Annotated in this window: 36 protein-coding genes (2 of these 36 only partly in view); 21 read left to right on the top strand and 15 right to left on the bottom strand. The window is 40.1% G+C overall.

The annotated features are described in order from the left end of the window. The 8 genes from dctA to QNI22_RS00925 form a co-directional block, all read left to right on the top strand. Window positions 1-816 carry the 3' portion of a C4-dicarboxylate transporter DctA gene (gene dctA, locus QNI22_RS00890; RefSeq protein ID WP_314508714.1) on the top strand. The gene continues 471 nt to the left of window position 1, outside the view, so 816 of the gene's 1,287 nt are visible here — the last part of the coding sequence; the start codon falls outside the window, past its left edge; it ends in the stop codon at window positions 814-816. A 2-nt stretch (window positions 817-818) separates the two neighbouring features. Beyond that, entirely contained in the window at window positions 819-1,517 is a 699-nt protein-coding gene (locus QNI22_RS00895) for a hypothetical protein (RefSeq protein WP_314508716.1), read from the top strand. A gap of 42 nt (window positions 1,518-1,559) precedes the next feature. Continuing rightward, window positions 1,560-2,444 (top strand): SMP-30/gluconolactonase/LRE family protein, encoded by an 885-nt coding sequence (locus QNI22_RS00900; RefSeq protein ID WP_314508717.1) that lies wholly within the window; start codon window positions 1,560-1,562, stop codon window positions 2,442-2,444. A 375-nt stretch (window positions 2,445-2,819) separates the two neighbouring features. After that, window positions 2,820-3,878 carry a protein-glutamate methylesterase/protein-glutamine glutaminase gene (locus tag QNI22_RS00905; protein ID WP_314508718.1) on the top strand — a complete coding sequence of 353 codons (1,059 nt, stop codon included), beginning with the start codon at window positions 2,820-2,822 and terminating at the stop codon, window positions 3,876-3,878. 430 nt (window positions 3,879-4,308) lie between these two features. Then, entirely contained in the window at window positions 4,309-5,514 is a 1,206-nt protein-coding gene (locus tag QNI22_RS00910; protein WP_314508719.1) for a vWA domain-containing protein, read from the top strand. Window positions 5,515-5,585: 71 nt separating this feature from the next. Beyond that, window positions 5,586-6,695, top strand: a complete 1,110-nt coding sequence (locus tag QNI22_RS00915; RefSeq protein ID WP_314508720.1) for an AAA family ATPase — start codon at window positions 5,586-5,588, stop codon at window positions 6,693-6,695. A gap of 3 nt (window positions 6,696-6,698) precedes the next feature. After that, the gene (locus QNI22_RS00920) at window positions 6,699-9,599 is read left to right on the top strand and encodes a leucine-rich repeat domain-containing protein (RefSeq protein ID WP_314508721.1); all 2,901 of its coding nucleotides are present in this window, start codon (window positions 6,699-6,701) and stop codon (window positions 9,597-9,599) included. Window positions 9,600-9,920: 321 nt separating this feature from the next. Further along, entirely contained in the window at window positions 9,921-12,434 is a 2,514-nt protein-coding gene (locus QNI22_RS00925) for a mechanosensitive ion channel family protein (RefSeq protein ID WP_314508722.1), read from the top strand. Window positions 12,435-13,141: 707 nt separating this feature from the next. Here the strand turns inward: QNI22_RS00925 and QNI22_RS00930 are convergent. Next, complete coding sequence (locus tag QNI22_RS00930) at window positions 13,142-13,807, bottom strand: hypothetical protein (protein WP_314508723.1); 666 nt, start codon at window positions 13,805-13,807, stop codon at window positions 13,142-13,144. Window positions 13,808-14,073: 266 nt separating this feature from the next. Here QNI22_RS00930 and QNI22_RS00935 point away from each other — a divergent pair, with 266 nt between their 5' ends. From QNI22_RS00935 to QNI22_RS00945, 3 genes are all read left to right on the top strand, one after another. Then, entirely contained in the window at window positions 14,074-14,856 is a 783-nt protein-coding gene (locus QNI22_RS00935; protein ID WP_314508724.1) for a fatty acid desaturase family protein, read from the top strand. 252 nt (window positions 14,857-15,108) lie between these two features. Further along, window positions 15,109-15,528, top strand: coding sequence for a response regulator (locus tag QNI22_RS00940; RefSeq protein WP_314508725.1), 420 nt, complete (start codon window positions 15,109-15,111; stop codon window positions 15,526-15,528). A 349-nt stretch (window positions 15,529-15,877) separates the two neighbouring features. After that, window positions 15,878-19,708 carry an ATP-binding protein gene (locus QNI22_RS00945; RefSeq protein WP_314508726.1) on the top strand — a complete coding sequence of 1,277 codons (3,831 nt, stop codon included), beginning with the start codon at window positions 15,878-15,880 and terminating at the stop codon, window positions 19,706-19,708. Between the two features lie 444 nt (window positions 19,709-20,152). Here the strand turns inward: QNI22_RS00945 and QNI22_RS00950 are convergent, their stop codons facing one another. Beyond that, window positions 20,153-20,284: a hypothetical protein gene (locus QNI22_RS00950; protein ID WP_313986174.1), complete on the bottom strand. Its 132-nt coding sequence runs from the start codon at window positions 20,282-20,284 to the stop codon at window positions 20,153-20,155. 237 nt (window positions 20,285-20,521) lie between these two features. Here QNI22_RS00950 and QNI22_RS00955 point away from each other — a divergent pair, with 237 nt between their 5' ends. Continuing rightward, a complete protein-coding gene (locus tag QNI22_RS00955; RefSeq protein WP_314508727.1) occupies window positions 20,522-23,038 on the top strand; it encodes a leucine-rich repeat domain-containing protein in 2,517 nt (838 codons plus the stop codon). Window positions 23,039-23,504: 466 nt separating this feature from the next. Here the strand turns inward: QNI22_RS00955 and QNI22_RS00960 are convergent, their stop codons facing one another. The 10 genes from QNI22_RS00960 to QNI22_RS01005 form a co-directional block, all read right to left on the bottom strand. Then, window positions 23,505-25,091 carry a sensor histidine kinase gene (locus QNI22_RS00960; protein WP_314508728.1) on the bottom strand — a complete coding sequence of 529 codons (1,587 nt, stop codon included), beginning with the start codon at window positions 25,089-25,091 and terminating at the stop codon, window positions 23,505-23,507. A gap of 415 nt (window positions 25,092-25,506) precedes the next feature. Continuing rightward, window positions 25,507-26,952, bottom strand: a complete 1,446-nt coding sequence (locus tag QNI22_RS00965) for a glycoside hydrolase family 30 protein (RefSeq protein WP_314508729.1) — start codon at window positions 26,950-26,952, stop codon at window positions 25,507-25,509. Between the two features lie 215 nt (window positions 26,953-27,167). Next, a complete protein-coding gene (locus QNI22_RS00970; protein WP_314508730.1) occupies window positions 27,168-28,628 on the bottom strand; it encodes a RagB/SusD family nutrient uptake outer membrane protein in 1,461 nt (486 codons plus the stop codon). A gap of 32 nt (window positions 28,629-28,660) precedes the next feature. Beyond that, a complete protein-coding gene (locus QNI22_RS00975; RefSeq protein WP_314508731.1) occupies window positions 28,661-32,125 on the bottom strand; it encodes a SusC/RagA family TonB-linked outer membrane protein in 3,465 nt (1,154 codons plus the stop codon). 157 nt (window positions 32,126-32,282) lie between these two features. Then, the gene (locus QNI22_RS00980) at window positions 32,283-33,284 is read right to left on the bottom strand and encodes a FecR family protein (protein ID WP_314508732.1); all 1,002 of its coding nucleotides are present in this window, start codon (window positions 33,282-33,284) and stop codon (window positions 32,283-32,285) included. A 66-nt stretch (window positions 33,285-33,350) separates the two neighbouring features. After that, window positions 33,351-34,004 (bottom strand): RNA polymerase sigma-70 factor, encoded by a 654-nt coding sequence (locus tag QNI22_RS00985; protein ID WP_314508733.1) that lies wholly within the window; start codon window positions 34,002-34,004, stop codon window positions 33,351-33,353. A gap of 900 nt (window positions 34,005-34,904) precedes the next feature. Further along, on the bottom strand, window positions 34,905-39,566 hold the full coding sequence (locus QNI22_RS00990) for an MG2 domain-containing protein (RefSeq protein WP_314508734.1): 4,662 nt from the start codon (window positions 39,564-39,566) through the stop codon (window positions 34,905-34,907). Between the two features lie 42 nt (window positions 39,567-39,608). Beyond that, complete coding sequence (locus tag QNI22_RS00995) at window positions 39,609-42,569, bottom strand: carboxypeptidase-like regulatory domain-containing protein (protein ID WP_314508735.1); 2,961 nt, start codon at window positions 42,567-42,569, stop codon at window positions 39,609-39,611. A 198-nt stretch (window positions 42,570-42,767) separates the two neighbouring features. After that, complete coding sequence (locus QNI22_RS01000; RefSeq protein ID WP_314508736.1) at window positions 42,768-43,157, bottom strand: alpha/beta hydrolase; 390 nt, start codon at window positions 43,155-43,157, stop codon at window positions 42,768-42,770. Between the two features lie 155 nt (window positions 43,158-43,312). Further along, a complete protein-coding gene (locus tag QNI22_RS01005; RefSeq protein ID WP_314508737.1) occupies window positions 43,313-45,733 on the bottom strand; it encodes an ABC transporter permease in 2,421 nt (806 codons plus the stop codon). A 330-nt stretch (window positions 45,734-46,063) separates the two neighbouring features. On the opposite strand from QNI22_RS01005, the gene QNI22_RS01010 reads away from it, so the two are divergent. From QNI22_RS01010 to QNI22_RS01025, 4 genes are all read left to right on the top strand, one after another. After that, entirely contained in the window at window positions 46,064-46,450 is a 387-nt protein-coding gene (locus QNI22_RS01010; protein WP_314508738.1) for a hypothetical protein, read from the top strand. A 148-nt stretch (window positions 46,451-46,598) separates the two neighbouring features. Then, window positions 46,599-47,621 carry a hypothetical protein gene (locus QNI22_RS01015; protein ID WP_314508739.1) on the top strand — a complete coding sequence of 341 codons (1,023 nt, stop codon included), beginning with the start codon at window positions 46,599-46,601 and terminating at the stop codon, window positions 47,619-47,621. A gap of 392 nt (window positions 47,622-48,013) precedes the next feature. Continuing rightward, window positions 48,014-48,574, top strand: a complete 561-nt coding sequence (locus QNI22_RS01020; protein WP_314508740.1) for a hypothetical protein — start codon at window positions 48,014-48,016, stop codon at window positions 48,572-48,574. A 467-nt stretch (window positions 48,575-49,041) separates the two neighbouring features. Continuing rightward, window positions 49,042-50,295, top strand: a complete 1,254-nt coding sequence (locus tag QNI22_RS01025) for an MFS transporter (RefSeq protein WP_314508741.1) — start codon at window positions 49,042-49,044, stop codon at window positions 50,293-50,295. Between the two features lie 52 nt (window positions 50,296-50,347). Here the strand turns inward: QNI22_RS01025 and QNI22_RS01030 are convergent, their stop codons facing one another. Continuing rightward, entirely contained in the window at window positions 50,348-50,929 is a 582-nt protein-coding gene (locus QNI22_RS01030) for a DUF4136 domain-containing protein (RefSeq protein ID WP_314508742.1), read from the bottom strand. 192 nt (window positions 50,930-51,121) lie between these two features. After that, entirely contained in the window at window positions 51,122-51,787 is a 666-nt protein-coding gene (gene hxpB / locus QNI22_RS01035) for a hexitol phosphatase HxpB (protein ID WP_314508743.1), read from the bottom strand. A 284-nt stretch (window positions 51,788-52,071) separates the two neighbouring features. Between hxpB and QNI22_RS01040 the strand changes: the two genes are divergently transcribed. Together QNI22_RS01040 and QNI22_RS01045 are read left to right on the top strand one after the other, a co-directional pair. Beyond that, window positions 52,072-53,883, top strand: coding sequence for a beta-galactosidase domain 4-containing protein (locus QNI22_RS01040; protein ID WP_314508744.1), 1,812 nt, complete (start codon window positions 52,072-52,074; stop codon window positions 53,881-53,883). 140 nt (window positions 53,884-54,023) lie between these two features. Next, complete coding sequence (locus QNI22_RS01045; protein ID WP_313984254.1) at window positions 54,024-54,410, top strand: acyl-CoA thioesterase; 387 nt, start codon at window positions 54,024-54,026, stop codon at window positions 54,408-54,410. Between the two features lie 82 nt (window positions 54,411-54,492). Here QNI22_RS01045 and QNI22_RS01050 read toward each other — a convergent pair whose 3' ends face one another. Next, window positions 54,493-54,939, bottom strand: a complete 447-nt coding sequence (locus QNI22_RS01050) for a hypothetical protein (RefSeq protein ID WP_314508745.1) — start codon at window positions 54,937-54,939, stop codon at window positions 54,493-54,495. A gap of 456 nt (window positions 54,940-55,395) precedes the next feature. On the opposite strand from QNI22_RS01050, the gene QNI22_RS01055 reads away from it, so the two are divergent. The 3 genes in view from QNI22_RS01055 to QNI22_RS01065 are tightly spaced (at most 58 nt apart) and all read left to right on the top strand, a layout consistent with a single transcriptional unit that may run on beyond the window. Further along, window positions 55,396-56,007, top strand: a complete 612-nt coding sequence (locus QNI22_RS01055; RefSeq protein WP_314508746.1) for a TetR/AcrR family transcriptional regulator — start codon at window positions 55,396-55,398, stop codon at window positions 56,005-56,007. A 58-nt stretch (window positions 56,008-56,065) separates the two neighbouring features. Further along, window positions 56,066-57,325: a TolC family protein gene (locus QNI22_RS01060; RefSeq protein WP_314508747.1), complete on the top strand. Its 1,260-nt coding sequence runs from the start codon at window positions 56,066-56,068 to the stop codon at window positions 57,323-57,325. Window positions 57,326-57,361: 36 nt separating this feature from the next. Continuing rightward, window positions 57,362-57,671 carry the beginning of an HlyD family secretion protein gene (locus tag QNI22_RS01065; RefSeq protein WP_314508748.1) on the top strand. It continues 629 nt past the right edge of the window, so 310 of the gene's 939 nt are visible here — the first part of the coding sequence; it begins with the start codon at window positions 57,362-57,364; its stop codon lies beyond the right edge, outside the window.

Genomic DNA, 57,671 nt, shown 5'->3' on the forward strand with positions numbered 1-57,671 from the left:
GCTGAAGGCAATCTTTTGCAGGTATTGTTTTTCTCTATCTTGTTTGGTGTGGCTGTTTCAAAAATGGGCGAAGCAGGACAGTCGCTGGTGCATACCTTCGAGAAGATTCTACATGCGTTGTTTAAAGTACTGGGGATGATTATGGTTTTAGCACCTATCGGAGCTTTTGGGGGGATGGCCTATACAATTGGCAAATATGGATTAGAGACACTGATCCCATTAGGAAAGCTGATGTTATCCGTTTATCTGACAATGATCGTGTTTATTTTTGTTGTGCTCAATCTGATATGTCGGAGCGTAGGCATTAGCCTCTGGCATCTGTTAGGCTATATCAAAGAAGAAATTCTGATTGTATTGGGTACATCCTCTTCTGAGTCTGTCTTGCCCCGAATGATTGAAAAGATGGAACGCTATGGCTGCTCTGCTCAGGCTGCCGGATTGGTGATCCCAACCGGATATTCTTTTAATCTGGATGGGACAAGTATCTATCTGTCTATGTCGGTGCTGTTTCTGGCTCAGGTCTTTCATGTAAACTTAAGCCTTGGGGAACAACTTGGAATTATAGGAGTGTTGATTTTAACCTCCAAAGGGGCTGCGGGTGTAACAGGGAGTGGATTTATTGTACTGGCCTCTACACTTGCTTCTTTTCCGCAAATTCCTATTGAAGGTTTAGGTTTGTTACTAGGGGTAGACCGGTTTATGTCCGAAGCCCGCTCCATTACAAACCTGATTGGCAATGCGGTAGCTACTGTGGTGATTGCCAAAAGTGAACATGAGTTTAATCCGGTACTTTTAGAAAAGAAGATAATAGAATAACTATGGTTTTTATAGGAGTTGGAATAGGAATTTTGTTTTTGGCTATTATTTGGGTTTGTGTAATGGGTGATGATATCAGATATCCCCGAAGTGTGTATCCAAAAGTAAAAGAAAAGAAAATTGAACCAGCCTTTATTCCGGATGAAAACGAAAGAAGAAAAGAGGCAAAACAGTTTGTGAAAAGATTAGACGAACTGGGATATTTTAAATGGACAGCTCCGGAAGACCTTAGAAAAGTAAAGGCTCATATTGCTAAGTATTACGCCGAAGAGCAAACTTTTTATACACTTAGTGATGAAAATAACGCTTCTCTGGATTATCGGGTCTATTATTTAGATCCTGAGACTATATATCATGGTGGGGCAAAATCAGAGTTTTTGAGACTAGGTCGGACACTGGAGAAGCTAGGATTTGTTGTAGACCGGATTGAGCAAACTCTGACAGAGCAGAATACCTATACTTTGTATATGAATGATCTTGAATTTGATCTTATCCCTTCTCCATATAATTCTCCTGATGTCGATTTCGTTGATTTTATCAATGTGATTTTACAGAAAGAATTAAAAGTAGAAGAACGGTTATATGCTATAGAAGGAGACTATAGCTATGAAGTTATCTTTCTGGATCAAAAATTGTATCAGTTTCTTCGACAATCCAATCTGGATGAAAAAAGTAAACCTTTCCTGCTGAAAGGGTATTGACAGAATAGTAGTTTAATTTAATTTTCAATTTCCACTTATCGTATGAAATCTCTTTTAGGCACATTTGCTACCTTACTTTTGATTAATTCTGCTTTTGCACAAGATCTATTTGTTGCAAAAGATCTTACTGCTGAGAAACAATTTACTGTGAATATTGAAGGACCTATGGTCGATAAAAAAGGGAACTTATATGTCGTAAATTACCAAAAAGATGGTACCATCGGATTGGTAAAGCCCAATGGAGAAACTTCTCTTTTTGTAGAACTGCCTGCAGGAAGCACAGCCAATGCCATACAGTTTGATAGCAAAGGAGCTATGTTCCTGGCTGACTTTTCAGGACACAATGTACTTAAGGTTGACCCTAAAACAAAAAAAGTAACGGTCCATTGCCATAATGATAGCTTTAACCAGCCTAATGATATTGCTATCAACCGTAAAAACCAGTTGTTTGCCTCAGATCCGAACTGGAAAGAAAGCAAAGGCCAGATCTGGCGTATTGATACTGATGGCAAAGCAACATTGCTGGAAAAAGACATGGGCACTACCAACGGGATTGAGTTAAGTCCGGATGATAGAACATTGTATGTCAACGAAAGTGTGCAACGTAAGGTATGGAAGTATAATGTGGATTCTGTAGGAAATATTTACAACAAACAACTCTTCACCCAATTTGTCGATGGGGGTATGGATGGAATGAAGTGTGATGCTGAAGGAAACCTGTATATTTCCCGGTGGGGTACTGGTAAGGTCGTAGTTTTTTCACCAGAAGGCAAACAATTGCGCGAAATTCCATTAAAAGGTAAAAATGTAAGTAATATCATATTTGGTGGCAAATCCGGAAAAACAGCTTTTGTAACTTTACAGGATAGAGGCTGTCTGGAAACATTTCAGGTAGACGTACCCGGTAAACGATTTATGAAAAAGTAATAAGAGTATACCTGGGTCATCTTAAATTTGAAGACAGGAAAAAAGGTCTGTAAATAAGGAAAAACTATCCTTCTGAAAAGGAATACACTCTCTGTCCTCCTGAAAGGAACTCGTGACAAGACCGGCGGCCTTTGGATTCTGAATGCATTTTTTTCTCTCAGAACCTAGGCATGGCTCTATTTGTCATAAGATTCTTTCAGAAGGACAAAAGGGGGATTCTTTACAGAATGGCAGATAGCGGATGAACCTTTCAGGCGGACGAAAGGGGAAAGGATAATAGTAGGGATGATATAAATTGGAGAGGAAAGAGAAGAATGACTCAAGTATGAATAAGATAAAATACTAGTTATAGTATTTACTCATTGTAAGATGCGTATGCGGAAAAAAATTAGAGTACTGATTATAGATGATTCGGCTGTTGTAAGGCAATTGTTAAGTCGTACGCTGGCTAGTGATTCGGATATAGAAATAATGGGAACAGCTGCCGATCCCTATATCGCCGCAAGCAAAATCAGCAATGAAATACCTGATGTCATTACACTCGACATTGAAATGCCCCGTATGGATGGGATCACCTTTCTGCGAAAGATTATGTCCCAACATCCAATTCCGGTGGTCATTATCTCCAGTCTTACCACAAAAGGTACAGAAACAGCTCTGAAGGCACTGGAGTATGGGGCAGTAGAAATTATTTCCAAGTCTCAGCTTGAAGTGAATGCAGACGGAGAGGAACAAATCCGCATCTGTGATATTATCAAAACAGCAGCTAAAGTACAGCCTAAGCGCCGTAGCTTGTCAGAAATCGCTATCACACCCAAGCTAACTGCTGATGCCATGATAAAGCCTGTCGCGAATCGAAGTATGATTCAGACAACAGAAAAAGTTATTGCTGTAGGTGCTTCCACAGGTGGTACAGAGGCATTAATGGTTTTCCTGAAAGCACTTCCTCTGGATGCTCCTCCCATCATTATTGTACAACATATGCCCGAATTATTTACCAAGTCGTTTGCTAACCGCCTTAACACACTCTGTAAAATCTCAGTGAAGGAAGCGGAAAATGGAGATAGTGTAATTCGGGGTAGAGCATTGATTGCGCCAGGCAATAAGCATCTGATGCTAAACCGAAGTGGAGCCCGATATTATGTAGAGGTAAAAGATGGACCACTGGTAAACCGCCATCGTCCTTCAGTGGATGTATTGTTTCGATCTGTGGCTCAGTATGCAGGCAAAAACAGTGTAGGTATCATCATGACAGGGATGGGAGCTGATGGGGCACAGGGATTACTGGAAATGAAAACAGCAGGCGCGTTGACCATTGCACAGGATGAAAAAACCTCTGTAGTATTTGGTATGCCTAAAGAGGCTATTAAATTAAACGCGGTTGACAAAGTTCTTCCTCTGGAACATATAAGCAACCATATTGTAATACTTTGAGGAAAACTGTTTTCACTTACAGTAGAAAGGATTGGCATTTCTTGTACTCAGTCTTCTGGCATAATAGGCATTTTTTCAACGATATTTTCTTTTCCCTTTATCTAAATTCCTTTTTTACCACTATTTAGGTTCATTTCTATTTTCCTGTTTACCAGAGCCAATGTAGATATGAGTACAATTATATAAGGACTGATCTTATCTGATTACACTAGACAGGATGCTTTTTAAGGTAGATGATGCCATTTTTTTTGACTATCAAGACCTCAATCGATAAAGTAACAGTAATAAGGCAGCCGGTATGAGAATTTCCTGAATGAAAGGATCTTACCATACAACCTATGTAATATATACTCGGTTTTATTACCTGTTTATCTACAAGACTTTTGTAGATTGCCCGACATTATTGGATTATTTTGTTTTTTAGTAGGCTATGGCACAAAGCCCTTCAGTAGGGGATATATCCCGAATCTGCATACAACTTTTATTGAAAGAGCCCTTTTATGGACACTTTCTTATGGGGATTCCCAAAGAATTCTCTGATAAGATAAAGACTGCGGCGGTTGCGCTCTATAAAAAACAGATGATCAAATTAATGGTCAATGCTGAATTCTGGAATTCCCTCTCAGAGATTCACCAGTACGGATTGATCAAACATGAAGTTCTGCATATTGTGTTGCGGCACTTGATTCTGCAAAAAAGCTTTCCTCAGAAGAGATTATTTAACATCGCTGCTGATCTGGTTATCAACCAATATATTCAGTCTGAACAATTACCAGAAGGGGGACTAACCCTGGAGATGTTTCAACCCCTGTTGTCTAAATACGGTATTACACTGGAAAAGAAACAGGGGGTAGATTACTACTATCAGCAGTTAGCCAAAGTAATGCACTCTGTTAATTCCTCTGGTGAAGGTTGTTCAGATCCTATCTTCACTATTTTTAATGAAGACAATGATGAACTGGACAAACACTCTTACTGGGATGAGTTTCGGGAACTGGAAAGTGGTGAACTGAAAGTAATGGAGCATCAACTAAAGCGATTAACCAAGACGACTCTGGACAGGGTTAAACCCAAAAACTGGGGTGGACTGCCTTTGGATCTGGTTGAGGCATTGCAACAGATTGTATTGGAAGAACCCAAAATAAACTGGAAAAGGGCTCTACGACTTTTCGCTGCCTCCAGCAATAGCACCTATGTGAAAAATACCATTCGTCGGGCATCCAAACGGTATGGAACGGTACCCGGAATTAAACTGAAACGCCGACAGGAACTACTAATAGCCATTGATACATCCGGCAGTATAAACCTGGAAGAGGTACAAAGTTTCTTTCAGGAGATCTATCATATCTGGAGGCAGGGCTGTATTATCACCATAGTAGAATGTGATGCCAAAATTCATAGAGAGTATGAATTTAAAGGAAAGTTTCCTGCCGATTTTCAGGGAGGAGGAGGAAACGACTATACAGAGGCTGTGGAGTTAGCAAATAAAACTATGCCAGATGGATTGATCTATTTTACGGATGGACACGTGTCTACACCCGATATAAAACCTCGTATGCCTGCCCTTTGGGTTATTTCAGTAGATGGCTCAACCCAATACAGAGCGAAAGATGAGCGGGTAATTCAAATGAATTAGATAAATACCTACTTTCAAGTAACAAAGTAACCATACATACTATTTTTTACTATTAAATTGATTGATCCTACATGGCAGCTTCTAATGGGTATGTTTTCTATGGAGTAGAATCTACTTCGCAGGAAGTACGCAAATTTACCGAACATATATTAAGGGCCAATCTGGCAGCAGAAGAGAAAGGACACAAGAAAACGCCTGTTTGTATCTGGGGGACACATGGGATTGGAAAAACAGAAGTGGTTCAGCAGATTGCCAGAGATAATAACTACCAGTTTGTCTATATTGCTCCAGCCCAGTTTGAGGAAATGGGCGACCTGATTGGAATGCCCGCCATTGAAAATGGGAAAACCGTATTCCGTGCTCCGGAATGGGTGCCTACACAACCAGGACCGGGAGTCTTATTGATTGATGACGTGAATAGGGCTGATGACCGGATTCTACGAGGGATTATGCAATTGTTGCAGAATTACGAACTGGTAAGCTGGAAGTTACCGTATCAGTGGCAGATTGTGTTGACTGCCAATCCCGATGGAGGCAATTATTCTGTAACACCTATGGATGATGCCATGCTGACTCGTATGATGCACATTACCATGAAGTTTGACAGCAAAGTATGGGCATTCTGGGCCGAGAAAGCAGGCGTAGACCCGAGAGGGATCAACTTTGTACTTACCTATCCGGAAGTGGCACACGGCAGTCGAACTACACCTCGATCCCTTGTGCAGTTTTTTGATAGTATCAGCAGCATCAAAAGCTTGTCTGACGAATTGCCTCTGATTCAAATGCTGGCATCTTCCTGTCTGGACGAAGAAACTGTTACCTCGTTTATTTCCTATGTGCAGCAGAATCTGAGTGAGCTGATTTCGCCGGAAGAAATTTATGAAGCCAAGGATTTTTCCCGGCAGGTATACCATCCGGTTAAAAAGTGTGTAGACCAGGATGTGTTTCGGGTCGATATTATGGCTACCATCTGCACTCGTTTGATCAACCATCTGACTATTCAGAATATAAAGTTAAAACCTGAGCAGGTTAAGAATATACAGGAATTTATTAAGATAGATTTTCTGCCCAATGACTTGCGTCTTTCTTTGTTACAGGATCTGGTGCAATCTCCCAATGCAACACTAAAAATGGTGATGGCAGATCCGGAAGTAAGTCGGTTATTACTAAAGAAAATGTAAACTATGTCACTGGAACTGGAATATCAACATTATTATTATCTGTGGGGAAGTGGGCACGAGGTGAAAGCTATTTACCTGTCGAAGCCTGTCCCTGTTTCTGAATTAAAAACACGAGTGCCTAATATAAAAGGAATTCATCTGGAATTTGATAAGACAGAGTTCAAACCTGCCCGAATCAATCACGATGAATATTTGCTGGAACTGTTACAGGCATTTCCGTTAAAAGAATTAAAGATTGACCGGAGCCGTATTACAACGATTCCGGAAGTTCTCTGGACGCACCCATTGGAATTGCTGCAAATAGAATATGCTTCAGAACTAAAATCTATTTATGTTCCGGATGATGCTACATTAGTGCTGGAAAAACTCGTGATTAATGGAGAAGATACTGCGGTTAGCCCCAATCTATTTTCATCACCTGTTTTACATGAAGTCAACGTAACAGGGGTTCAGAGAGGACTAGAAGGTATAGATAAAGCTGTTACTCTTAAAAGACTTCAAATTGGTAACTATAAACATCAATCCCTGCCAATTGACTTTACGGCTTTACATCAGTTAGAGTATTTATCTATTGGTAATTCTGATAGTCTGGAGGTACTTCCGGATCTGACTGGACTAACAGGTCTGAACGAATGTTATTTTTATAAATTGCCTGTACTGGCTCAGATGCCTGCTGGCTGGGATAAGTTGCAACAGCTGACAAACCTGAAGCTATCGAAGATTGCCAGTGAAAAGACTCCTGTAACATTTAATTTCACACAACTTGATTCTCTAATACATCTGGAGGTCTTTTCCAGTCATTTCGCGGAAAATCCATTTGGGAAAATGCCTGCATTGACAGGAGTAGCTGTAACATACATGCCTGTTTCTGAGCTGCCTGCCTATCTTTTTCAAAGTCGACAACTTAAATGGCTGAAATTGGAAGGGTTACCACAATTAACAAAATGGCCGGAAGAAATGAAACAGTTTGACCAGTTGACTGTTTTGAATATACGAAGAACTGGTATTGAAACATTACCAGATTCGTTAGACCATCCTTTGCTGGAAAGGATATATCTGGAAGAACTGTCCCTGAAATCATTACCTGAGTGCTGGGCTCAACTAAAAAAGCTTACCTTGCTTTCCATAACGAATTGTCCGGATCTGGAAATACTTTCCAGTCTGGGAAAAGAGAACACTTCGCTGAGCCAGATAGAACTTACTAATTTACCAAAGTTAAGTGCGTTACCTGAGTCCTGGTGTCAACTGACAAAACTTGTTTTTTTAAGTATCAAAGATTGTCTCAACCTGGAGAAACTTTCTGATCTGGGAAAAGAAAATTTTTCACTGGATGAGATAAGAATTTCAAACCTGCCAAAACTAACTGCATTGCCAGATTCCTGGGATGAATGTCCTGTCTTGGCAAAGCTGGAGATTCGCCAGACCGGACTTCGCCAGTTTCCTGATAGCTGGCAACATATGAGTCAGTTAGCAGAAATTCGAACTTCTGAAAATAACAATCTTCAGTATATACCTGGGGTAGTGGCCGTCTGGCCTTCCTTACAACAAAACTGGATTGCGGAAAAGTGTATTCCTGCACACTATAGGTCATATGTCCGTGATTTACCTCATTTGTTACAGGAAACAGGCTGTACAGCTGAACAGCGAAAGCTGATAGGAACTATCATCTTTGCAGGAAAACAGGCATTGGCATCTTTTCCCAATGTAAAAGATCTGTTGGTGAGTCTGGTTAACAGGAAAAATTCACAGATCCGGCAATTGGTTTGGGATAATCTGTCAGTTTTAAATGATAATGTACCTGTATCTGACAAACAAACTACATTCTCTGTCTCTATTTCTGGCAGTACAAAGCGGGCTAAAACCTATTACAAAGAAAAACTGAAAGCCAGTGGGTTTGCCTATCAACAAAAAATAAGTGCAGATACCCAATGGATCGTAGTAGGTGATGAGCTAACACTACCATCTGATTTTTGGAAATACCCCCACCGTTTTCTGTCAGAAACAGAGCTGGATACCTTTCTGGATCAGGAGCAGCCTGGTTTTATGACTGCTCTGGAACAACCGGAACTGGAAAATTTGCGAAAATTGGTTTGGTCTAATGATCCTGTGAATGAAGAATTAGTATTGGAGATGATCAAAGGAGGAGGAATTCCGGATGAATTTGTCCCGGATCTGCTGATCGTGGCAAAAACAACGAGAGAAAAAAAGATAAAGGATAATTTGCGAAAGTTGCTGGCTCCGAAGCTATCTAAAGGCGCATCGCAGATTTTATCAAACCCGGTAAACCTGGGGCTAGGACGTTGCCCTTATTTACAGTATGAAAGAGTAGCTCCCGATTTTGATGTAGCTCAGATGGCTGTCTGTCATTATAAACGTACAGGCAAATTTTTGCAAAATTTTTTCTACCTGAAAAGTAGCCTGACCAATAGGTATCGAGCAGAGTTATTCAATCTCACTATTCCAGCTTTTACTGTAAAGCCACGCTATGTTACTTTGGGTGGCTGGAATTTTACAGATGCAGAGATTAACCAGATCCTGCAAATGGAAATATTTCAGGGACGATTAGAACGCCTGATATTGCCTAAATGCAATATAGCATCTATCATGGATTCATTGCTGCTTCACTCGGCAACATTACAGGATATTCAGGCATTTACGGATGAAAAGGTTGTACCTGCAGAACTGGAGAAGCTCTCCCGGCTGCAAAAGATTAACATTCATGGAGATAAACTAAAGGAGATTCCCGACTTTTTACCACGATTAAAGTATCTGAAAGAGATATTTCTGTATAGCAAAGAAGCTCTTGTCGTGCCTGAGAACTTTAAAGAACTGAAAAAAATGAAGAGGCTTTTGATACAGCCAATGCCTATCAATGCAGCTGATTTTAGCAATAAATTTATATAATCCACTATTCTGAAATTTACTTGTTAACAGCCCTGCCAGTTATTGTATGTATGATAATACAATAACTGGCAGGGCTTCTGTTTTTTAGCAAAACGGAAGAGATGAAAATCTGTTGAAATATGAGTTTTTATAGATAAGGTAAGTAATCGGATGGATATGTTATTTGCCCTGATTAGTATAACGCTGAATTTTAGGTTAAAGTCCATTCGTAACCAGTTCTCAGCAAACATACGTCTATGGATAAATTGAATATATGTACTTGTTTATTCAACTTATTGACAATCAATGCGTCGTTTACACTCTAAATCTCCATACTGGAGTATGACAAAAATCCTGATTCAGCAGTTTATCTGTATAGCACTGGATTTTGTTTATCAATTTGTGAAAAGAAAGGATAGAAGTGATTCTTTAGTTATTGTAACATTTCGATCAAAACAGATGGGTGTTATCCCAGACTATACAATCTCTGCCAATACCTTTCAGCAGGTAAGACACAGGAAGAGATATCCCTATTTTCTCTTGATTTTGGTTTGTCTGACTTTGCAGGTATTTCCGAAAAGAGCGGAGGCAGTCGTTGCCAAACCGAAGGAAAATACAAAAGGTCCTTCTATAACCGTAGATAGTCTGGTCAGTCAGATTGAGTCTATGTATACTACACTAAACCGTATCAATTTTCGTAATCGGCGTGGTTTTGCAACCAGAGAGATCGATCAGTATCTGCCTGAGGTTAAGTCTAACATTCAGATTATACGCGAGAATCTGGCACTTTACAAACAGGTAATAAATATCAAGAACCTGGAAACCATGTCTGTATTGCTGAAAGACATGAAGAGTGATCTGGAAGAGTGGCGTAAAACGCTGATTCAGCATAGTAAAGATCTGAAAGAAATGAATCAACAACTAGTTGAGCTTTCTCGTGACTTTAACCTGCGAATCCAGCAAACTTCTGATACCAGTGTGAGTCATCTATATACAACAGAATTAAAAGAATTAAAAGAAAAATGGGTAAAGTCCCGCAAAGCCACCAGTGAGAATATAGCTAAAATCAATCACCTGCAGGCTGTAGTTTCGGACAACTACTTTGAAAGTATAGAACTTCAGAACGAAGTACGGGATATGTTGCGACAGTCTGCCACAAAGACTGCCGGGAAAGAATATGATTTCTTATGGGAAACACCAGGTTCTGTAAAACAGGACGATGCCATTCCACAGATGGCCCGCAAATCATATGAAGGACAACGAAAAATCTTAAAATACTATATCGATAAAAACGGGAGTAGCCGTTTGGGTATACTGGCTCTGGGAGGATTATTCTTCTGGTGGGTGTTTTCTAACTTCCGGAAGATTGACAAACTACAGGCAACTGAAGCACTTTCGGATATAAAAATTCAATACCTGAAACGTATCCCTGTCATTTCCACACTGGTAGTCATTCTGATTCTGGCACCATTTATTGATCTGCATCCACCTTCTGCCTATGTGGATATGATGCAGTTCTTTTTGCTCATTACGCTTACAGTATTTATCTGGCGTAACTGGCCAACGAATCTGTTTTATTACTGGCTGGCAATCATTGTATTCTATGTTCTATTCCTGATTACCAACAACTTCCTTGCTCCAACACTAGGGCCAAGACTTTTGTTACTGGCATTGAATGTGGCTTCTGTGGTGTTTGGATTGTTGTTCTTCTCCCGTATACGCAAGGCATTATCCATTGTACGGTTTGTTCGTGTCGTATCTATTATCTACATTGTATTTAACGTTCTCTCCATTCTGCTTAACTTGTTTGGACGACTGAGTCTGGCCAAGACCTATAGCATGACTGCTATTTTTGGTATTACTCAAATCATAGGGTTGGCTGTGTTTATCCAATTGTTAACAGAAGCGATTCAATTGCATTTAAAGAAAAGCCAGCTTTCCAAAGGCATCGCTTCCCGATTTGATCAGGAAAAGATACAGAAGGTGCTTAACAAAGGGCTTTTGATCATAGCTATTGTGTTCTGGGTGGTCATCTTTACTATCAATCTAAATATGTATAGTATGGTGTTTGGCTCACTGGAACGCCTGCTTACTCGTCCACGATCATTAGGGAACACTTCCTTTACCTTAGGGAATGTTCTGTTGTTCTTTGCCATTATCTATATTTCCAACTTATTGCAAAAGAACATTGGACTTTTCTTTGGTGAGACTGATGATGAAACTATTCCAGACAAAAAAGGTTCTCGTCTGGTAGTGATGCGCCTGATTCTGTTGTTACTAGGATTCTTACTGGCCATTGCCGCATCTGGGTTGCCTATTGATAAAATCACCATTATTCTGGGAGCTTTGGGTGTCGGTATTGGTTTGGGTTTACAGAATATCGTTAACAACCTGGTGTCTGGTGTGATCCTTATTTTCGAACGTCCGTTCGAAATTGGCGATTCTATTGAAGTTGCCAGCAAAAAAGGGCGGGTAAAAGACATTGGTATCCGTTCCAGCCGACTTATTACTGCAGAAGGCTCTGAGATTATTGTGCCCAATGGAGACTTGTTATCAGGTCATGTGGTGAACTGGACATTGAACAACAACCATGTGCGTATAGAAATGATATTTAAGGTAGGCACAGGGGTAGATCTGGAAACAGTGAAATCGTATTTGCAGGAAGAGATTATGAAAAACCCGAATATCCTGTCCACAACGCCGCCGGACATACTACTTAGCGGAATTTCCGAGAAAAGCTTTGAGATTAAAGTCTTGTTCTGGATTAGCAATATCCGAAAAGAGCAAGTTATAAAAAGCGAAATACTAACCAGTGTCTATAAGCGATTTGTAGAACAATCCGTGCCGATTATCTGAGGTGAGAGAATTATAGAGAAAGCTAAAAAAGGTACAAAGAGAGTCGTGATGACCTCAATCGCGGAAGGTCGTTTAGGTGCGTGGGAATAAAAATTCTACGGACCTAGCGTTAACCCTTATTGTGTCCCATAACTTTTCTGGAAAAGAGATTTGTAAATAAAGAAAAAACACTCTCCCTATCCTTTTGAAAGGAACATCCACTCTCTGTCCTTCTGAAAGAATCTTGTGACAAATAGAGTAGCGTTTGGATTTGGAGAGAAAAAATACTCTCCACTCGGAAAAGCCGCCGGTCTTGCCACGAGGTCCTTTCAGGAGGACAGGAAGGAGATAGATCCTTTCAGAAGGACAAAAAAGGTAAGAAGGCAGGGAAAAGTGAGAGGCACAAAAAAAAGATTGTCCCCTAAAACCTGCAAAATTGAAAAAGTTATGTGACAAGATTAGGTGTTAGCCCTATGGGGCGAAGCTTTGGAATTTTTTGTCCTTTTTGGGTTATTTTTTTGGACAAGCAAAAAAGTAACAGGCCGCAAGTAGAACAAAGCTAGGGAATATGGAATAACGATTGGAAGAAGGCAAAAAAAGAAATAAACCTTTAAAAGTAATGGAATATAAAACAACAAGGTTGAAAAACAACTCAAAATAAAAGGAGTGTCAGGGGATTTGTAGATCCATCCCCTGAACAACTCTTATATACACCTGTTTGAAATATCTTACTTAGCTGGTTCTGTTTTGGTGAGTTGCAACTTAAACACACCATTCGTCAGTACCAGTTCATCTTTCTGATCTGTTCTTTTATAGCCATTTCCTTCCGGATCAATGTCTGAATCATACCCGGTTGCACTGGTTACAGCTTTGTCCTCCATTTTATTGATGATACGACCTACTCCGCCAAATGCGGTTGCGGTTGCTTTTTCTTTGAAATGAGTGCCATCCAGATTGGCTGTGAATTTTCCTTCAATCACGTTTGCATTAGAGGTTGTGACTTCGATAATTCCTCCATTTATATGGCGTGACTTGCCGACATGGTATTCCATTCGCGGAGTTTTTGTTTCTTCCACGTATTTGACAAACGCAATTCCTTTGTATTTACCTTCTTCTGCCAGTTGTTTGATCTCTTTATTGCTGTAGTTTTCTTCTACAATCAGGTATTGACCTACTTCGGGAAGTTCGGTTTTGTTAAAGTTAGCAAACCAGAAACGTAAGGATTTATCGGGTTTTACCGCATTGGCAGTAATATACCATACAGAGCCCATCCGAATACGACGGGGAGCTGTTTTAAATTCCTTGCCATCGATCTGCACACTGAGTGTATTTTCGTTTTGTGCAAAAACATAGCTGCTTGTTAGCAGAAGTAAACAAATAAAGACTGATTTCATAGGTGAGTGTACGTTTAGGTAGTAATGGATAACTAAAATTCAACCAGATGGGAAAGGATGTGTGATCTGCCTGATAATTTATTGACTGTCATATTGTTAGTCGGTAGTATGGATAATAGGTAAACAGGGGATATTTCCCACAGTGAATGTATTGGCAGAATTGTATTCTGAAGTGTGAATAAAAGCTGTTCAATTGTAAGTTACCTTGCTTGAAAACAAGGGTATAAATACTACATTGTAGCACAGAAAAACTAACCTGTATACCTATGACTCACACAGAAATACTTCGTACCGTAAAATGGAAAGACCTGCAGCAGCTATCTATTCGGGAGATGCTGATCGAGAATAACCTGACTATTCCCTGGGCATTGATTTCATGGTTATTTGCCTTTTATGGTTATTATATGCTGGCTTTGCCCTTCTCGGCTTTTTTCTTTTTAACAGCTCTGCGACAGGTACACAATGGATTTCACAATTCTTTGGGAACCAACAAAACACTCACCTGGCTGTCATTGTATATCAATAGCATACTGATGATGGTTTCTATTCATGCGGTAAAGTATAACCATATCAGGCATCATAAATATTGTTTGTCAGAAGAGGATTATGAAGGGAAATCGGCAGGTATGACCTGGTATGGTGCTATTCTGTATGGTCCTGTACATATGTTTCTGATACATAAAGTGACTTTGCAACTGGCAAATAAAAAGTATGTACGCAATGTATTACTTGAGCTTTTCTCTGTGGCAGTTTTTGTGGGTGTTATCTTCTATTTTAATATTGCGTTTTTGATCTATCATTGCATTGTTATGTTGATTGGCGAATTTCTGATGGCGTTTTTTGCCGTATGGACTGTACACCATGATACACATGAAGCACCAGAAATTGCCAGAACCCAAAGAGGAACATGGAAAAATAAACTAACATTCAGTATGTTTTATCATCTGGAACACCATCTGTTTCCTGCTGTACCTACAATAAAGTTACCAGAACTAGCCAAACGGATTGATGATGCCTTGCCTGAACTGAACAAGAAGCAAACTTTTTGAAAGCAAATAGTATATAGTCTTTCTGGGTAGAATATAAACAGGTTATTTATGGATGATATTCATAGGTAACCTGGTTTTTGCTTGTATAGGTATAAATAATTCACACCTGTAAGTGCCTTCAGTAACTAATTTGCAGTGTATTTTGAAAATACCTCTCAGGAATAGGTATGACTATTAGATATACTCTTCTTTTCTATGTATTTTTGGCCTTAGCAAACCGTTTACTTTACAATGGCCATACGCCATACCCACATGAAGCAAAATACTTTCTTTCTTTTAATTGCTGAGGATGATCCAGATGATAGAGACATGTTGCGTATGGTACTCAAAGAAAATTTCCCCCACTGGCAATATTATGTTGCTAACAATGGACAACTATTACTGGATTATCTGACAAATCGGCCTCTGGATTTACCTCCTGTTTCACTGATCATGCTTGATATCAATATGCCCATTAAAGATGGTGTAGAGACATTGATCGCCTTAAGAAGGTGTCACAATTATACTCAGTTGCCTATCGTTGCTTATTCTACATCAAAAACTATACAGGGTGTACATACCTTTATGCAGGCAGGTGGAACAGCTTATTTTCAGAAACCTTGTGATCTGGAAGAAATGATAGACATATTTTCCGGTTTATCTGAATTGGTGCCTGTTTCCCAGGGTCGGTAGGATGTATTCTGAAGATTAAAGTAGTTAGCTACTTTTGTTTGTCTATTGGTTGCTGGAAATGGATAGCCCGTCTGAAAATATAAAATAATAGCCATATCCTTTTTTCTGTTATTTTTACAAAAAATAAGTATATCAATCCTTATTTTTGCTTTGTCCTTCTTATTCAGCCTTTTAGCTGCTTCATAAAAAAGCAGAGCAATATTTTTTTCTCCTGTCGTTACTTTAGATAGTAGCAATGGAGTTTGAACAGATCTTCTACACTGTTTTGGAAAATAAAACAGTTAAGGTGATTTTAGGGAAGGGCCGGAAGATAAATAGCTTACAATCAAACTAAATTTCAGGAAATAGCATGCGGGACTTAGCATCTAGCCATTCTTTTATATCAGGAGGCGGAGAGATGGGGGCGTTGATACGTTCAATGGATTGGTCAAAGACACCACTTGGTCCGGTTGAGGACTGGCCTCAGAGTTTAAAGACCACTGTAAGTCTTTGTCTTTCGTCAACCTTTCCCATACTGATTGCTTGGGGGCCAGAACTGATTCAGATTTATAATGACAGTTATCGGCCTATCTGCGGCGCTAAGCATCCGGAGTCGATGGGGCAAAACTTTAAAATATGCTGGGAAACGGCATTGCCAGTAGTGGGAGGTGCTTTTGATCGCGGGCTGGCTGGAGAGGGGACATATATTAAGGATCAGCAGATGCTTTTGGATCGGTATGGCTACCTGGAAGAGGCATTCATGACATTCTCTTTTGCGCCTATCCGGGATGAATCCGGAAATGTGGGAGGTATTTTTCACCCCATCACAGAGACAACAGAACAGATTCTGAGTGCCAGACGGACACAGGTTTTACGTGATGTAGCTGTCCATATCGGTAAAGCCCGGACTAACAGTGAGGTGGTAAGAGAACTAACAACTATTCATCCTTCATTAACCTATGATTTACCCTTTATCCAGCTTTATGAACTGGATTCCAAAACAGGTTTGGCAACTCTTCAGATGTCTTCAGGAACCAGTCAGGGAGCACTTGAATTTCCGCAGATAGACACTCAGACGTCTGATGAAACGCATTGGCCATTTGACCTGGTACTAGAAAGCCAGGACTTTGTACTGGTTAGTAACCTGGAGGAACGTTTTGGTTCCTTCCAGTCTGGCCCCTTTGAACAACCACCCCACACTGCATTCATTTTTCCTATTCAAATTGCCGGACAGGAAAAGCCCTATGGGTTTATGGTCGCAGGTGTGAGTAGAGGACGAGCCCTGGATCAGGAATACCAAAACTTTTTTGAGTTGCTTTCGAATGCAATCTCCACTGCTTTCTCAAGCGTAGATGCCTATCAGCAGCAACAAAAGCGGGCACAACAGCTGGCTGAAATTGACAAAGCAAAAACTGCTTTTTTTAGCAATGTGAGCCATGAGTTTCGTACACCCCTTACACTGTTACTTGGACCATTGGAGGAACAGATTGAAAAGTCCCGGAATACACTTACCATGCAGGATATTGAATCTATGCATCGGAATGCGCTGAGACTTTTGAAACTGGTGAATAACTTGCTTGATTTTAGCCGGGTGGAAGCAGGGAGGGTAAAAGCCAGCTTTGAAAAAGTGGATTTAGGAGAAGTGACTGAAGATCTGGCTTCTACCTTTCGATCGGTCATGGAGAGTGCTGGCTTGGAACTACAGGTTAAAAGGCCTGCTGAGGTGATGCCTGTATATGTAGATATGGATATGTGGGAGAAGATTGTATTAAACCTGCTCTCCAATGCATTTAAATATACCCTACAGGGTAGAGTAAAAGTTTCTGTATTTGAAAAAGACGGTCAGGCAGTATTACAGGTTGCAGATACTGGGGTTGGTATTGAAGAAAAAGAACTGCCGCATATGTTTGAACGTTTTCACCGGGTCGAAAATTCACAGGGACGGACCCATGAAGGTACAGGGATTGGTCTCTCATTAGTGTATGAGCTGGTGAATTTACATCATGGACAGATTCAGATTGCCAGTGTGTTTGGAGAAGGCACCACTTTTACGGTGTCTATTCCAACAGGTAAAGACCATATTTCCATAGAGCAACTTTCTGAAGGTAAAAACCTGCCAAAAGTCGTTTCTCAGAAACAAACATTTATTCTGGAGGCTATGAGCCTTCTGGGAACACAGAACGCCGCAGAAGGGAGTTGGGAAAGTACGTCAGCTTCTGATCAAATACTGGGTAATCCATTCGACAATAATCAGATAGAAACTATTACAGTTCAGAAGGATATTCATTTGCTGATTGTGGACGATAATGCTGATATGCGACAATACCTGCAACGAATGCTTTTACCTTATTTTTCTCTTTCGCTTGCTACAAATGGACAAGAGGCCATCGATAAAATAGAGATTCGAACTCCTGATTTGATTGTTAGTGATATTATGATGCCTGTCATGGATGGACGAGAGATGTTGCAGCAAATCCGTTTACGGAGTGGTTATCAGATTCCGGTTATTTTACTATCGGCCAGAGCTGGGCAGGAATCGCGTCTGGAAGGCATGGACTGGGGTGCCGACGATTACCTGGTTAAGCCATTTTCTGCAAAGGAATTACTTACCAAGGTGAGTGCACTAATTAAAATTCATCAGGGCCGGAAAAAGACAGAAGAAGAGCTGCGAAGTATTTTCCGTCAGGCTCCTGTTGCTATAGGAATTTTCCGTGGTCAGGACTTGGTTATTGAAGTAGCAAATACCATGCTGCTCAATTACTGGAATAAGACAAGTGAACAGGTTATAGGACTGCCGTATCTTTCTGCAGTTACAGAGATTTCAGATGATGGATTTGAGACTATGGTTAGAGAGGTGTTGCAGAGTGGTATAGGACGTGTAGTAGATCAATGGCCCGTGGAAATCAAACGCGCAGATACCTTAGAAAAACTATACATTACCCTGGCCTTGGAGCCGTTACAGGAACACAATGGTATTGTGACTAAGGTAATGATGGTTGCCAGCAATGTAACTGAGCTATCTACCGCACTGGAACAGATTCGGGAAAGTGAACAACGTTTCCGTTTATTGGCCAACAGCATGCCACTGTTAGTGTGGAGTCTGGATATAGAAAGTAACAATCACTTTTACAATGCTTTTGCTCATACCTATTTTGGACATTTGGAACAGTCACTAACTCAGTATATTTTACTGGATCTTGTGCATCCGGATGAAAAAGAGGAGAGTATGATGCATTGGAAATACTCTCTGCAAACCGGGAAAGATTTTATTTATGAACATCGCTACCAACGGTATGATGGCGAATACAGGTGGCATTTGACCAGGGGCACGGCCTTACGAGGAAGGCATGGACAAATGGATAGCTGGATTATGACTAGCACGGATATTCACGATCAGAAAACGGTGGAGGAAATACTGGAAGATCGTGTAGCTATCAGAACATTCGAACTGAAAAATATCAATGAGCAACTGATAAAGACCAATGCCGAACTCGAGCAGTTTGCCTACATAGCCAGTCACGATTTGCAGGAACCACTCCGGAAAATTCAGGTCTTTACTAAACTGATACGCAAGAGACTTTCGCTGGAAGATGAAGAAAGCCAGGTGTATGCTGACAGAGTGATTGCTTCTGCAAATCGTATGTTGCAGCTGGTGAATGATATTCTGAAGTATTCAAAAGTAGCCCACATAGAGTTAACCTTTGAACAGACAGATTTGAATACGATTGTACAGGAAGTCCTGGCAGATTTTGAACTTTTAATTGCAGAGAAAGAGGCTGTAGTTTCTGTTGACCCGTTACCTGTTATTGAAGCTGTCCCTTTACAGATGAATCAGCTTTTTTATAATCTGCTTGGGAATGCATTGAAGTTTACCAGGCAGAAGCCTACAGTAGAAATACAATACCACTATATAGCCGAAGAAGACGCAGAAGCCTATGGATTTCTACAGACAGATATTGCCTATGCCCACATTGTTCTGATTGATAACGGAATTGGCTTTGATTCAGAACATGCCGAACGAATCTTTACTATCTTCCAGCGGCTTAATCCGGATGGTGGATTTGAGGGTAATGGAATTGGACTGACTATCTGTAAAAGAATTGTGGAGAATCATAGTGGACATATAAGAGCAAATGGAGTAGAGAATGAAGGAGCTGTGTTTGAGATTTTTCTGCCAATTACACAGTCATCTATTCTTTAGGCATCTGGATAAGAACCTTATTTCCTGAAAAACACAACATGACTCATTCCAAATTTAGAAAAAAAGAAACAAAGGAGTTACAAAGAGAGCTGCTCTGCCTTCAATCGCGAGTGGTCGTGTAGGTGCGTAGGGAATCTTTTCTCCGCGAGGTTGGCCTTTGGCCTGTGGGCGGGAGGATCGGAGAAAAGTGCCTTTTTTTGCTTACTTTTTTGGGCAAGCAAAAAAGTAAGAGGCCACAAAAAGAGTGATGTAAAAGACAATAAACAAATTCAAGAAAAGAGTATAGACGCTGATTTTATAAAACAAACTCTCATCTAAAATTTGGGATGGCTCATGTTGTGTTCTATATAGCTTATAGCAATACAAAACAAACTGTGTGAATCAGATAAAGAATGTATCAGAATTAGCACTCCTATACCATAACCGGGAGGCATTCAGGACCTCTTATCTTCCGGCAGAATAAGGATGTTTATACAATGCCTTGGCACTTTTGTTCTTGGGTGGTTTGCAATGTGGTGCATATTCAACAGCACAGGAGGTAAAGCAAAACACACAGGCCAGCAGTAAGTATTTCATGGTTTTATATCTGAGAGTAAGTAGTTGTGTGTAGAATAACGTAAGTTAGTCATATTTATTTGATAAAGGTAAATAACAGAGATTCAGTGAGTTTGCTAACATGAGTTACTATAACATCTCTAAATCATGCAGATGTAATAATGCTGTTGCTTTTCTTGTTTCTTTTGACCTGCTGAATGCGTGAAATAGTTTATTTTTGTTTGCAGTAACTCGTATTCCGCTAACTTTTATACAGCTATGTATATTGAAAATATTGATCAGCTACAGGCAAGAGATTTTGAACAGCTTTCATATACCTCTTACCTGACTATTGCCGATCGGAAAGCAACCAAAAAGCAGGTAGAAGAAATCCTGGACAAAGCGCCACAGGTAAGTACACTGATATTTCAGAAAATGATGCTGGAGGAGTTGCCTGCCAATCTACCCTCTCTGAAGAAGTTGAATAGTCTCAGAATTGAGATTACCACTCTTTCCAATCTGGATGTACTCAAGAAATGTAGTGGATTAGCCGACTTTACCTTTCTGTCTGATCCTTTGCCTGCTATAACAGGTAGTGCAAAAGAAGACTTGCCTAAACTGCAGAACTTATATTTGGGAATCAAAGATTTAACGGAGTTTCCTTCTTATTTTATTACACCTACTATTCTGTCGTTACATATTTGGTCAGATACACTGAGTAATCTCCCGAACCATGTTTTGAACGAAATGTCAGCTTTAACAACTGTTACACTGGAAGCCCCATTGAAAGCTTTGCCTCAATTACAGGCAAATAAAAAGCTGAACTATCTATCTTTAAAAGATACTCGTATCGATGACTGGTCAAATCCCAAATGCTGGCCTGCTTCGCTACAGACAATCCATATTACCCAAAGTAAGCTTAGTGGACCTGGACCCATATTTAGTCAATTACCAGACTTGCAAAGCCTGTACATAGGAACGAATTGCGATCAGCAGTGGCTTACAGGTATTGGGTCATGCCAGAAACTGACAGAGCTCTCTATCACACAAATAGATGGCATTCCGGATGATTTGAAGGATTGCCAAAAACTTGAATCTCTGTCTATCCATAAAGGAACATTTATTTCATTATCTGAGTGGTTTTGTTCTTTCTCCAATCTGAAAAAGCTTTCTATATCATATACCAGTCTTAAACATGTACCCGCGGATTGGAGCAAGATGGCTAAACTGGAAAGTGTGGGTCTGGATAACAATCAAATAGAAGACTTTCATTTTGCCTTTACAATACCTGAATTACAAGGTTTAGGAATAGGCAACAATCCTATACTTGATCAGTGGTTTATACTAGATGCCAAAAAAGCACTTCCTATCAGTATGTATAGCTCTTTCTGGTCATCTATTTTTGTAAAGGGTGGCAACATGGAAGACCGACTCTCTTTTTATAAAGCTATAGTGAAAAGTGACTTAAATCGAGAGGATAAAAAATGGTTTATGGTAGAAATTAGTAAGCAGAGGACTTTACATATTCCTGATGAATGGCCTCTCTATAGATTAATGCAAGCCCTTTGTATACCATACAAACGGTTAATAGATAAACTACAACAAAAGTTACTGGATCACAAGCTAAACAATGATTCTGTTAGTGCTATGCAGGCGGGTAAAGTATGGCTTTGTGGTGATTTTACGGAGAAGAAAAATGAGATTAAAGAAAAACTGGGAAAGTTATTAGTTCCTTTTACTACACAATTTGATGTGGATGTAACTCATATTGCATTAGGTAAAAAGCCGACAGACCTCGGGGCTATATTCAAGGGTAATTCCTATCAGTTTTTGCTGGAACCTCAGTTATATCAGGTACTAAAGGAAGTAGATTCAGAAGAAAAGTTTCTGGTTCAGGAAGAAGTTACCGGAGGGCAGCAGATGGCTGATGGCCTCCGTAGGCTGCTAACCAGCAAAGATGATTCTTCGGTATTACTGGGGCTGGAAATGCTGAAAACAGGAGGTGTTCCTTCCAATATGATTGATGAATTAGTACTTGTACAAAAGACCAGCTCTGATGCGAAAGTACGTGCAGAGGCAAAAAAGCTTTTGCTTACACAAGTTTCAGTAGAGTGGGGACAAGTACTGAACGATAAACAAAGCTTTACTAATCTGGATGAGACAAAGGAAAAAGATGTACGTACCAAGTTGGAAAAGATGGCAAAGTCGGTGAGCAAAGATCAGGTGGCCGCATTTGGCTTATTGCTTTTTGCACATTATCAGAAAGGTTTGTCTTATATTTTGATTCATTGCAGGCAAGGTGACAAATACAGAATAAAAGCACTTATGGCATTGACACAGGGGGATTATTTTGATTTTCATATAGGAGTAGGGTATAATAACTGGAAATTGGAAAAGCCAGAGAGTGTGATCTTGTCTCCTGTCAAAACCGGAGTTAAGTTTCCGTTTGACCATCCGGAAGCGGCAAAGATCCGGATTATGAATCTACACAATACCAAGTTTGCAACTATACCTAAAGAGATTGCTGTATTTGAGAATCTGGAAGAACTGGATTGCTCAGCCAATAGTTTAAAAAGCCTGCCTGAGGAGATTGGGAAGTTAACCAAATTAAAACGGCTGGATTTGTCTTTAAACCGCTTCGATTCCTTACCTACCAGTATTTTGAAACTAACGAATCTGGAGTGGCTGGATCTGCGTTACAATAACGATAGCGTATTTAAAGATGGCGAGAAGTCGATAGTAAAGTTACCGGAAAACTTTAAGGAGTTACTACCTAACTGTGAGGTATTGTTGTAAGCATTGTCCAATCAATATCTTCAAAGGTTAAGAGGCTCTGCCCCAATATGAGTCATCCCAAATGTTGTATATGAGTAAAACTCAAGCCTATATTTTTGAACAATGTGGGCTTAGATTAATTTTGAGAGATGTTTCTTCCTTCGTTTCTTTATTGTTCCTTACATTGCTCTTCTTGCAGCTTCTTCATTTTTTGCTTGCCCAAAAAACGAAGCAAAAAAGGGCACTTTTCTCCGATCCTCCCACCTACAGGCCAAAGGCCAACCTCGCGGAGAAAAGAAGCCCTACGCACCTATACGGCCATCCGCGATTGGAGTCATCTTTGCTCTCTATGATTATCCTTCCTCAATAACATTTTTTACTCAACGTTCGGGATGACTCATGTTGGGTAGGAAAATTGATGCTCGCTCTAAAATCTGCTTTTTTCGCCGTTAAGAACAATATATATGATTGTAGTGAGTATATCCTTTTAGTTTTTAGGTAATAGTATATAGAAGGTTGCACCCTCATTAGGTTTGCTATCAGCCCAGATGTAACCACCATGTGTAGTTACTACTTTTTTGACTGTTGCTAAACCTATGCCTGAGCCTTTATACTCAGAAACACCGTGCAGGCGGGTAAACACGTTGAAAATGCGTTCTGCATCGGCTTGTTCAAAGCCAATTCCATTATCAGCAATACGTAGCATATAAAAGTCTTTTCCTCTCTTGCTTTCGGCAATAGGGTAGGTTACCTCTTTTCCTGATACACTAATGCAATCTATATCAATCAATGGCTCCACATCAGAGCGAATGTACTTGAGTGCATTGCTAAGCAAATTCTGAAAAGCTTGCTCCCATTGACTTCGGTAGCCTTTTATCTCACACAATACACCCACTTGAATAGTGGCTTTGGCTTGATCCACCTGAAAATCCAGATCTGTAAGTACCTGAGCAACTACCTCATTGAATGAGAACGTTTCTGGTAACACCACTTGTTGATCTACTTCTGAATAGGCTAACAGGGCTTCAATTAGTGTATTCATACGGTCCGTAGCCAATAGCATCCGGTCAAAAAGAGCACTTTCGCTTTCTCCCAGCCGCACACCAAGGGTAGATTTTAACAGTTTGGAAAACGCTTGTATTTTCCGGACAGGCTCTTTTAAATCATGGGAAGCGGCATGGGCAAAGTCTTCCAGGCGCTGATTGGAACCTTTGAGCTCAACAATTTTATCTTCCAACTGAAACTGTAAGTGTTTCAGGTTAGTAAAGTCGGTAAAGTGAATCACCACCTGATCGTTAAGCTTGAATGTGCTCATCAGGTTATACAAGTCCAGTCCATCCTTATCATAATGAATCTCAAAGGTAAGCGGCTCACCTGTAGTATAGGTTTGAACAGGATTTGTAAAGCTGATCGTTTCCAGATAGCCGGGAAATACTTCACCTACCCGCTTTCCTTCCAGTTGCTCAGGAGTCGCGTTTGCATAGGCAGCATAGGCCTTATTAGTCAGAGCAAAAGTAAAGTCAACAATCTGATCATTTTCAAAAACAGGTTCCAGTACTTGTACCGGCTCTTTACAGAGGTTGAGAATAGTTTGCAGGTACTCTCTGGCCTGACTGGCTTGCACCAGCTGCCTCGAATGAGTAACATCCTCAGTTGTATGAATAATATGGGATACCTGTCCCTGGTTGTCTAGCACCGGCTTATTGCTAGGGCGCCAGAAACGGGTTTCTGTGACGCCTGTCAATGGATGAGTATGCTGGTAAGACTGATCCGACATCATATTGGGTTGCCTGGTTTGTAACACCTGTGCCAGAGATTGCAGGAGTTGAATGGAAATAACCTCATCACGACTATCACTAAAAAATACCTCAAACACCCCCTGACCAAGTAACAATTCTCTATTTACCCCAAATGCAGATAGATAATCATCCGAAACTGCTGCAATAGTAAATCGGGGGGCATCGGGTAGCAATAACAGGTGATTACCTGGTATTGCATTAAAGATCGGATCATGGATGATCTGTGAATGGGCGCTGTTTTCTGATGGTGTTGGTATTTGATCAGGTAAATGCATTATAAGAAACCAGGGGAAGTATATCGGTATGATAAAGGTGTTCTGATAAGTGTGACCGAAGTCAAATATCATCAAAATTGATTATGCCATAAAGTAAAATAACGAATTTGTTGATAAAATTGTATCAGGATCATGGAAAAGATAATGATCTATGAGAAAACTATAGAATCTATTTCTTAATTAAGAACAACAAAATGTATACTTTGGTTTACTCAATTGGTTTATGGCAGTTCTTACTAAACTATCGTAGGTTTTACAAAATAGTGGACAAGTTAGTTTTACCAATTTCTCATCAAACAAAAAGCAGTGCAAATCAAGCTTGCACTGCTTTTTGTTTGTACTTCTTATTTTCAATGTCTATTTGATAATCACAAGACTTCGTCGATTGATGTTTCTATCCTGAAAGGCTGGCCCATTAAAATACGAAAGTGGCTACACTAGCTGCATTGATAGACACAGAGGCTGATTTACCATTGGTCTTAATGACAAAGTCTTTCTTTGTATTGCCTTCATTGAGTACAATCAATACCTTTTTACCGGATGGTATTTTGAATGCTACATTCGGCAGATCCGCAAGCTCAGTTGATGCAATGCGTACAGAACCTGGTCGTACAAATTTGGAAGCATGGGCAATGGTATAATAGGAAACATTTCTTCTGACTGTATCCCCAATAGTTAATGCTCCCAGACATTGGGTACAACCGCCGGGTGTATGTGGATTTTGCTGAGGATCTGCTGCCAGATTCCATTGCAGTACATTCCGGCTCCAGTTGCGTGTAGCTCCGATAATCAGATTTTTTACAGCCCATTGCAGATCACCGCCAAACTGGCCTTCGGATGAAGTCCATTGTTCTGTGAAGTATACATTTTTATCCGGATGCGCATTGTGCACTTCGGTTAGGGCAGAGATAGATCCCAGGTATAAATGGAAGGCAGAGCCATCAATGTATTTCTTTGCTTCACTGTCGTTCAGGATAGAGATCGGATAGTTAGGGTGATCACAGTTATGATCAAAGATCTGAATCTTGGTTTTGATAGCTGCAGCTTCAAAAGCAGGACCAAGGTGTTTTTTAACAAAGGTCGCCTGTTCAGGAGCTGTCATATCCAGGCTGGGGTTGTTTTTCGGATTTTCAGGCTCGTTTTGCACCGTAATGGCATCGATTGTAATACCTTCTTTAGCCATTTCCTGTACATACTTCACAAAATACTTTGCATAGGCAGCGTAGTATTCAGGTTTTAGTTTGCCTCCAATCGTGCTGTTATTAGACTTCATCCAGGCAGGAGGGGACCAGGGGCTGCCCAGAATTTTGATAGAAGGATTAATAGCCAGGATTTCTTTCAATACCGGAACCAGATCTTTTTTATCAGGAGCCAGGCTAAACTTTTGCATGTCTTCGTCTGTCTGACCAGCCGGAAGATCGTTGTAGGAAAAAGTACTGGAATCAAGGTCGGAGGAGCCAATGCTTACCCGCAAATAGCTAATTCCAATGTTTTTGTCATTTGTGTCAAACAACTCTTTGAGTAATGTAGCGCGTTGTTCTGGATTTAGCTTTTGGTGCAGTACATAAGCACTACCTCCTGTAAGTGTATACCCAAAACCATCCATGGTTTGGAACGTCTGGGCGGTGTCTATCTCAATCGTTGGCAAGGTAGTGGCTTCTGTTCCGAATGTATAGGAAACGGGCTGCTTACTGAATAGAGTAGATTTGTCTGTCGTGGTAAGCCATACTTCCACATCTGTTTTGCCGGAAGTTTCAGTAATAGTTTGATCCTGTGTATTGTTTTTACAAGCTATACAGGCCATCAGTGCAAATAGGCTGACAATACCTGATACACGAAATAGGGAATGGGTTCTATGCATAACGAGCGAGTTGGAGAAAATGTAAAAACCTGTTTCTGATGCTGCTGGAAGTTTTGTATGGCAAACACTAATGAGTAAGTAGTGTGTTGAAGATACTATTTCCGGCAGATATCAGGAACAGGTTTGAGAAAGGTTGTGTAAAAGTCAGAGAGTTAGGTAGTTCGGCTTTGCGCCTTTAGGTTTGGAATACAAAGCCGGACAGACAACTTCATTGATTAATAACCCGTATTTTGTTTGATAGATGGGTTATTATTTAGTTCATATTGCGGAATCGGGAATAGCAGATAGTGTTCATCTTCTGTTCCTCTGACAGCTTTGATAATATCCAGTGCCGTAACCTGATGCTCTACTGATGGATCTGCTTTGGTATGGGCTGCATAACGCAACAAATCAAACCAGCGTTCACCTTCAAATGCCAGTTCCAGGCGACGTTGTCTGTCTACTTCATCACGGAAGGCTTGTTTGGTTGACAGATCTGTCAATGTCAGAGCTGTCAATCCTGCTCGCGTACGAACAGCATTTAGTTTATCCAGTGCGTCCTGGCTTGGTCCACCTTGTTCATTCATTGCTTCTGCATAGATCAGATACATTTCTGCCAGACGTAGTACAGGGTAGTTATCACTGCTGCTGAAAAAGTTAGTACTTCTCCATTTGTATACAAACCATCCATTATCATTACCAGTACCTGCACCACCGTAGATCATACTGCTGTAGCTTTTTCCTCCACTTACTACCCCATTGTACTTAAACCGATTGTCTTTGGCTGTATCTGCATATTGGACAAATTCGGCAGTAGGAATATTGTATTTAGGGAAGGAATAGGAAGCAGGAGGGGCGGGAAGGCTCAGATCCGGCAGCGTAAAACCACCATCATCATTACCTGCATATTCAATCTCAAAGATAGATTCGGTTTTGTTATTTGGAGGCCACAGATCATTGAAATTAGAAGTTAGCGTAGTTCCATATCTACCACTTGTAATCACTTTGTTTGCAGCCTCTGCTGCTTGTGACCATTTACGTTCTGTCAGATAAACACGAGCCTGAAGCGCATTTACTGTTGTTTTGATAGCACGTCCTCTGTCCAGGATGTCATTGCCTTGAGTAGCTGCTGTCATTTCTGCTGCTTTAGTCAGATCTGCTTCAATCTGAGCATAAATCTGCTCAGCGGTAGAGGCTGCCAACGCAGTAGATTCTCCTGATTCTACTGGTTCGGTGCGCAAAGGAACACCCCCATACAACTTAACCAGGTTAAAGTAGTTCAGGGCACGGATAAAATACGCCTCTCCCAGAATCTCTTGCTGGCGGGTTTGATCCATAGCAATGCCAGGTACATACTTCAGAATAGAGTTGGCTCTGTTGATACCCTGAAATCCTGTCTGATAAATCCGACCTACAATTCCGGAAGTGGCATTCCAGGTTATATTGTCCAGGTAAACCACGTCTCCATTGATACTGGTGCAGTTGTCAGAAGGCATCTCGCCAATGATATTCATGGTAGAGCCGTAATAGGTATCTCCCTGAAAGGCATCGTAAGCTCCTGTGATAGCAGATTCTGCATCATCTGCATTCTTGTAGTAATTGGACGCTGTAATACTTGTCAGAGGTTCTTTATCCAGAATGCTGTTACAACCAAACATACTGGATAATAATAGTGCTGAAACGAATATTTTTTTCATATAGATAACAAATCTTTGAATCTTTGGTAATGTTAGAACTGAAGGTTAAGTCCTATAGTATAGGTACGTGCCTGTGGATAAACTCCAAAGTCTCTGCCGAAGCTGGTAGAGGAGAATGGATCTGCACTTACTTCCGGATCATAGCCTCTGTATTTCGTAAAGGTCAACAGATTCAACCCTGTCACATAAACACGTAGATTGCTGATCTTGGCTTTTGATAACAGACTAGCTGGTAAAGTATATCCCAGTGTCAGGTTTTTCAGACGTACATAGGTACCATCTTCTACAAAACGATTGGAGAAACGATTGTTATTGTTAGGATCGCCATATACTACACGTGGCATATTGGTCTCTGTATTAGTTGGAGTCCAGCGATTTAATACATCCGGAGAACCATTGGTGGCAGAACTCATCATAGTTTCCAGCGCCTGGCGTGTGGCATTGTAAATATCGTTTCCGAAGCTTCCTTGGAACAAGAAGCTCAGATCAATTCCTTTATAAGCGAAGGTATTGGTGATACCCCCAAAGAATTTAGGGTTAGGATTGCCTAATACAACACGATCATCTCCATTGATCTGCTTATCTCCATTGATATCTGCAAACTGGATATCACCTGGTTTTGCACCTGGTTGTGTCGCTGCATTATCAATGTCATTCTGATTCTGGAATATACCCACCATCTTATATCCATAGAATGAACCGAGAGGTAAATCTTTTTTAGTGATAGAGTAGTTATTAATGATTACTTTATCTATAACTTTTCCTGTTTCATCTGTCAAGGTACCAAGATCGATTACAGTATTCTTATTGGTGCTGATATTGAATTGAGTAGTCCAGGTAAATCCATTATCCATGCGAATATTGGTGCTGGTTATACCAAGTTCAAAACCTTTGTTTTCTATAGTTCCCAGGTTTTGAGCTACTTGTCCTTGCTGAGATCCTGTGCTATAAGCAAGTGGAACCTGAGTCAACAGATCGTTGGTACGTTTTAAATACACATCAGCGGTTACTGTAATTCTATTGTCAAGCAATCCTATATCCAAACCTGCATCATACTGATTGGTGGTTTCCCATTTCAGTTTATCATTGCCAATTACGTTTGGTACAATACCCCCATCAATACCATTGCCACCCTGATAGTTATAGCCTGCGCTGTAGGTACTGAAACGGTCATATACGCCAATATTCTGATTACCATTGGCACCATAACTCAAGCGAAGTTTCAGATCAGACAATGCTTTGGATTTTGGAAAGAATGCTTCGCTGGAAATACGCCATCCCAATGACAAGGCAGGGAAATAGCCAAAACGATTGGATTTGTTGAAACGGCTTGATCCATCAGCACGTATACTGGCAGTAGCATAATAACGATCTCCATAGGCATAGGTACCACGTACAAAATAACTGACTAATCCCCATTGATCTTGGTAGCTATATGGTTTATAGTATTTAGTAGCAGCTGAAAGATATGGAACAGCATCAGAAGGATAGCCATAGACAGATGCACCTGAAGTAAAGCGGTTAGATGCCTGAGCAGAATAACCTCCCAGAATAGTTAGATTTTGATTGTCTCCTATTTTGGGTTTATAAGTTAATGTGTTTTCCCATAACCATATCAATTCCTCATTTCTTCCGGTTTGCCCACTTCCTCTATCACTGGAGGCTGAATTTTGAGTACCTGCGTATTCTCTTGAGATAAACTGATTTTCATTTTGGGTACGGAAGTCAATTCCCCCATTGGTACGGAATGTCAGATTGTCCAGTATATCAAACTCACCGTATAGGTTGCCAATAGCCTGATAAATCAACGCCTGGTTATGTGTTTCGTTCAGGTTACTGTATGGATTGTCACTAAACGTAAACGTGTTTTGTCCATAGCTGCCATCACTCTTATATACAGGCATAGTTGGAATCTGAGTCAATGCACCCATGATTACACCTGAGTTTCCTAGGCCTAACTCACTACGTACACTTCGGTTATTGTCTGTCCGACTGATGTTCAGACTACTTCCTGCTCTGAATCGTTTGGTAATTTCCTGATCCAGATTCAGTTTAAACGAGATTCTTTTGAACCCTGAGTTTTTGATGATACCATCCTGATCAAAATATGCCCCAGATAAATAGTATTTGGTTTTATCGCCACCTCCCTGTACACTTAGCTGATAGCTTTTGATAGGAGCAGTACGATAAAGAAGATCCTGCCAGTTGGTATTGGTTCTAACTGTATCTGGTTGTCCAAAAGCTTTATCTCTACCTGCATTTACTAACGCCTCATCATAAAGTGTAGCAAACTGCTGACCATTTAGTACATCTAGTTTCTTTCTCAACTCCTGCTGACTGAAATAGGTATTAAACGTAACCTGAGGCTTACCTGCCTTACCCCGTTTGGTTGTAATAACAACTACCCCATTGGCAGCACGCGAACCATAGATAGCAGCAGACGCTCCATCTTTCAGTACGTCAATCGATTCAATATCGTTGGGGTTTAAGGTGTTCAATGGGTTAGGTCTCTGATTTCCAATACCTACTTCTGAATCGTAGCTAGGCAATACAGGCACCCCATCAATCACATACAAGGGCGAATTGGTAAGACTGATTGAGTTATTACCACGAATACGGATGTTGATACCAGAACCCGGAGCACCTGTCGGGGCTGTTACCTGTACCCCGGCAGCCTGACCCTGTAAAGCCTGATCAAAACCAGCTACAGTTTGTTTGCTTAGTTCTTTGGAATTTACTGTTGCTACAGAAGTACTCAGTTCAGGTTTTTTCTGGGTACCATATCCCACTACAACTACTTCATTCAATGACTTGATATCAGGCACCATCTGAAAATCAATGGTCGACCTTGCACCTACAGTTACTTCTTCAGTAGTATAGCCAATTGCAGAGAATACCAGTATGGCTTGTTCATCCGGAACATTGATGCTATAATTTCCCTGAACGTCAGTGGCTACACCTAGGTTTGTTCCTTTGATCACCACACTTACACCCGGAAGACCTTCGCCTTTTTCATCTGTGATTTTTCCTTTTACTGGAAAAGCAGCTACTTGTCCCACTTTATTCATGGATGTGAATGTCATGGAATTGCCAGATGAATTGTTCATGGGAATATTGGGAGATTGCATCGGTTCCAGTGAAAGTTTGGTAGACTTGTGCTCGGATACAATCACATAGGTATTCTTCTTTAGTTTCTTCAATTGCAGACCTGATGCTTTCAGCAGATTTTGCAGATTTTTCTCTGCCGACAAACTCATATCTATCCGCTTGCTATCGATGCGTTTGTTTTCTACAATGTCTTCTTCAAAAAGTATATCTACATGGTAATGCTCTTTTATTTCAAGGATCGCATCACGCAGTAACAGCGTTTTTGGATCGTTTTGCTGACTCCTTTGGAGGTTATAGGCTAATGTCTGAGAGTAAGACGTTGCTGGATAAGCACTTAGCCAGCATGTCAACCCAATTGTCGACAGAAGCAAGGATACTTTATGATTCATGTTAATTTAAGGGTTTAGAAAAGTGATAACAGGATTTTTAATTTGTGTTTTGTGATGTTCAATCGGTGAATAGTACAATTTTTTGCTGCGTAGCCGAAATGGGCTAAAACAGTTTGATCGTTTGAGTTAAAAAGGATTACAGATTATAGAATACGTGTTATTGAGGCGATAGTAAAAAGGTGTTTTTTTGAACTTGTACATTCAGATCCATGGCTTGAGAAACTACATACAGAAGTTCCTGAGCACTTTCGGCCTGAAAGGTTCCTGTGATTTTACGTGAAGCAAGTGTTGAATCTGTTATCTGTACCGAGACTCCGAAATTTTCGGATAATAACTGAACGAGTTCTTCTACTGAGGTTCGGTTAAAGACAAACCGATGATCTTTCCAGGAAGTATATTGCTGTACTTCCTGTTTCTGTTGTAGTCTGAATGATCCTTTGGGATCTACCGTTACCACATCTCCCGGATGGATAACTACAGGTTTATGAATGGTTGCAGTACGTAACTGAACCTTCCCTTTATTTAAAATTACTTTTGAACCACGTTGACGACTGAAGACAACGAATTCTGTACCCAGTACTTCTACTTCCAGATTATCGGGTGTTTTTACAATAAAGCGTTTGTGATCTGGTGTATGTGTTACTGAAAATTCGGCTTCTCCTTTTAGCAAAACTTCTCGGTTGTCTTTTCCAAAGAAGAAACGGGAATGTTGTAACTGTGAGTTTGCATTAAGGGTCACAATGGTACCATCTTCCAGCTCTACTTTTTTAATCTGACCGTAAGATGTCTGATAGGTTTTGTTCAGAATAGCCTCTCTCTGCCAGAATATTCCTATTCCTAATAGTGCAACTACAGAGGCAGCTACCCACCAGGATGTGCGCTTACGGGAATAGGAAACAAATGGCGATTGAATGGAATTATAGTTTGTTGAAATAGTTTCTGTATCTGGATTGGAAGCGCGTGTAACTAGTTTTTCGAAAGCTGAATTGGTATCTGGTATAAACTGCGGATGTTTTTCTTCCCACTCTTCCAGCCAATCATAGTATTGCTCCCGATTCCGCTCATCTTGCAGCCATTCCTCTATTAACTTGCGTTGTAAAGGATTGGCATTACCTGACAGGAACATAAATATGATATCTTTAGTCAATTCTGTTTTCATGAATGTAGGCTTTGCTGAATAGAGTATAATAGCAGGGGGACACCCTAATCAAAAAGAAAGATTTTTTTAAAAGAACAGGGCAGAAGCGATCAGGATGGACGCAATGAACCATTCTTTTTTCAAAGCAGCCTTTATAATTTTTAGTGCTTTGGTAATATGTGCTTCCACTGTTTTCTGTGAAAGATTAATTTCGGCTGCTATTTCTGCATACTTTTTGCCTTCAAAGCGGCTTAACAGGAATACCTTCTGGATCTGTGGAGGAAGTTCTTTAATGATTTTATCCAGTTTCAGATACAATTCATCGTATTGAAGCATCTGGTCTGCCGTAGGCATGGATGACGTGAGCAGCAGATCATCGGTAATTTCGTCCGGCGATTTACCAAGTTCTGCACGTAGGTAGGCAAATGCTCTATACCGCACTACTGTAAAGAGGTAGGCTTTGTAGGATGTTTTAACATGAAGATACTGCTCTTTGGTCCAGAACTGAAGAAACACTTCAGTTACGAGATCCTCAGCAATCTGTTTGGAATAAACAAACCGGATGGCATGGCTGCACAAAGGTTTGTAATACTTCTTAAAAAGCAATTCTATCCCTTCTGAGACATTTTCTTCCAGTGTTTTGCGAATAAAAAATTCTTTATCAACTGGAGTACTGGTAGAATTTTCGTCAGATTGAAAAGAAAATAAGGATTGTGAACTTTGATTTTCGGGCAACGCCATACCTGCGACTCAATAATAAAAACAAATCAAAAACTCTTCTTGCCTATAAGAGTTAAAACCCCAGTGCATACCCTAATAAGAATTTCATTTTTTTTATAATTTTTTGCAAAACCTCTAGGGAGCAGTGTTTTCCTCTACTCAATACTGTTTTCCAAAGTATACCCGAATGCGTAAATTTTCTGTAAGAGTAGAACATGAGGCATTGTATAAAAGTGCCATCTTAGCAGATGTAATGAGCGTAGGAATTGCCCGGTTTTGTTTATAGAAAGGGTAAAAGGTTGATTTATTGTGTGTTGTAAGTATTTTATGAATAGTGTTTTTTCTGTGTTATCTACTAAGTAGCATTGCCTAGGTGTAAAATATCTTTTCACTAGTGAGTGAATTTCCTATTTTGCATAACTAGTAAAAATACAAACAGCAGCTACCCCAACTTTAAGGTAAGAGTTTGTTTTTGCTTTGCTGAGTCGCGACTTGCCTGCCACACATCAGTGCGGGCGTGAGCGGAACACATGTGACAAATAGAGCCAATGTTAGTTCCTAAGAGAAAATAGCTGCTACAAAGAGAGTTGTGATCCCCTTAATCGCGGATGGTTATGTAGGTGTGTAGGGATAAAAATTCCGCGGGCCTAGCGTTGGCCTTGTGGGGCGAAGCTTTGGAATTTTTTGTCCTTTTTGGGTTACTTTTTTGGACAAGCAAAAAAGTAACAGGCCGCAAGTAGACTCATGTAAGGGACAATAAAGAAACTAAGGGAGGAATCTCTCTCAAAAAGTTACCCAAGCCTACATTTTTCAAAAGTATAGACTTGGGTTGTACTCTCTTCAAAATTCAGATCATCTATGTAGTGTATCTAGGATACAATCAAAAGTCAGGTTTAACGCTTGATGCGTATCACCAGTGCTTTATTTCAAAATCTCAATTTTCTCTCCACCTTCCCAGTCTTTAAACTCATTGGTATAGTAGAGATAGGCTGTACTAGCAGGTGCTGTAAAGGTGCCAGGTACTTCAGCTTTCAGATCAAGCTGAATCTGAAGCCAGTCTTTAGGGGCTACTTTGCGATAGTAAAACACTACATAATTTTTGCGCACCTCATAGAAGTCTACTATCTTCTTTTCCTGTAGTTCCTTTAACTGCCAGGGTTGTGGACTCAATCCGGATGGGATGCCCACCAGAGCCACTGTCATAGGGAGTGTTTCACTGGTTTTGTTTTTTACCCATGTAGTCATTCGTACCGTTTGTCCGGTTTGAATGACTGTGTGTGAAAGCTGGGTTTCTACATCTACCTTACACTCAGGTGCACTATTTGGAGTTTGGGATGCCCAGGATACGTTCATAGAATAGGGAAGGGCCGTTTTTGTGTTTTCAAATACAACCCGGAAAGGTTGTTTACCTTCTTTCATAAACCGTTCTATACCTGTAATCGTAATATCTTCCCGTGCATCCTTTTCATACGACTGAGAGCCAATCAACTCTTCCCCCATATATACCAGCAGATTACCTCCCTCTGATGTGTGTCGTACAAATTTGGCATATTCAGTCAGCGATTTCAGTGCCAGAATAGTAGCCTGAGTAGATCCAAAGCCTCCATACTTTCTGGATTTTACAATTTTATTGACAAGCTTCTGTATCTGAGTTTCATCAGGAGTTGTTGTCTTTAGTAGGGCTTGCAACAAAAGAGAAGCTGTTTCTATTTGTAGAGATTGTCCATACGAAGAGGTCATAGATGTAGCCATTTTTGCCTTTTCAAGTCCTTGTTCGTTTATCTGGCGAATACATTCAGTTATGAGTTTTTCTCCTTTCTCTGTGTCTTTCAGATTGAAAGCTGCATTGGCTAAAAGTGCCATCTGGTAGAGATCCTGGTTTTTGAGGGCTATCTGATAACTGTTCTCATACTCTGGTCTGATTTCCTGGATTCCGGCTTCTGTCAGGGCATAGACAATATAGGCATTCATGGCCTGATCGCTGCCATTGATATAGTGCATATGCCGGGAATCTAATTTAAAAGCTCCCAAACCATTCCGTCGACTAAGTATCCACTGTTTGGTTCGTCTGAGCATTTGCTCATCTACCCCGTCATACACTTTCTTCATTTCTGTAAACTCTGCCAAACCAAAAGCGGTTAGTGCTTCATGGGGTGGGGTACCTCCAAACCACTCAAAACCATCTTCTTTGGTTTCAAATCCTATCAGGCGTTTGTATCCTTTGTCAATATAGTCCAGTGCCTGTTTCTCTAGCTTGGGATTAGACAGGCCCGATTCCCGTAAATATTGTAATACCAATACATTGGGATAGGTAGAGGAAGATGTCTGTTCAAAACATCCATAGGGTTCTCTCAATACTGATTCAATGCCATTTAGTAATTCACTCAATAGATTAGGATAAGCTTTTAACTCTGCTTTTATAGAGCCTTTGACAGGTTCATTGATCGTGAACGAAAACTGTGCCTCTTTTTCTTTGCCAGAGTAGGCCATTTCTGTTGGAAAGCCCTTCGGTTGTACATCTATCTCCTGTGAAACCGTCTCCTGCATGCCATCGCCCTGGAAGATAAGTGTCAATGTGCCTTTACCTGCTACGGCTTGCACTTCGGCATGTAAATACAAGGTTTTGGCTTCTCCTGGTAGACTATACACCGACCCATTGAAAGCGGTGATTTTTAGTTGAGGAGGTGTTTTTATGGTAAGTTCACCATGAATGGCCTGACTGGTAGTATTCTTCAGGGAGATAGGAATTTCCAGTCTGTCTTCGAAAGTAAGATAGGGAGGGATTTTTGCTTCGATGCTGAAAGGTAACTGGGTTGCATAGGTTAGTTCGGCACGACCTGCTAGTCCGCTGGTACTCATACCTTCAGTAATAATTCGGAAGGCAGTGACCTGATCTGAATTATAAAAGCTTACATGGGCAGTACCTGTTTTTGCATCTGTCTGTATTTCAGGGTTCCAGTAAATGGTACTACGAAAGTCTGTACGTTCAGCCACTGCTTTCTTCGGATCGTAGACCGGTATATAGAATTCTCGAGCTACAGAGAATTTTCGTTCGGCAATATATACCTGAGAAATCGGAAGCTTGTTGCGGGGGATAGATCGTTTGTAATAGGCGTCCTTTTTAGTGGTAATAACAATAACGCCATTGCTCCCACGTGAGCCGTATAAGGCGGTTGCTTCTCCTGATTTCAGTACAGTGATGCTGGCTATATCAGTTGGAGAAATAAATTCAGGTGTAGTAACGAGTGTTCCATCTACAACATACAGAGGGTCACGGTTGGCTATGCTACTAACACCACGTATTTGAACACCTGATACAGACCCTGGTGCTCCATCTGACTGCGTTATTTGCACGCCTGATATTCGACCCTGTAAGGTCTGTGATAGTTCTGTAGATGGGAAAATATTCAGTTCACTGGATTGTACAACTGATACAGAGGTAGTTAAGTCCTGTTTTCTTTGTGTGGCATACCCCACCACCACGACTTCATTGAGAGCCTGAACATCAGCAGACAAACTAATATCTCCTAACGAGAATGGCGAATCTTCCATTACATCAGTAGATTTTGATTGAGCCTTTGGTGAAGGATTGGGTTTACTGACTTGTACCCTTTTTGGAGTGGCAACAACCTTTTCCTTTATCGCTTCATTTTGCCATTTGAAATCCTGGTTAGCCGCTACAGGACCTGGATTACTTGTCGGTTCCTGATCGAGTTTAATGTATAGATATTGAGGGAAAATACCTGGTGCTTGGGCAAATAGCTGTATGGCTACTTTAGGATTGATTGCCTGAAACAGGAATCGTCCGTTAGAGCTGGTTTTAAGTTGAGCAGAACGTCGTTTATCATCCAGTTCAAATAAGGTTACTGTAGCAGATATGGGTTTCTGATCACGTGCATCCAGGATAGTTCCGGATAAGTTACCTGTTTTCTCTGGAGCAAAAATCATGTTTTGGGGACCTTCCTGAACCTGTTGCCAGGTAAATCTTCTCCAGCCATGTGTCATCATCACATAGTCCAGTGCTTTGGATGCTTTGGGTTCATTGGGCTTAAAGTAAAAAAAAGGTTCTTCTATCTTACCTCTCAGATCCGAGCTCATCAGCATGTGAGACAGTATGTTATCTTGTTTGTCATCGGCAAACGTTACCAGCCGATCATCAGCCACCGAAAGGGACAGGTTAGCTGGTACAGGCAGGCTATCTTCATCCAGGGTACGGATGGTAAGGTCTACTTTTTCGCGGGGAGAGTAGTGCTTCTTATCGGTGGTGACAGAGATATGCATTCTACGTTGTGCATTCACGAATACCAGCCGTTCACAACGTGGTACCTGATTGTAGTCAAACAGTGTAATTTGAGCAATGCCGATAGGAAATTCCTTGAGAGGAATAGAAACCTGATTGTGTCCGGTCTCCGCAGAGATTTCCTTGGTATAATAGATTTTGCCACGTACCTGACCTATCAGATAAATCGGTTTGCTGGCAGGGGCATGAAAAGAGAGTTGAATTTGTTTTGCTGTAACCGTATCCACAGACAACACATATCCTTTAGGTAATGCTGCCGGAAGAGCATAGGTTTGACTGATGGCAGGCTGAGTGATGTGTACAATGTATTGTCGATCTTGTGAAGGAGTTAGGGCAAATGCTCCCATGCCTTGATGAAAGCTTTTGAATGACTGAAGTTTTTTGCCTGTTTCATCGGTTACATAGCCTTCTATATCAGCTGGCTTGCCAAACTCATTGATAGCTTTAAAGGCTACTTTACTGGGAATGCCTGCTACCAGATCACCTCCTTCCGGAAAGAACTGAAGGGCAATTTTATTGAGTACAATAGGTATTGAGCGGGATATACTTTCTGTATTTCCTTCATACAAAATCGTGATGTTTAGCAGGCCGTCTGTGGTTCGCAGATCAGCAGGCAAGGCAAAACGGATACTTGCTTTTCCATTCTTATCTGAAACTGCATGGGCTTGAAGCAATTGCTTTCCTTCAATCTGCACAGTATAGGTGACTGACTTTTCAGTCAACGGATGATTTTGCAAATCTTTCATTTCCAGATCTGCCACTACCGGATCTCCGGCCCCGTATGCTTTTCGGGTAAAGTCCAGCTTCATCAGCAGACGGGGAGTGATTACTTTCTGTACCTGAATTTCTTTTTCGAAAAATGCTTCCGGTCCCTGATTTCTCATCCATTGGGTATAGGCTCTCAACTTATATAATCCTCCGGGTGCTGATTCTTCCAGATGAAAGTCTCCATATACACTTCCTTTTTTTACCAGAAGCTGCAATGTTTTCTCTACTGTTCCACGCGGATTAACCAGTTCCACATAGACTACATGACTGGCAGCATCTGCTGTAAGAATAAGACCATTCGCCAGATATCCTTTGAACCAGACATCTTCACCCGGTTTGTAGAACGTCCTATCTGTATGGATGTATAATTTTTCGTCTGGTATTTTATCTGTATAGGCTTCTGTCTTTTGGCGTAGGTAGTCGAGAAAATTTGCCGGTAACAGCATGGGTAGTTTAAATGCCGACAGACAAAGGATCGACAGGCTGATAGATAAAAGTATAAATTTCGTTTTCATAAAACCCGAAAGTTTACCTGATAGATAAGGGAGAATAATAGATTAAATAGTGATTTGAACAGAAGCGCCATAGCTTCGCAATGAAGGTGCATTAAACAGATCCAGGCCTGTTGCGGTGTTGTAGCCAAACAGCGTACCTGCTGGATCTACTCCTTTGTAAGGCGTAGAAAGCCATAGGTTACGACCTGAAACAGATACCTGGATATCACATCTGGGTAGGAAATGCTGTCTGTAGGATGGAAACTTATAGGAGAGTTTTACCTCTTGTAAACGTATCCACGAAGATTTTTGGATAGACTCCGCACCCACACCACTTTGTCCGTAACGTACCCAGCGATTATCCTGTAACCCATGCGCTGAATTGGCAAAATCGACCATGATACCATTGGGCTTTCCATTTTCCTGAACGCCCTCGAAGATGTAGTTCTGAGTAGGACGCTGTTGCTCTGTTACTTTAGATACTCCCAGGTAGTTTAACGATGCCTGAGTACCATTCCAGATATCACCTCCCTGACGGAAGTCAAACAGGATATTGCATGACCAGCCTTTCCACCAGATGGTATGTTCTGTTGATGCCGTCCACCGGGGATTGGGATTGCCAATGATCTGGGGTTGGTCATCTACTACAGGATAGCCATCAGTGCCAATAATAGTTTGCCCATTTTCATTTGTTTTCCAGCGGGAACCCATCAGGACTCCATACGGTTGACCTGCAACGAGATTGGTGGAAACATCTGAAAAACCTGCTATGGGTATGCGGGTTCCGTTGTTGTAGAGTTTGGTGACAACAGGTTTTACTTTGCTGAAGGAAACTCTAGACATAAACCGTACGGCTCCTGTGTGATGCTGATAGGATACAGACCATTCATATCCTTTGTTTTCAATATCAGCTAGATTTTGTAGCAGAAAGCCATTTTCGCTGAATATAGGAACCAGTGCTTGTTGGGTTAGATTCTGAAAATAGCTAGCAGATACATGTAGCCTGTTTTGTATAATATTCATATCCAATCCGAGTTCCTTCTTTGTGGTTTTCTCAGGCTGTAGCTGGCGTGTATAGACTATTTCCTGTGTTTCCTGATACGGGGCAAAGTTGGATGCTGCATACTGTGTAGAGTTATACTGCCACTGATTATAGATCAGAGGTGCTTCCTGTATGTTTTGAGAATAATTGGCATATACCTTGGCAAAGTTGAGGAAGGATGAATAGGAGAAAAGTTCAGAGAAAGTGAATCCCAGACCTATAGTCGGCAACCAGAATTTACCTTTTGTATAGGTTGACGAGAAATAATGCTGGTTTGTAAGATTCAGAAGCACCAGGTCTCTGTATTTAAGCCGTATGCTTTCTGCAATCTCATGCTTCTGACGTAAAGGGGTAAATTTACGAATAGCTAAAGAGTCTGCATTCCTGATATCAAATGATTCTGTTGAGGCAAACCTAAATCCATCTTTGCGGTTCAGTTGTTCCTGCTGGTGAGCAAATGTATAGGAAACCGAAGTTTCCAGGTAGATCGTAGAGCTACTATTCAGGTATGTATCAAAAGAAGGCTTGGCTGTAAACTGATAATTGCTCAGCTTGTATTCCCGGGTGGTTAACCTTCCTTCGGGATAAGTGGTCATCGCTGGAACTATACCAAAAACTCTGTTCTGATTCTTATGTTCCAGACTGCCTTTCAGCAATACCTGAAAGTTGTTTTGGTCGTAGTTTAGGCTAAGATTGGTAAAGAGATTCCGGATATTCTGGTTGTCGGGCAACAAATTTACCAATGCATAGGGATTGTCTGTATTGCCTGCACTATAGGTACGAAACTGATTGTCTGAAAGCAAATATGCATCTTCATTGCGAAGTGCTTCTCTGCGAGATAAACCACCTGCGTTGTCAAAGGTGGGTGCTGTTTGCATGACAGACGACAGTATATGTGCCCAGTTGCCATTCTGATTGGGTAAAGTTTGATTAATTGAGGTATAGAATAGAGAAAACTCTGCTCGTAATGCAGGCATGATCAAACGTTTCAGATTAAGGTTCCACTGACTTTCATTTGTGTGTGCATTGGGTACTACTCCTTGCTGGGTATGATAGGTAAAACCTGTTTTCAGATCTGTTTTCCATAAAGTGGTCTTTAGTGTAAGGGTATGATTGGTTGTCATACCGTTTCTGAAGAACTGATAGGGATTATAAGCTTTTGCTCTGTTACCATTGCCATTTCCTCTTGTGGTTAATGCTCCATTGGGATCGTAGGCATAGGGCTGTCCATCAAATTCCAGATTGTTGATTTTTGGTCCCCAGCTAAATATCTCACCCGTTTCCGAACCCTGCCAGGTCTCTATGCCATTTACAGGTCTTCCCTGAGCATATTGACTCTGTAAGTCAGGCAACTGATTGATCTGGTCTAGTGTAAAAGAAGAGGAAAAGATAAGCTGAACGGGTGCTTGTATATAGGGTCTTGTATCTGCTACAAAAATACCATTACGGGCTTTGGAGCCGTATTGCAATCTGGCAAGCCAACCCTTTACATAGCGAAGTGTGTAGGTATTGGTGAGAGGGTTTTGATTAGGAAATGTAGTATACGATTGAATGGTATACCTTGGCGAATCATCTGTGAGTGTGGCTACTCCTGTCTTTTCAGGCGTTGGTTGAGTGGGTGGCTGGGTGCTTTGTTGAGCCTCATTCTGAACCATTTGTGAAGAAGGTATTTGTACGGGCTCTGACTCAGATGAATCACCAGAACCTAATGCAGTTGAATTCTTTTCTGTCACCTGTACCTCACGTGTGGTAAACCCAATAAACGAAATCACCAGTGTAGCGCCTAATGGAGCTGTAATACGATAATATCCTTCGGCATTGGTGGTGGTCCCCTGAGTTGTACCTTTAACCGAAATACTTACCCCTGGTAATGGCTCTCCATTCGCATCTTTAAGACGGCCGCTGATAACGCGATCCTGAGCCTGAGTGAAAGCTGGAATAAGGCTTGTGAGAAAAAATAGCGTAAATAAAAAATGCTTCATAATCCCGTTCATTTAGTTGCTTATAGGATGCAACCGGGATTATTTTTCCATAAACTGGGAATATATATGTAGAGATTATAGTGAATACTTCTTTATCAGGAAAGATTTGGGTTCTGAAGGTCAGGTAGTTAGATTGAGATAGATTTTTCCGTAAAGTAGTTCAAAACCGGATAGTATTTTCGCTATTGCAAAAAATCCTCATTGGGTAGGAGATGGCACGATCTCAGAGTTTCTTTTGATAAAATCTTCAATTACCTCTCTGTAAATACTGTGTGGGGAATAAGATAATTCTTTCCATAGTTCTCCATGTTTGAGTCTGTGGATGTGCAACACTTCTAACTTATTGTATTCTTTTTCTCTGAGGCGGGCTTCAAACAGATCAGCATATTTAAATGTGTTTGTCTCAGATATAAGCAGCATCGGTGTGGAGAGACTATCTATATATGATGTTGGTGATCCCTTTTCAAAATCCTGCATGGTTAGGCCAAAGACGCTGCCGATGTGATTATCTGCAAATGCACTGCCGTTTGATTTGGCTAAAACCTGATAATAGTGCAGAACATCATAGGCTCCGGCAATAGGAATCACGCCTTTGAATATATCCTTGGATAATCCCTCATTTTTGAGATACTGATTATTACTTACTGGTCTTTACTATGTGTGCTACCCTCGTTCATGTATAGGTATGTATCTGACAGCCAATACTATAGACTCAGTGAATATATGTTTTTCTGACAAAAGTATCATTCATTGCGCAGGGATTTTACAGGATTGGCAAAAGCAGCCCGGATAGTAATCGTACTGATAGTAAGAAAGGCAATGCCGCCCAATACCAGAACAGGTAATAAGCCATACCATCCATTGATATCAATCCGGAATGCATAGCGGGTGAGCCACTCACTCATGCCATACCAGGCTATCGGAATAGCCAGTAAGGCAGCCAGCAGAATCAAACGTAAGGTATCCCAGGCAAGTAGTGAAACGATATGCTGTACACTAGCCCCAAGTACTTTGCGTATGCCTATTTCTTTGGTGCGACGGGCGGTGTTATAAGACGTCAGACCAAACAGGCCAATACAGGCAATGAAGATTGCCAGTGAAGAGAAAAAGGCGACTACACGTCCAAAGATTTCTTCCTGTTTGTACTGCTGATTAAAGAACTGATCCAGAAAAAAGGAGTCAAACGAGGATTCTGGAAAAAATTTCAGCCAGGTAGCCTCTATTTTTTTGGCTGTCTGTTTTATATCACCTCCCTGTATTTTTATAGAAAGAAAATCTGCCGGTATCCAGCGGAAGTCCGGGTCCATAAACAGGATGATGGGAGTATAGGGATGTTGCAGGGATTGCTGGTGATAGTCTTTGATCACGCCTATAATTTCATTGGCTCTGCCCCGATTAGCCTCCAGCAGGATTTTTTCGCCAATGGCTTTTTCGCTGGAGTCAAATCCGAATTGTTTTACTGCCGATTCATTGAGAATTAACCCATACTGATCTGAGGGGCGACTTTTGTCGAAGTTGCGTCCGGCTATGACTGTTAGATCAAAAGTTGGAATGAAGTCGTAGTCGGCAGCCATCATCTCATATAGCCGATTGTCTGCTGGTTGAGAATGCAGTTTACGGTTGGCCAGAAATTCGCCTACCTCTACACCTGGAACCGCTCCTGAGCCAGTTACATTCGTGACTCCTGCCAGCGATTTTAACTCATTCTTAAAGCTTTCTATCTTTTCAATATAACCTTCTGTATGTACAGGTGCCTCTACAACCATAACCTGAGTAATGTCTGCTCCCAACGTCTGATTCATCATGTAGCTGATTTGTTTGTAGGCGATCAGAGTACCCATAATCAGTATCAGGGATGTAGTAAACTGTAAGGTAACCAGGCTTTTGCGCAGTAGATTGCCTCCACCAGAGAAGGTATACTTACACTTGAGAATTTGTACCGGAATTACCTTGGCAAGCAGAAAGGCCGGATAAATGCCGGAGATCAGAATCCCTACAGGAAAGATGATGGCAAAAAGAGTATATTGCTGGGGTTCAGTCCAGATAGAAGCCGGGATGTAGATAGTCAAAAATGTACGTAAACTCCATATACCTATTCCAATAAAAACAATTGCTACCAGTAACGCGATAAAGTTGAGGATAAATGACTCAAACAGAAACTGTCCTACCAGAAGAGTAGGAGAGGAACCCAATACTTTCCGGATGCCCGCTTCCTGTGCCCGGTCAATAGCTCTTGCTGTAGATAGATTGATATAGTTTACCCAGCCAATAATCAGAATAATAATACCTGCTATAAGCAGAAACTGCACGGTGGTACGACTGCCTTTGGTTTCGGGTTCGTTGGTTTTGGCTGGGTTCAGATGTATAGCATGCAATGGCACCAGGTCAATAGCCCATTTGTGTTCTTTCATGGCATCTGCCGTCTTATATTTTTCTGCCAGAGCCGGAAATTTAGCTGCCAGGTTCGCAATGTTAGTATTCGGCTGTACGCGTATATAGGTGTAGCTGCTATGCTGATACCAGAAGTTACGAACCCATTCCGGAGACGTAGTCCATGACATCAGCATGTCAAACTGTAAAGAAGAGTTAACGGGTAGATCTTTGAAAACTCCTGCCACCTGGCACCGATAGGTTTTGGAAATGGTGCTGATATCCAGAAATTTTCCCATAGGCTCCTCCTTGCCAAAATATTTATGGGCAGCTTTTTCCGAGATGACCACTGTATTAGGTGCATTCAGAAACGTTTGGGGATTGCCTTTGACTACAGGGTACGAGAAGAAGGTAAAGAAGTTAGAGTCAGCAAAGCATACATTTTGCTCACGAAATTTTGTGTCCTGATAACGTACTACCCGTGTAGAGCTGTTCCAGTTGATACGAGTAAAAGACTCTACTTCTGGAAAGCTGGCCTTCATAGCCGGGCCATAGCCGTTTGTACTACCTGCCCAGTCGTCCGTTTTTTCACCTCCTTTATAAAAGATACTCTCAACCCGGTAAATGTTCTCACTATGCTGATGAATCGTATCATAACTGTTTTCAAACCGAACATACCCTGTGAGCAAAAAGAATATAGCCATACCCAGGCTAAGCCCGAATACATTAATCAGGGTAAATACTTTGTGTTTGGCAATGTTGCGGAGAGCAACAGTCAGAAAGTTTCGAAACATGTGGAGTGTAATGCAAAGATGAAAGAGTAATAGTAACAAAAAATGCTGTGTTTCACTATAGGTTACAGTAGGTATTTTGACAAGAAAGACAGATGGACAAAAGAAAAATAGGTTTTAAAAAGTAGTAAACAAATTTTTTTCTATCACTTATGCAAGATTTGCCATAAACTATGTAAATTGAAATACACTTTTATAGAATTCTCATCAGGTTTCATTTTTTGCCTTTTTGCTTATTTATCTGTGCATTCAGCAGAGGTATCAAAAGGCTGGTTTAGCTATGAAAATCGTTTTAAGGAGTAATTAGCCTGGAAACAAAAGAACTAATAACCTATGATGAAGCACTATCAGTACATGTACTATCGGTTAGTGATCTGGTTGCAATATGTAAACAGTGTACCTGCAACGAGTGCTACCATGTTGTTGATCATATGCAATGGGTTTAATCTGGTGGCTTTGATAGCTGTCATTAAATACGGTCTGGGTGTTCCGCTATATCTCTCTTCGAAGCTGGTACCTGTTGCTGTTGGGGTTATTTTGTGTATGTTTAATTTCTTTTCGTTGGAAGATAAATTGGAAGAAATACACGAAAGCTATAAGGAAGAACCAGAAGAAACACAGGCGAAAAGTGAATTATACCTTATTGTATACATGGTAGTGAGTGTTCTTCTGTTAACGGTAGCCATCTGTGTGCAGCAGATCATATTGCATAGAGGATAGAATAGGAGGAAAACCATAAAAGTTGAGTAGAGAAATCCATTCTTAATTGAAAAGTATGTAGTACAAGGGGAGGCTAAAGAACTTTATACTGTTTATGGAATATACCTTGGGTGTGCATCTACTCTAAGAACTTTCTTTATCAGTTACTATGAGATCTGAGGTTTTGCTCATGCTTTTTTTGTGTATTGTCTTTTTATTTTTAGCGCAATCATGTAAGTCAAAGGAAAAATATCCCTATACTCCTGAAGACTTTCGACCTGAATTGCAGGAGCCATTACAAAAAATAGCTTCCCGGAATACTACAGACTATCTTAATGAATCCAGATCAGAGGCCTACATTCGAGAGCATGCAACACAAGAAGAGTTGTTACAAATAATACAAAGCAAAAACTCTGTATTGCGAGCTATAGGTTTTGATATATTGGTTGCTCGAAAAGATAGTTCTCTTTTTTCACAAGTTCTTACTCATTTATCTGATACTGCCACCGTTGAGATATGGTCTGATGATGTAGCATATATGTATAACGTAGCAGATTATGTTATTGACAAATCTTTACATAAACTTACTCAAATTCAGAAAGATAGTTTGGCTAATCTGCTACTTTATCAGTATAGTAGATTACAAAATACTTTTTATATGTTGGAATTCTTGCCACCACAAGAACAACATTATCGTGCTATTCGACAATTGGCACAAATACCTTTTGATGGATGCAATCAGGAACGAGTACTCATCGCATTAGCACGTTATAAAAAAATACAAGACATAGAGTTGCTCTCTTCTATATACGGAAAAGAAGACCAGCATTGCTGGTTTGGGATATTTCGTAGTATTGAACAATTTCCGGAACCGGCTTTCTTCCCTGTTTTACAAACTCACCTGGAGCAAGTAGTATCTAAAAATGCGCCATTCATTTCAGATGATATAGAGATATATTGCAGAGCAGTTGCAGCTTATCAGAATGCAGAAGTGTTACAATTGCTGGAGACTATACTACAAAAAAACTATTCAGGTAATGGGAAGAAACATGTCTTTCAGGCATTACATAAACATCTCTGTCCTATATATCAACATTTGTATAATCAATTAAAACCTCAAATGGATCCATTTGTAATTAAATATGCTGATAAAGATTTCAATTGGGAAAGAAGTCAATGGAATATCTGGTAATCCAGTAAGATATTAATGAAATCATTAGATCCTCATGAAAAGAGGCTTGAGTCTGTATAGAGTTATGCTCAGTGTGCCTGTTAGTGCATAGTTCTATGCAAAGAGCAAAAGGAAGAGTTAGTTTATGATGTTTGGAAGAACATAACTTTTGCCTAGAGTTCACTGCAAAATTGGTGATGCGTTGAATAAACCGCAAAAAGTTTTCGCATAGAATTTACCGCAGAATGGATGTGTGAACAGAATTCATAGCAAAAATTTTCATACATATAGTTTAGATAAACAAACTCTTCTGAATAGTTGTATGCAGAAGAGTTTGTTATTTGAGGATTTCTGAATTTTATATAGGTATTGAAATGATGCTAAACGAGAAACTACTCTAATGGTCTGTCAAAATGAAAAAACTACTTGAAGAGATTGATAAGATTGAATTCACAATTGAACCAAATTATAGTTTTGATTTGGATAAAGAATTTGACCTAATCTCAATGTATTTGAATTTGCGAGATCGGGAATGTTTGAAATATGATTTTGATATTTTTCTTGGAAAAGGAAGATTTATTGTTCACAATAGTTTGGGAGGTAACCTTCTATTTCTTAAAGTGCCAGAACGAATAGAAAAAATCAGGATTGGCTCAAATAGTAATTCTTGCGATTTTGAAGTGTCTGTTATTTTTGAATCAGATAATAGAAGAAAAGAGAATACCAAATATAAACCCAATGCTGGAAAGATAGATAGTACAACCTGGAATGTCTTATGGATTTTTCCTAACTTCTTCAAATATGAAAAAGTAATTCAATGTGCTTTGATGTTGGTGATTGGCAAGATTATAAAGCAAATTTGTGAATATGGACGAACAAGCTTTGCTTACATGAAGATAGAAAATGATTTTGCAATTGAGTTATTGATAGATGGTGAATTGGAGTTTAAATTGAAAATAAAATCCAGCTCGTAATACAAGCTGCATCATACACACAGATTCAGTTCTTATACAATATACTAAGTAAGTTGATAACAAGTTAGTTACGCTTAGTTACACATTTAAGTAGTTGTAGATGAGGTTAGTTACACTTGTTTCTCATATATGTGTATATAGTATAATATAATACTATATAAAGAGGTATAGTTGCTGTTCTATTGTTTCTGGGAGCTTTTGCGAAAAATGGCAAAAATATGTAGCCAGTGTTATCTGTCTCATTATTAATGTGTTACAGTGTGGCTATATGTGTAACCATGTGTATCCTGTGTAACTGGATTAGGACTACTGTTTAGCAGAAAGCATATGCTAAGTTTTAGTACCAATAAGGCAGAAAAAACTCTTTTTTCATGTTTTTATGCAGAAAGAGTAGTCAGTATTGTACTTTTTAGTATGTTTAGTTATAAGTAAGCTTAAAATTTCATATCCGTTTTTCTGCTTCTATAATGAAAACCCGATACAAGGTACTAGCTGCGCTATTTCTTCTTTCTATTATCACTTTTCTGGATCGGGTTTGTATGAATGTGGTGAGCAAATATGTAAAATCCGACCTTGGATTGAACAATGAGCAGTTTGGGTATGTATTGGGAGCATTCTCATTAGCCTATGCCTTGTTTGAGATCCCTACAGGTGTGCTGGGTGATAGAATTGGCCCCAGAAGGGTGTTGACTCGGGTTGTATTATGGTGGTCTGCTTTTACAGCGTTAACCGGAACGGCTTTCCATTTTATTTATCTCATTGTGATTCGTTTTTTATTTGGGGCAGGCGAAGCAGGTGCTTATCCCAATGCGTCTATTGTCATATCCCGTTGGTTTCCGGCGGTAGAAGTAGGGCGGGCACAATCTGTAATATGGGCTGCCGGACGCATTGGTGGGGCTTTAACTCCGTTGTTGGTAATTCCTCTGGTGCATGCATTGGGGTGGCGCTGGGCATTTCTGGTATTGGGTATAGCGGGTGTTATATGGGCTGCAGGATGGTATTTCTGGTTTAGAGATATACCTGCCGAGAAGGAGGGGATAACAGCCGAAGAGGTACAGGAAATAGAATCAGGTCGGAAGCAAACTGCTGCTACACATCATGTTTCCTGGCAACTTATTCTGCGTAATCCTAACATCTGGATTCTGATGCTGATGTGTCATCTATTTTTTTATGCAGCTTATTTCTTTACTAACTGGTCTGCAACCTATTTTCAGGAGGGGAGAGGGTTATCTGAAGAGCAAACCAAAAACTTCATCTCATTATCATATTTTCTGGGAGCAGTTGGCTGTATTGTGGGTGGATATGTGAGTGATGTGTTAACCAAAAAATATGGTCTTAAAGTTGGGCGAAGAGCTGTCGGAATGATAGGGTTAGGGCTATCCAGCATTTTCTTTTTGTTATCAGGACTAACAACAGATAACGAGTTAGCTGGTTATCTGTTAGCCATTTGTGTATTTCTGAAAGACTTAACTTTACCTGTTGCTTTTGCAGTCTGTGTGGATATTGGTAAGCAGCATTCCGGTACAGTTGCGGGTGCTATGAACTTTGCCGGACAACTCGGTGGCTTTTTTGTAACTATATTGTTCGGGACTATTGTTCAGAAGACTGGTAATTTTAATTATCCCTTATTTTTGATTGCTGGGTGTCTGGCTGTTGGTGCATTGCTCTGGCTGAAGATAGATCCTACCCGATCACTGCATAGTTCAGATATCGAAAAGTAAACCCTCAGACTAGAAGTTTGAGGGTTTACTTTGTTCTCTTCTATAAGAGAATCTATTTTTTATTCCCCAGATTATCTGCTCTGGCGGGATAATCCTGATAAATTAAGTTCACAGCTTCTTTAATCTTTTCCTCTTCTTTATTAAATGTAGTACCATTCATTAAGCCAGAAGCAAATCCACGCCAGATGGTTTCTCCTGATTTAGTGTCTATGACATTAACAATTAATGTACCACGTTCAACATTGTAAGAAGTAGTGTCTTCTGGTTGGCGAACTTCCTGTGAACCCCAATATGACGTACCATAACCGGTATATCCTTTGAGTGTAGTTGGTTGATCAAAAACACGGAAGTTAACAATTATATCCGGTGATTGAGATACTTTCTCATATCCTCTTCCATCCATTTCATACCCTACTGCACTTCGAATACGTTCTTTTAAAACCAGGTCATTGAGAAAATAGATACCTGGATCAAGTTTGCTATCTACCTGAGATGCCCATGCATAGGTTTTGTATTTTGACCAGTCAATGTTAAGTTGTTTATCACTATTGACCTGAACATTCTGCTTCTGCTGTTTCTGGGCCATTACCTGAATGGATACAAGTAAGCCTATAATAAGAATTTTAAGTTTCATTGCTAACCTCCTTTTTATATAACATTTTAAAAACATGACTAAAACCAAAAAAAGCATGCCTTTTAAAATGTGGAGGTTAGCAGGATTAATTTAAAGGGAATAATTTTTATGTATAGATAAACTTGCTCATATTGAGGGTGTTAAATTCACTAAGAGACTGCTTGATCTTCATCACGCAGCAGAAAGTATAGATTAGGGTAACTTGTTTAACTGTTCCCATACAGATTCTGTGAAGTCTAGTAAAGACGCAATTTTCAGACTAGCTTCCCCATATTCTGGTCTTGTAAAACTTTCCGGAGCTGGTACAGCTACAACTTTCATCCCAGCTTTAAGTCCTGCCCGCATACCATTTACAGAGTCTTCCAGTGCCAGACAATGGGGAGCAGGTATCCCAAGTTTCTTAGCTGTGGTGATATAGACAGCTGGATCTGGTTTGCCTTTTGCCTCCAACGTGCCTGAGTGTATTACTGAGAATAAATGACGGATCTTTAATTTTTCCAGTACTGCTTCAATCAATGCCATGCTAGACGAAGACGCTACAGCCATTGGAATAGACTTCTTAGCTACAAAATCTAATATCTCATATACACCTGGTAGAACTTCTGCATGCCGTGAGATATGATAGAGGGCCGTTGCATTTAAGTCTGCTGTTACTTCAGCGGGTGTTCTGTTTTTCCAGGGTTGACGTTGGTACCAGTAGTTAATCACTTCATCAGTGCGTAGTCCAGTAGTTTGATAGGTCATAGATTCTGTTAGTAGTACGCCTACTTTGGCAAATACCTCTATTTCTGCTATTCTCCATTGTGGCTCCGAGTCGATAAGCAGACCGTCCATATCAAAAATAATTGCTTGAATCATATTTGTATAGTTTGAAAAATATGTAATCTCAAAATAAAAAAAGTGTCTGTTTAGAGAGCTTGCTCCAATGTTTAGACACGCAGGATGGTGATCAACTAAGGATTTTTCAACATCAAGGATAGAGAAAACAGATAAAATCTCCAAGTATAAGCCTGCTTTTATGCTGATTTATGAATAGTCATAAGCAATCTCTATATTGGTGAAATAAAAGGTATTCGCTTATTGATCAGGTTATTATGAAGTTAGAGGGTATTTGGTATATGTTTAAATCTGTAGTTTATTTTTTGACTTTTTTCATTTGTATAAATTTATCTGCTCAATCTGCTGATGAGGTATGGAAAGATGTGGTACAGCCGGGACCTACACCTATACCATATGAAAGTATCAAACAGATACTTCCGAATGGGGAGAGCCATTCTCCTTTTTTTAAAGACATAACTCAGGCATTGATTCCAAAAGTAGTAACTCAAAAAGCTATCTCTTCTTCAAAAAAAAGCAGTAATCAGACTGTATCATCCTATACGAGCTATACATCTTTTCAGGTGCCAGACAACTGGAAAGGTAAAATGGTATTTGTTCTTTTTGAGCCTCAGCCTATTTCGTTTACACTTTTCATTGATACTAAAAAGATCACTGTCATTGAAAAAGCAATACCTGTTAAAATAAATATTACTCCATACATAGATAAGCAAGACAACTACATAGACATACGCGTTGAAGGTTCTGCAATAAAAAAAGGAACTACATTCAACCGCATTTCTCTGCTTGCTACCCCTCAAGTACATATTGATGATTATTATCTATTTGAGGAGTACTGCAAGCTTCCCAATCGAATGACTGACTGGAATGTAAAGTTTACTACACGAAACTATTCAGAAGTGAGTTATTTGTATAAATATCATTATTTGTTTGCTCTCTTTGATCAGGATAATAGAGCGGTTGAGATAGACTCATTCAATCATGAAGAAATTGGGAGGGCATTAGATAAAGGAGACTCTTATCCATTTGGTGTTTACCATTATGGTCTTCATAATTTTAAACGATGGAATAGTGAAAGCCACTATCTGTATCATTTTACTTTACAAGCAATAGATTCTTCTTGCCAGATTGCCGAAGTTATTGGTGGTAGTACAGGGTTTAGAGTAGTTGATGTACGTAATAACAAACTCTATCTGGGTAATATTCCGGTAAGTTCCCCTATTACGATACAGGCTGTTCAGTATACTCCTCCTGTTTCCTATGATTCGGTATGGTCTAAAGAGAGTATGCGTACTATTCTGCAATCTATTAAAGACAAGCATGTCAATGCCGTTATTCTACCTCCTTCACAGACTAGTACCCCCTTATATGAATTATGTGATGAAATAGGACTATACATTATTCAGAAAATGGATAGCCTGGACCAAAAGTCGCTTACTGGACTTTCCGTTGAAGAAAAGCAGAAGAAAAAAGACCTGTTTTATGCTAATTTGGCATTATCCATTCGTCAACTTAGAAAGCATCCCTCAGTCATTATATGGCAACTAAATCAGAAGTTTATTTCACTGACAGAAGATAAATTTCTGATTGACCTGATCAACAAAGAAGATGGAGGAAGACCTGTGGTATTTACCAATAAAACCTATTCCCGGTATGCTACCTGGGCAAAAAGTCTGGCAGCAGATTGGGAATTGTCTCCTGTATGGAATAATTTATCTCAAGCCCGTAAAGAACAGCTCAAGAAAGAGTATCAATATGCTGATTTTACCATAAAGCAACATACAGACAATCGAATCATTATTAAAAACATATACGATTTTACCCGATTGGACAATGTGTATTTGCAATGGTCTATTAATGAAAACGGAAAATTGATTTCAGAAGGGACGATAGATTCATTGGATATTCTTCCTCATAAAGAACAATTAGTAGTACTTCCTTTTGATTTAAAGGAGTACAAAAGCCGTACTGGAATTGTATTTAGGTTTAGCCTGAAATCAAAAGAAGGTGCAATGGGTAAGACTCCCGATGAGGAAATTGCTTGGGAAGAGTTTGTGTTTGTTCACTCTGAAAATGGGACTTACCTGATTAAAACTGCCGATGTAAGGGATAAATAAACTTGTTCTCATACTTGCCTTCCTAATGATTTGCTTGCAAATAGTACTTATAACAATTCTTCTATTGTTTGTGTAAAACATAGGTATTCTGTAGTCGACCTGTATCTTTACCCAAATTTTAGATAAACCATACACTGATTATGACTTTAGAAGAACGGATCAAACATGCGGAAACGCGTGTATTTAAAACGGTATTTCCTAACAACACCAATCACTATGACACTTTATTTGGGGGAACTGCGTTATCGATGATGGATGAGACGGCATTTATCGCAGCTACCCGCTTTACCCGATTACGTTGTGTAACTGTATCTTCTGATAAAATAGACTTCAAGCATCCTATTCCTGCCGGAACCATTATAGAGCTGGTGGCCAGGGTAAAAGAAGTAGGTAATTCCAGTTTGAAAGTAGAAGTAGAAATCTTTGTGGAACAAATGTATTCGGAAGATAGGGAGAAGGCTGTAAGTGGTACCTTTACATTTGTGGCAGTAGGAGAAGACAAAAAGCCCATTGCCATTCCTAAATAAAGAAGAGTTATCCTGAGAAAAGTAAACTCCCCTGTTTCTAATTCTCGAAACAGGGGAGTTTGTATATATAGTTTTTAGAACCTTATTGGACTATCCGTGAACAACTCACCAATGTCTCAAGTCGATGTCTTTTAGAACCCATCTGTCTCGTTTCTGAACGAAATAATTTTAGTTGTGCACCAGACAAGTACTGAATCTGCCACTGAATAGCTTCACCTGATTCGGTAGTCACAGTAACCAGATTGCCTTCTTTATTGATATCCCATTTTCCCTTAATAGAAAAAGCCCCTTGAGTCAGGCTAAACGTATTGTCTCCCTGAAAGGTATAAACTTCTGTATTGGTAGAGTTTTCTTTGTCTATTAGTGTATTATTGGTAAAGGTATTATTCGTGATTATAGTACTTTTCCAGATTCCTGACAACAGCCGATTGTTAACTGTAGTTGTAGTTGAATAGGTATTCATCACTGGACTAACTGCTATTAGGAGAACCACTAGTGATATGGGAAGAAAAAGCAATGGTGTTTTCATACTAGTCCTTTATTTTTCCCTATATAACGATTAAAAGGCAAAGGTAGATATTAATGCCAGTGACAGAAGGCAAAGCTTGAGGTGATGTATGACTCTGTATTGATACAAAGCAGAACAGTATTGCAGGTGTATTATAGCAGTTTGTCATAATGTGTTGATTTTTAGTGTGTTTCAAGAGGAGTTATGAGGTTTTTAAATTATTTTAAGTATGTATGATTCATAGAAATTTTGTCTGAAAGTGTTTTGGAATCATGCTCTTTATATAAGCTATACCAGTCTTTCTTTTTACCGGAGAACTTCTAACTTCTAAAAGGTTGATGTATCAAAAGATGCCTTGTGAAATAACTATTTTAAACATGTGTTTAAAATAGTTTACTTAATATTTGTTTCTTTCGTTAACCTTCTCTTATATTTGATTCCAGATACTAAAATGAGAACTCAGAAGGAGTCTACTGAATGCCTGAAATAAATAAAGATACAGAAGCCAAAATAAAAGAAGCAGCAAAGCGGATTTTTGTTCAAAAAGGATTTGATGGAGCAAGAGTACGGGATATCGCAGAAGAGGCTGGAGTAAATATTGCGTTGATGAATTATTATTTTCGTAGTAAAGAGCAGTTGTTTGAACAGATATATACCGAAGTATTCACAGGGTTCTTTAATCGTATTTTATCTATACTCAATGAAGAAACTCCGTTTGAAGTGAAAATATGGCAATTAGTTGATAAATACATAGACTTCTTATTGGAAAACGCTATGGTACCTTCCTTTGTACTATCGGAACTTACCAGAAATGATGGACAGATATTTAAGAAATTTAATGTAAGTGGAGTGATCCAAAATGCCTATTTTACTAAACAGCTTAAAGATGAAATAGAGAAGGGAAATTACCGGGATATTGAGCCATTACAACTTATTATGACAATACTGGGCAGCATGGTGTTTCCTTTTATTGCTAAACCTGTAGTTCGATATATTGGTGATCTGGATGAGAAAGGGTTCCAGGCATTTGTTATGGAACGCAAAAAGATTATTCCTGTCATGATTATGACCTATCTACGTACTAAGTAAAATTTTTTATTCTTAAGTTAAACAAATTTTTAAAATAATATTTTAATCTCATGTTTTTATGGTAAGACTCTGGTTTTTGTTAGTAAGCAGCTTTGTCTGTTTGGCTGGCCAGGCTCAGCAAACAATCACGTTGGAACAATGTTACACCTCTGCTCGTGAAACGTATCCATTAGTCAGTCAGAAAACTTTGCAGGAACAGATAGGCCACCTGAATGTGAAGAACATTCAAACTAATCGCTATCTACCTCAACTAGCTATCAATGGACAGGCTAGCTGGCAGAATGAAGTGACACAACTGCCCATTCATATACCTAATATTGAAATCACCCCTCTCAGCAAAGATCAATATAAACTGACACTTGATGCGAACTATATATTATTTGATGGGAGTACCGCTTCTGCCCAGACCCAACTTCAACGGGCAAGTGTAGTGGTAGAGCAGCAGAAAATAGAGGTAGAGCTAAACAAACTAAAAGATCAGGTAAATGTCTACTATCTCAATGCATTGTTGCTTGATGAGAATATTGCCTTGACAAAAGTTCTTCAGGAAGATCTAAAGGCTCGTATGGATAAACTTTCCGCAGGTGTAAAGTATGGTACCAGTATCCAAAGTAATGTAGATGTGTTGCAGGCAGAATACCTGAAAGCAGACCAGCGACTCATTGAAATGGAGGCTTCACGAAAGGGATTCCGGGATATGCTGGCATTGCTCACAGGACTTTCTATAGATCAGAATACCACATTACAGATGCCGCAGACAGCTATAGTTTCGCAAGAAATCAAACGTCCCGAAAGCCAATTGTTTAACTATCAGAAGACCATATTTGAGTCTCAGACTCGCCTAATCAACAGTAAGAGTACCCCACGTATCAGTGCTTTCATTCAAACAGGTTATGGCCGTCCTGCACTTAACTTTCTCAGCAATGAGTTCAAAGGCTTATTTATAGGAGGTATCCGGCTCAACTGGAATCTATCCAGTTTGTATACAATGAAAAATGAAAAGTCTGTGCTGAGACTGAACCAGCAGCTGATCGATAGCCAGAAAGGTGTTTTTGATAAAAACCTGACTATACAGCTTCGTCAGCAGCAGACTGAGATTGACAAGCTACGAGGCCTGATTACCAAAGATAATGAACTGGTTGCTTTACGAATCCGCATCAAAACAACTTCTGCTGCTCAGCTTGAAAATGGTGTGGCTACTGCCAGTGATTATGTTAATGATCTAAATGCTGAAAATCAGGCGAAACTAAATCAGAAAATACATGAATTTCAATTGCTGATGGCTCAGATTACCTATCGAACTGTCACTGGAAATTAAGCTATCTATCGGAATACAAAACATACTCATCTTTCTATGAAACGGATTCTTCTCATATTTCTAATGGTTGCAATTAATTCCTGCAATAAGAGTGCGGATATATCGGATGCATATGGCAATTTTGAAGCTGTTGAAACTATTGTCTCAGCAGAAGCTACCGGAGAACTTACTTCTTTCGCTGTAGAGGAAGGTCAGTCGCTTGAAGCGGGCAAGCAGGTGGGTCAGATTGACACTGTACAACTTTCTTTGCGAAAAGCGCAACTGGAAGCAAGTCTGAATGCTATTGCCAGTAAAACGCCAAACATTGCTTCTCAGTTATCGTATTTTGAAAAACAGATCAGTGTAT

Origin of the sequence: Xanthocytophaga agilis, from assembly GCF_030068605.1 — a bacterium.
Lineage (GTDB): Bacteria > Bacteroidota > Bacteroidia > Cytophagales > 172606-1 > Xanthocytophaga > Xanthocytophaga agilis.

Bases quoted from the DNA above. Each gene is read 5' to 3' on its own strand.
- QNI22_RS01020 (WP_314508740.1), top strand. From the start codon at position 48,014: ATGAAAAAACTACTTGAAGAGATTGATAAGATTGAATTCACAATTGAA.
- QNI22_RS00990 (WP_314508734.1), bottom strand. From the start codon at position 39,566: ATGAAAACGAAATTTATACTTTTATCTATCAGCCTGTCGATCCTTTGT.
- QNI22_RS00945 (WP_314508726.1), top strand. From the start codon at position 15,878: ATGCGGGACTTAGCATCTAGCCATTCTTTTATATCAGGAGGCGGAGAG.
- QNI22_RS01015 (WP_314508739.1), top strand. From the start codon at position 46,599: ATGAGATCTGAGGTTTTGCTCATGCTTTTTTTGTGTATTGTCTTTTTA.
- QNI22_RS00960 (WP_314508728.1), bottom strand. From the start codon at position 25,091: ATGCATTTACCTGATCAAATACCAACACCATCAGAAAACAGCGCCCAT.
- QNI22_RS00915 (WP_314508720.1), top strand. From the start codon at position 5,586: ATGGCAGCTTCTAATGGGTATGTTTTCTATGGAGTAGAATCTACTTCG.
- QNI22_RS00995 (WP_314508735.1), bottom strand. From the start codon at position 42,569: ATGAAGCATTTTTTATTTACGCTATTTTTTCTCACAAGCCTTATTCCA.
- QNI22_RS00965 (WP_314508729.1), bottom strand. From the start codon at position 26,952: ATGCATAGAACCCATTCCCTATTTCGTGTATCAGGTATTGTCAGCCTA.
- QNI22_RS01005 (WP_314508737.1), bottom strand. From the start codon at position 45,733: ATGTTTCGAAACTTTCTGACTGTTGCTCTCCGCAACATTGCCAAACAC.
- QNI22_RS00950 (WP_313986174.1), bottom strand. From the start codon at position 20,284: ATGAAATACTTACTGCTGGCCTGTGTGTTTTGCTTTACCTCCTGTGCT.
- QNI22_RS01025 (WP_314508741.1), top strand. From the start codon at position 49,042: ATGAAAACCCGATACAAGGTACTAGCTGCGCTATTTCTTCTTTCTATT.
- hxpB (WP_314508743.1), bottom strand. From the start codon at position 51,787: ATGATTCAAGCAATTATTTTTGATATGGACGGTCTGCTTATCGACTCG.
- QNI22_RS00900 (WP_314508717.1), top strand. From the start codon at position 1,560: ATGAAATCTCTTTTAGGCACATTTGCTACCTTACTTTTGATTAATTCT.
- QNI22_RS01055 (WP_314508746.1), top strand. From the start codon at position 55,396: ATGCCTGAAATAAATAAAGATACAGAAGCCAAAATAAAAGAAGCAGCA.
- QNI22_RS00980 (WP_314508732.1), bottom strand. From the start codon at position 33,284: ATGAAAACAGAATTGACTAAAGATATCATATTTATGTTCCTGTCAGGT.
- QNI22_RS00975 (WP_314508731.1), bottom strand. From the start codon at position 32,125: ATGAATCATAAAGTATCCTTGCTTCTGTCGACAATTGGGTTGACATGC.
- QNI22_RS00985 (WP_314508733.1), bottom strand. From the start codon at position 34,004: ATGGCGTTGCCCGAAAATCAAAGTTCACAATCCTTATTTTCTTTTCAA.
- QNI22_RS00920 (WP_314508721.1), top strand. From the start codon at position 6,699: ATGTCACTGGAACTGGAATATCAACATTATTATTATCTGTGGGGAAGT.
- QNI22_RS01060 (WP_314508747.1), top strand. From the start codon at position 56,066: ATGGTAAGACTCTGGTTTTTGTTAGTAAGCAGCTTTGTCTGTTTGGCT.
- QNI22_RS01045 (WP_313984254.1), top strand. From the start codon at position 54,024: ATGACTTTAGAAGAACGGATCAAACATGCGGAAACGCGTGTATTTAAA.
- QNI22_RS00905 (WP_314508718.1), top strand. From the start codon at position 2,820: ATGCGGAAAAAAATTAGAGTACTGATTATAGATGATTCGGCTGTTGTA.
- QNI22_RS00935 (WP_314508724.1), top strand. From the start codon at position 14,074: ATGACTCACACAGAAATACTTCGTACCGTAAAATGGAAAGACCTGCAG.
- QNI22_RS00955 (WP_314508727.1), top strand. From the start codon at position 20,522: ATGTATATTGAAAATATTGATCAGCTACAGGCAAGAGATTTTGAACAG.
- QNI22_RS00970 (WP_314508730.1), bottom strand. From the start codon at position 28,628: ATGAAAAAAATATTCGTTTCAGCACTATTATTATCCAGTATGTTTGGT.
- QNI22_RS00930 (WP_314508723.1), bottom strand. From the start codon at position 13,807: ATGAAATCAGTCTTTATTTGTTTACTTCTGCTAACAAGCAGCTATGTT.
- QNI22_RS00925 (WP_314508722.1), top strand. From the start codon at position 9,921: ATGACAAAAATCCTGATTCAGCAGTTTATCTGTATAGCACTGGATTTT.
- QNI22_RS01010 (WP_314508738.1), top strand. From the start codon at position 46,064: ATGATGAAGCACTATCAGTACATGTACTATCGGTTAGTGATCTGGTTG.
- QNI22_RS01030 (WP_314508742.1), bottom strand. From the start codon at position 50,929: ATGAAACTTAAAATTCTTATTATAGGCTTACTTGTATCCATTCAGGTA.
- QNI22_RS00895 (WP_314508716.1), top strand. From the start codon at position 819: ATGGTTTTTATAGGAGTTGGAATAGGAATTTTGTTTTTGGCTATTATT.
- QNI22_RS01050 (WP_314508745.1), bottom strand. From the start codon at position 54,939: ATGAAAACACCATTGCTTTTTCTTCCCATATCACTAGTGGTTCTCCTA.
- QNI22_RS00940 (WP_314508725.1), top strand. From the start codon at position 15,109: ATGAAGCAAAATACTTTCTTTCTTTTAATTGCTGAGGATGATCCAGAT.
- QNI22_RS00910 (WP_314508719.1), top strand. From the start codon at position 4,309: ATGGCACAAAGCCCTTCAGTAGGGGATATATCCCGAATCTGCATACAA.